The 56,713-nt window shown below is 59.1% G+C and carries 54 protein-coding genes, 2 pseudogenes and 1 riboswitch (1 of these 57 only partly in view); of the genes and pseudogenes, 22 read left to right on the top strand and 34 right to left on the bottom strand.

Features of this window, described 5'->3' with window-relative positions; genetic code table 11:
• From EDE05_RS11905 to EDE05_RS11870, 8 genes are all read left to right on the top strand, one after another.
• A protein-coding gene (locus tag EDE05_RS11905; RefSeq protein WP_112803025.1) for an ABC transporter permease crosses the window boundary here: on the top strand, positions 1–761 show its 3' portion. The gene continues 94 nt to the left of window position 1, outside the view; only the last 761 of its 855 coding nucleotides appear in the window; the start codon falls outside the window, past its left edge; it ends in the stop codon at positions 759–761.
• Positions 758–1,552, top strand: a complete 795-nt coding sequence (locus EDE05_RS11900) for an ABC transporter permease (protein WP_112803023.1) — start codon at positions 758–760, stop codon at positions 1,550–1,552. The genes EDE05_RS11905 and EDE05_RS11900 overlap by 4 nt, the downstream gene beginning before the upstream one ends.
• The gene (locus EDE05_RS11895; RefSeq protein WP_112803021.1) at positions 1,549–2,316 is read left to right on the top strand and encodes a carbon-nitrogen hydrolase family protein; all 768 of its coding nucleotides are present in this window, start codon (positions 1,549–1,551) and stop codon (positions 2,314–2,316) included. Before EDE05_RS11900 ends, EDE05_RS11895 begins: the two co-directional genes overlap by 4 nt.
• Before the next feature lie 116 nt (positions 2,317–2,432).
• Positions 2,433–2,732 (top strand): hypothetical protein, encoded by a 300-nt coding sequence (locus tag EDE05_RS11890; protein ID WP_105371014.1) that lies wholly within the window; start codon positions 2,433–2,435, stop codon positions 2,730–2,732.
• A gap of 135 nt (positions 2,733–2,867) precedes the next feature.
• Positions 2,868–3,248 carry a GFA family protein gene (locus tag EDE05_RS11885; protein ID WP_105371013.1) on the top strand — a complete coding sequence of 127 codons (381 nt, stop codon included), beginning with the start codon at positions 2,868–2,870 and terminating at the stop codon, positions 3,246–3,248.
• A 38-nt stretch (positions 3,249–3,286) separates the two neighbouring features.
• Positions 3,287–3,712 (top strand): HD domain-containing protein, encoded by a 426-nt coding sequence (locus tag EDE05_RS11880; protein WP_112803019.1) that lies wholly within the window; start codon positions 3,287–3,289, stop codon positions 3,710–3,712.
• A gap of 75 nt (positions 3,713–3,787) precedes the next feature.
• The gene (locus tag EDE05_RS11875; RefSeq protein ID WP_134101198.1) at positions 3,788–4,567 is read left to right on the top strand and encodes an SDR family NAD(P)-dependent oxidoreductase; all 780 of its coding nucleotides are present in this window, start codon (positions 3,788–3,790) and stop codon (positions 4,565–4,567) included.
• Between the two features lie 132 nt (positions 4,568–4,699).
• Positions 4,700–5,251 (top strand): isochorismatase family protein, encoded by a 552-nt coding sequence (locus tag EDE05_RS11870; RefSeq protein ID WP_112803014.1) that lies wholly within the window; start codon positions 4,700–4,702, stop codon positions 5,249–5,251.
• On the opposite strand, the gene EDE05_RS11865 is transcribed toward EDE05_RS11870, so the two are convergent.
• Both EDE05_RS11865 and pepT read right to left on the bottom strand, forming a co-directional pair.
• Entirely contained in the window at positions 5,248–6,837 is a 1,590-nt protein-coding gene (locus EDE05_RS11865; protein WP_134101195.1) for an ABC-F family ATP-binding cassette domain-containing protein, read from the bottom strand. The genes EDE05_RS11870 and EDE05_RS11865 overlap by 4 nt on opposite strands.
• 1,406 nt (positions 6,838–8,243) lie before the next feature.
• Complete coding sequence (gene pepT, locus EDE05_RS11855) at positions 8,244–9,479, bottom strand: peptidase T (RefSeq protein ID WP_134101192.1); 1,236 nt, start codon at positions 9,477–9,479, stop codon at positions 8,244–8,246.
• Between the two features lie 213 nt (positions 9,480–9,692).
• Here pepT and EDE05_RS11850 point away from each other — a divergent pair, with 213 nt between their 5' ends.
• From EDE05_RS11850 to EDE05_RS11825, 6 genes are all read left to right on the top strand, one after another.
• Positions 9,693–10,703 carry a substrate-binding domain-containing protein gene (locus EDE05_RS11850; protein ID WP_112803008.1) on the top strand — a complete coding sequence of 337 codons (1,011 nt, stop codon included), beginning with the start codon at positions 9,693–9,695 and terminating at the stop codon, positions 10,701–10,703.
• 41 nt (positions 10,704–10,744) lie between these two features.
• On the top strand, positions 10,745–12,019 hold the full coding sequence (locus tag EDE05_RS11845) for an ABC transporter substrate-binding protein (protein WP_105371005.1): 1,275 nt from the start codon (positions 10,745–10,747) through the stop codon (positions 12,017–12,019).
• Between the two features lie 82 nt (positions 12,020–12,101).
• Positions 12,102–12,953, top strand: a complete 852-nt coding sequence (locus EDE05_RS11840; protein WP_105371004.1) for a sugar ABC transporter permease — start codon at positions 12,102–12,104, stop codon at positions 12,951–12,953.
• Positions 12,950–13,780, top strand: coding sequence for a carbohydrate ABC transporter permease (locus tag EDE05_RS11835; RefSeq protein ID WP_134101189.1), 831 nt, complete (start codon positions 12,950–12,952; stop codon positions 13,778–13,780). Before EDE05_RS11840 ends, EDE05_RS11835 begins: the two co-directional genes overlap by 4 nt.
• Positions 13,781–13,792: 12 nt before the next feature.
• Complete coding sequence (locus EDE05_RS11830; protein WP_134101185.1) at positions 13,793–14,851, top strand: ABC transporter ATP-binding protein; 1,059 nt, start codon at positions 13,793–13,795, stop codon at positions 14,849–14,851.
• Positions 14,852–14,871: 20 nt separating this feature from the next.
• Entirely contained in the window at positions 14,872–16,128 is a 1,257-nt protein-coding gene (locus EDE05_RS11825; protein ID WP_112803000.1) for a neutral trehalase, read from the top strand.
• 70 nt (positions 16,129–16,198) lie between these two features.
• Here the strand turns inward: EDE05_RS11825 and EDE05_RS11820 are convergent, their stop codons facing one another.
• The 4 genes from EDE05_RS11820 to EDE05_RS11805 form a co-directional block, all read right to left on the bottom strand.
• Positions 16,199–16,600 (bottom strand): response regulator, encoded by a 402-nt coding sequence (locus EDE05_RS11820; RefSeq protein ID WP_105371000.1) that lies wholly within the window; start codon positions 16,598–16,600, stop codon positions 16,199–16,201.
• Between the two features lie 10 nt (positions 16,601–16,610).
• Positions 16,611–18,236, bottom strand: coding sequence for a PAS domain-containing sensor histidine kinase (locus tag EDE05_RS11815; protein ID WP_105370999.1), 1,626 nt, complete (start codon positions 18,234–18,236; stop codon positions 16,611–16,613).
• Positions 18,237–18,465: 229 nt separating this feature from the next.
• The gene (locus EDE05_RS11810; protein ID WP_105370998.1) at positions 18,466–18,678 is read right to left on the bottom strand and encodes a hypothetical protein; all 213 of its coding nucleotides are present in this window, start codon (positions 18,676–18,678) and stop codon (positions 18,466–18,468) included.
• Between the two features lie 11 nt (positions 18,679–18,689).
• On the bottom strand, positions 18,690–18,875 hold the full coding sequence (locus EDE05_RS11805) for a hypothetical protein (RefSeq protein WP_112802996.1): 186 nt from the start codon (positions 18,873–18,875) through the stop codon (positions 18,690–18,692).
• 133 nt (positions 18,876–19,008) lie between these two features.
• On the opposite strand from EDE05_RS11805, the gene EDE05_RS11800 reads away from it, so the two are divergent.
• Entirely contained in the window at positions 19,009–20,706 is a 1,698-nt protein-coding gene (locus EDE05_RS11800) for an alpha-glucosidase (RefSeq protein ID WP_281033729.1), read from the top strand.
• Here the strand turns inward: EDE05_RS11800 and EDE05_RS11795 are convergent.
• Positions 20,692–22,884, bottom strand: a complete 2,193-nt coding sequence (locus EDE05_RS11795) for a heavy metal translocating P-type ATPase (protein ID WP_112802994.1) — start codon at positions 22,882–22,884, stop codon at positions 20,692–20,694. The two genes, EDE05_RS11800 and EDE05_RS11795, sit on opposite strands and share 15 nt — an antisense overlap.
• 113 nt (positions 22,885–22,997) lie before the next feature.
• Positions 22,998–23,092: riboswitch (TPP riboswitch) on the top strand.
• Between the two features lie 46 nt (positions 23,093–23,138).
• Here EDE05_RS11795 and thiM point away from each other — a divergent pair.
• Genes thiM through thiD form a run of 3 tightly spaced genes read left to right on the top strand, consistent with a single transcriptional unit; the run spans position 23,139 to position 25,386 of the window.
• Positions 23,139–23,936: a hydroxyethylthiazole kinase gene (thiM, locus tag EDE05_RS11790; RefSeq protein WP_112802992.1), complete on the top strand. Its 798-nt coding sequence runs from the start codon at positions 23,139–23,141 to the stop codon at positions 23,934–23,936.
• Positions 23,933–24,568, top strand: a complete 636-nt coding sequence (thiE, locus tag EDE05_RS11785) for a thiamine phosphate synthase (protein WP_105370994.1) — start codon at positions 23,933–23,935, stop codon at positions 24,566–24,568. Before thiM ends, thiE begins: the two co-directional genes overlap by 4 nt.
• Positions 24,565–25,386, top strand: a complete 822-nt coding sequence (thiD, locus tag EDE05_RS11780) for a bifunctional hydroxymethylpyrimidine kinase/phosphomethylpyrimidine kinase (protein ID WP_112802990.1) — start codon at positions 24,565–24,567, stop codon at positions 25,384–25,386. The genes thiE and thiD overlap by 4 nt, the downstream gene beginning before the upstream one ends.
• Before the next feature lie 28 nt (positions 25,387–25,414).
• Here the strand turns inward: thiD and EDE05_RS11775 are convergent, their stop codons facing one another.
• The 10 genes from EDE05_RS11775 to hutF form a co-directional block, all read right to left on the bottom strand.
• Entirely contained in the window at positions 25,415–25,996 is a 582-nt protein-coding gene (locus tag EDE05_RS11775) for a HutD family protein (protein WP_162712543.1), read from the bottom strand.
• 8 nt (positions 25,997–26,004) lie between these two features.
• Positions 26,005–27,678, bottom strand: coding sequence for a urocanate hydratase (gene hutU / locus EDE05_RS11770; RefSeq protein ID WP_112802987.1), 1,674 nt, complete (start codon positions 27,676–27,678; stop codon positions 26,005–26,007).
• Position 27,679: 1 nt separating this feature from the next.
• The gene (gene hutG, locus EDE05_RS11765) at positions 27,680–28,489 is read right to left on the bottom strand and encodes an N-formylglutamate deformylase (RefSeq protein WP_112802985.1); all 810 of its coding nucleotides are present in this window, start codon (positions 28,487–28,489) and stop codon (positions 27,680–27,682) included.
• A gap of 1 nt (position 28,490) precedes the next feature.
• A complete protein-coding gene (hutH, locus tag EDE05_RS11760) occupies positions 28,491–30,026 on the bottom strand; it encodes a histidine ammonia-lyase (protein ID WP_112802983.1) in 1,536 nt (511 codons plus the stop codon).
• Positions 30,023–31,255: an imidazolonepropionase gene (gene hutI / locus EDE05_RS11755; protein WP_134101182.1), complete on the bottom strand. Its 1,233-nt coding sequence runs from the start codon at positions 31,253–31,255 to the stop codon at positions 30,023–30,025. Before hutI ends, hutH (EDE05_RS11760) begins: the two co-directional genes overlap by 4 nt.
• Positions 31,252–32,760, bottom strand: a complete 1,509-nt coding sequence (gene hutH / locus EDE05_RS11750; protein WP_112802979.1) for a histidine ammonia-lyase — start codon at positions 32,758–32,760, stop codon at positions 31,252–31,254. The genes hutI and hutH (EDE05_RS11750) overlap by 4 nt, the downstream gene beginning before the upstream one ends.
• A complete protein-coding gene (locus tag EDE05_RS11745) occupies positions 32,753–33,583 on the bottom strand; it encodes a glycine betaine/L-proline ABC transporter ATP-binding protein (RefSeq protein ID WP_112802977.1) in 831 nt (276 codons plus the stop codon). The genes hutH (EDE05_RS11750) and EDE05_RS11745 overlap by 8 nt, the downstream gene beginning before the upstream one ends.
• Positions 33,576–34,433 carry a proline/glycine betaine ABC transporter permease gene (locus tag EDE05_RS11740; RefSeq protein ID WP_105370985.1) on the bottom strand — a complete coding sequence of 286 codons (858 nt, stop codon included), beginning with the start codon at positions 34,431–34,433 and terminating at the stop codon, positions 33,576–33,578. The genes EDE05_RS11745 and EDE05_RS11740 overlap by 8 nt, the downstream gene beginning before the upstream one ends.
• A 105-nt stretch (positions 34,434–34,538) precedes the next feature.
• Positions 34,539–35,576, bottom strand: coding sequence for an ABC transporter substrate-binding protein (locus tag EDE05_RS11735; RefSeq protein WP_105370984.1), 1,038 nt, complete (start codon positions 35,574–35,576; stop codon positions 34,539–34,541).
• A 46-nt stretch (positions 35,577–35,622) separates the two neighbouring features.
• Entirely contained in the window at positions 35,623–36,993 is a 1,371-nt protein-coding gene (gene hutF, locus EDE05_RS11730) for a formimidoylglutamate deiminase (RefSeq protein ID WP_105370983.1), read from the bottom strand.
• 135 nt (positions 36,994–37,128) lie between these two features.
• On the opposite strand from hutF, the gene hutC reads away from it, so the two are divergent.
• Both hutC and EDE05_RS11720 read left to right on the top strand, forming a co-directional pair.
• Entirely contained in the window at positions 37,129–37,863 is a 735-nt protein-coding gene (hutC, locus tag EDE05_RS11725) for a histidine utilization repressor (RefSeq protein ID WP_105370982.1), read from the top strand.
• A 103-nt stretch (positions 37,864–37,966) separates the two neighbouring features.
• Positions 37,967–38,569, top strand: coding sequence for a YdeI/OmpD-associated family protein (locus EDE05_RS11720; protein ID WP_105370981.1), 603 nt, complete (start codon positions 37,967–37,969; stop codon positions 38,567–38,569).
• A gap of 38 nt (positions 38,570–38,607) precedes the next feature.
• On the opposite strand, the gene EDE05_RS11715 is transcribed toward EDE05_RS11720, so the two are convergent.
• Complete coding sequence (locus EDE05_RS11715) at positions 38,608–39,342, bottom strand: leucine-rich repeat domain-containing protein (protein ID WP_105370980.1); 735 nt, start codon at positions 39,340–39,342, stop codon at positions 38,608–38,610.
• Positions 39,343–39,448: 106 nt separating this feature from the next.
• A pseudogene (locus tag EDE05_RS11710) lies at positions 39,449–40,366 on the bottom strand (IS3 family transposase); the annotation flags it as partial.
• A 64-nt stretch (positions 40,367–40,430) separates the two neighbouring features.
• Here EDE05_RS11710 and EDE05_RS11705 point away from each other — a divergent pair.
• Complete coding sequence (locus tag EDE05_RS11705; protein ID WP_112797134.1) at positions 40,431–41,483, top strand: IS110 family transposase; 1,053 nt, start codon at positions 40,431–40,433, stop codon at positions 41,481–41,483.
• A 244-nt stretch (positions 41,484–41,727) separates the two neighbouring features.
• On the opposite strand, the pseudogene EDE05_RS11700 reads toward EDE05_RS11705, so the two are convergent.
• Positions 41,728–41,985, bottom strand: a pseudogene (locus EDE05_RS11700) (transposase); the annotation flags it as partial.
• A gap of 151 nt (positions 41,986–42,136) precedes the next feature.
• The gene (locus EDE05_RS11695) at positions 42,137–42,589 is read right to left on the bottom strand and encodes an ankyrin repeat domain-containing protein (protein WP_134101179.1); all 453 of its coding nucleotides are present in this window, start codon (positions 42,587–42,589) and stop codon (positions 42,137–42,139) included.
• Positions 42,590–42,625: 36 nt separating this feature from the next.
• Between EDE05_RS11695 and EDE05_RS11690 the strand changes: the two genes are divergently transcribed.
• Positions 42,626–42,895, top strand: a complete 270-nt coding sequence (locus tag EDE05_RS11690; protein WP_281033730.1) for a UTRA domain-containing protein — start codon at positions 42,626–42,628, stop codon at positions 42,893–42,895.
• 85 nt (positions 42,896–42,980) lie between these two features.
• Here the strand turns inward: EDE05_RS11690 and EDE05_RS11685 are convergent, their stop codons facing one another.
• From EDE05_RS11685 to tssH, 13 genes are all read right to left on the bottom strand, one after another.
• Positions 42,981–43,412: a tetratricopeptide repeat protein gene (locus tag EDE05_RS11685; protein WP_134101176.1), complete on the bottom strand. Its 432-nt coding sequence runs from the start codon at positions 43,410–43,412 to the stop codon at positions 42,981–42,983.
• 1 nt (position 43,413) lies between these two features.
• On the bottom strand, positions 43,414–43,863 hold the full coding sequence (locus EDE05_RS11680; protein WP_112797115.1) for a hypothetical protein: 450 nt from the start codon (positions 43,861–43,863) through the stop codon (positions 43,414–43,416).
• Between the two features lie 257 nt (positions 43,864–44,120).
• The gene (locus tag EDE05_RS11675) at positions 44,121–44,567 is read right to left on the bottom strand and encodes a hypothetical protein (protein WP_112797112.1); all 447 of its coding nucleotides are present in this window, start codon (positions 44,565–44,567) and stop codon (positions 44,121–44,123) included.
• A 27-nt stretch (positions 44,568–44,594) separates the two neighbouring features.
• Positions 44,595–45,044, bottom strand: a complete 450-nt coding sequence (locus tag EDE05_RS11670; protein WP_112797109.1) for a hypothetical protein — start codon at positions 45,042–45,044, stop codon at positions 44,595–44,597.
• A 45-nt stretch (positions 45,045–45,089) separates the two neighbouring features.
• Entirely contained in the window at positions 45,090–45,530 is a 441-nt protein-coding gene (locus EDE05_RS11665; RefSeq protein ID WP_134101173.1) for a hypothetical protein, read from the bottom strand.
• A gap of 523 nt (positions 45,531–46,053) precedes the next feature.
• The gene (locus EDE05_RS11660; RefSeq protein ID WP_245519899.1) at positions 46,054–46,791 is read right to left on the bottom strand and encodes a GAD-like domain-containing protein; all 738 of its coding nucleotides are present in this window, start codon (positions 46,789–46,791) and stop codon (positions 46,054–46,056) included.
• On the bottom strand, positions 46,775–48,541 hold the full coding sequence (locus tag EDE05_RS11655; protein ID WP_105370970.1) for a PAAR-like domain-containing protein: 1,767 nt from the start codon (positions 48,539–48,541) through the stop codon (positions 46,775–46,777). The genes EDE05_RS11660 and EDE05_RS11655 overlap by 17 nt, the downstream gene beginning before the upstream one ends.
• A complete protein-coding gene (locus tag EDE05_RS11650) occupies positions 48,541–49,611 on the bottom strand; it encodes a DUF2169 domain-containing protein (protein WP_105370969.1) in 1,071 nt (356 codons plus the stop codon). The genes EDE05_RS11655 and EDE05_RS11650 overlap by 1 nt, the downstream gene beginning before the upstream one ends.
• A 7-nt stretch (positions 49,612–49,618) precedes the next feature.
• Positions 49,619–51,946, bottom strand: coding sequence for a type VI secretion system tip protein TssI/VgrG (gene tssI / locus EDE05_RS11645; RefSeq protein ID WP_105370968.1), 2,328 nt, complete (start codon positions 51,944–51,946; stop codon positions 49,619–49,621).
• A 59-nt stretch (positions 51,947–52,005) separates the two neighbouring features.
• Positions 52,006–52,320: a contact-dependent growth inhibition system immunity protein gene (locus EDE05_RS11640; RefSeq protein WP_105370967.1), complete on the bottom strand. Its 315-nt coding sequence runs from the start codon at positions 52,318–52,320 to the stop codon at positions 52,006–52,008.
• Between the two features lies 1 nt (position 52,321).
• Positions 52,322–53,197 carry an RNase A-like domain-containing protein gene (locus EDE05_RS11635; protein WP_134101169.1) on the bottom strand — a complete coding sequence of 292 codons (876 nt, stop codon included), beginning with the start codon at positions 53,195–53,197 and terminating at the stop codon, positions 52,322–52,324.
• A 73-nt stretch (positions 53,198–53,270) separates the two neighbouring features.
• Positions 53,271–53,747, bottom strand: a complete 477-nt coding sequence (locus EDE05_RS11630; RefSeq protein ID WP_105370965.1) for a type VI secretion system tube protein Hcp — start codon at positions 53,745–53,747, stop codon at positions 53,271–53,273.
• Between the two features lie 36 nt (positions 53,748–53,783).
• Entirely contained in the window at positions 53,784–56,561 is a 2,778-nt protein-coding gene (gene tssH, locus EDE05_RS11625; RefSeq protein ID WP_134101166.1) for a type VI secretion system ATPase TssH, read from the bottom strand.
• Positions 56,562–56,713: the final 152 nt, after the last annotated feature.

Genomic DNA, 56,713 nt, shown 5'->3' with positions numbered 1-56,713 from the left:
CGATGATCGCCGTTTCATTTTTCCAACGCCAACAAGGCGGCTTTTATACGCCGGCCTTCGTGCTCGACAACTATGCGAGGTTCCTGAGCCTCTTCTTCGGCAAAGTCCTCGGCTTTTCCCTGTTTCTCGCCGTCGCGGTCGCCATTGCCTGCGTGGTCGTTGGGGTACCCTTCACCTATCTGCTCGCTCGCTCCTCACGCAAGACGCAGATCGCCTGGCTGGTCGCGCTGCTCTCCATCCTTTCCCTTTCAGAGGTGATGATCGGTTTTGCCTGGTCGACGCTTTTTTCGCGCACCGCCGGCATCACCAATCTCTTCGTCTGGCTGGGATTGATGAGCCAAGCCCAGGCCCTGACGCCAAGCTTCGGGGCGGTCATGACTGCCATGTCCTACCAGGCGTTCCCCTACACTGTCCTCGTCCTTTATCCAGCCCTGGTCCGGCTTGATCCGACGCTCTCGGAAGCTGCGCGTACGCTTGGCGCTTCGCCGGCAAAGGCCTTCTTCACCGTTGTTGTGCCAGCCTTGCGCAACACCATCCTCGCAACGCTGATCATGGTCTTCATCTTCGCGCTTGGCTCCTATCTGCTGCCGCAACTTTTGGGGCGGCCGCAACATTGGACACTGTCGGTTCTCATTACCGACCAGGCAATCTATCAGTCGAACATGCCGTTCGCTGCCGCAATGGCAGTTTTCCTGGTGCTGGTGTCGCTCGCACTGGTCGGCCTTGCAGTTTATGCCGGACGGCAGAAGGAGGCGAAATGACAGCGCTGCGCCGCCTGCTGTTCTTCGTCGTCGGTCTGTTTTTGGCCTTGCCTCTGATCGTCGTTGCCGGCGTTTCCATCAATCAGCGGCAGACGCTTGCTTTCCCGCCTCAAGGCTTTTCGCTCTCCTGGTACGGCCAGATCTTTACCAATCCAGAATGGCGCAACGCCCTGGTCGCCTCGCTGACGCTGGCGGCCACATCAGCCCTGCTGGCACTGCTGATCGCCCTGCCGCTCGCCTGGTTCCTGTGGCGCCGCCTGGCGCCCTGGGCCAATATCTTCCAGCTTCTTGGGGTCGCCCCCTTTACGCTACCACCCGTCATCACGGCGCTTGGTCTCCTTACCTTCTGGGCGACAACCGGCTTTTATGGTCAGTCCTGGACTGCGGTCATCAGTCACGGGATTTTCTTCATCACTCTGCCGCTTGTGACACTGTCCCTCGGCTTTTCAGCCATCGATCGCTCTCTGGTCGAGGCGGCAGCGACAATGGGCGCCGACGATCGGACGATTTTCCGTACTATCGTTCTGCCGCTCATCCTGCCGTATATCGTCTCCGGTTACGCCTTCGCCTTCGTGCTGTCGCTCAACGAATATATCGTGGCCTACATGACGATCGGCTTCACCATGGAAACGCTGCCCATCAAGATTTTCAACGCGTTGCGCTATGGATATACGCCGACCATGGCTTCGGTGACGGTGCTGTTCCTGGTCATTGCGGCGGTCATTTTCGGTCTGGTGGCACGGTTCGGTGACCTACCGAAACTGCTCGGTGCTCTCTCGGAGGACAAATGAAAATCGCCGGCTTTCAGATGGAGCCGGTCGTCGGCGATATCGACGCGAACCTCGACAAAATTGCAGGTGCCGCGGCAAAAGCTGCGCAAGAAGATGCCAGGCTGCTTATCGCTCCGGAACTGGCATTGACAGGTTACGGTGCCGCTGAAGCATTTCCCGGCCTCGCCGCGCCCGCCCACGGACCGGTGACGGATAAACTGTCGGAGATTGCCGCCCTGCATGGGATTGCCATCCTTTCGGGCTTTGCGGAGAAGGCGTTTGAAAATACCTTCAACAGTGCCTTCTTTACCGACGGCAAGGGACAGACGGCGGTCTACCGCAAATCCAAGCTATACGGATCCTATGAACGGAAATGGTTCCGTCAGGAAGACCCGCGCGAAGTTCTGGCGGATGTCGGCGGCATCCGGATCGGGTTCCTGATCTGCTACGACGTGGAATTCCCCGAAAACGTGCGTCGTCTCGCCAAGGCGGGCGCCGATCTTGTCGCTGTACCGACGGCGCTGCCGGCCGGTTCGTCGGGGGATTTTATCACCGAACACATGATTAAGGTGCGCGCTTTCGAAAACCAGGTTTTCGTGGCCTACATCAATCATTGCGGTTCCGATCCGCTCTTTTCCTACGCTGGCCTGTCGTGCATCGCCGCGCCGGACGGCAAGCTGCTGGGGCGAGCATCGATCACCGACGAGGCATTGATCTTTGCTGATATAGACCCTTCGGTCTATGCTCGCTCGCGAGCGGAAAACACGTACCTTGCCGATCTGTGATCACGGCCGCTCGCATCAGTCCCGCCTACTCGTGCCACTTCTGGATGGAACGGTTTACTTTTTCGTCAGTTAGCTAAGCGTCATCAGTGGCGGGTAGGGACTAACGGAGAAAGACCATGCTCAAGATTATCTCGATATCTCTTCTGTCACTTGGACTCGCGACGAGCGCCTTTGCTCAAAGCAGCGGCGGCGGCAATGCGCAGGATCAGCCTGGGGACCCTTTGAATAAGGTCAACCCGGGTGCGACACATGCGCCACAAGCCACCGACGATATGACCACCCATAGCACGCGCACCAACTGTGCGCCCAATCTGCAAACGAAGAGCACCTCGAACATGCCGGACAAGACCGGTAATACCAACGTCACGGCAGGTGAGGCTGGTGCCAATACAAGCGGCCAGTCGTCGGATTGCTGAGGTGTTGACTGATAGACGAAAAGGTCGGCGTGAGCCGGCCTTTTTTGATGGCCGGCACAAGCGTCCGTCGGGCTTTCCATTGTTGGGTTCCCGCCCTACCTGCATTCGTCGGACGAACGGATAAGGAGGAAGCCGATGATAGTCCGGTCAGGCAGCTGCCTCTGCGGCAAGGTGACATACAGCGTGAGGGACGCTCCTCTTCGCATCGGGCTTTGCCACTGCGTCGACTGCCGCAAGGAAAGCGGCTCCAGCTTCGTTACCTTCGGCCTCTGGCCGCGTAACGCCTTCAAAAGCTCGGGCGATGTGCGATATTTCCGCGGCCGCGGTTTCTGTCCGGATTGCGGTTCCCGTGTCTTTAACGAGAGCGACGGAGACGCGGTGGAGATCCGTGTAGGGTCGCTCGACATGGCGCCTTCCGATCTCGAACCGACCTACGAAATTTGGGTGAAGCGTCGGGAAAATTGGTTGCGTGCGCTTCCGATCGCTCAATACGAGCAAGATCGAGACAGAGAGTAGCGGGACGCCTCGCTGGCACTCCATCAAAGGGATTTTTCATGCCGCAGAGGGATTTGCTTGCAAGAGCGATCGCGATCGCCGTTGACGCACATGAAGGGCAATCGTCCAAGACGGGGGGCCCGTTCATCGAACATGTGCGACGGGTAGCCGAACAGGTTTCCGGAAGCAACGCAAAGCTTGTCGCCTGGCTGCACGATGTCGTCGAGAAAGGACCGGGCTGGTCATTGGATCGCCTGCGCCAGGAGGGTTTTCCTGAACAGATCGTCGCGGCGGTGGATGCGTTGAGCAAGCGCGACGGCGAGGACTATTTCGAATTCGTCCGGCGTTCCATCTCCAATTCGCTCGCAAGGCCTGTCAAACGTGCGGATCTCGCCGATAATCTGGCCCAGGCAAAACAAATGGGGGGAGATATATCCAAATATGTCGAGGGCCTGCGCATTCTTGACGAGCAATATCCACGATGAGCGGCGGAACCTTGGGCCACCTCTCTCGTTCGTCTCCGCGAAGCACGCGCTGGCATCGACCGACAGGATGGGCACATGGAATTTCGATCTGAAGTGGCTCTGGTGACAGGCGCGGGTTCGGGCATCGGTAAAGCAGCAGCGATCAAGCTTGCAGCCGAGGGAGCCAAAGTCGGCGTGCTGGGGCATACGAAAGAAGAAATCGACAGGACCGTCGATGACATAAGAAATGCAGGCGGCGAGGCTGTCAGCCTGGAAGCGGATGTGTCGGACGAATCTCAGATGCGCGAAGCGGTAGACCGGCTGGCGAAGACTTTTGGGCGCATCGATGTTGTAGTCGCAAATGCGGGAATCAACGGCGTTTGGGCTCCGATCGACGACCTGAAACCGCAAGAATTTGACAAGACGATCGCGATCAACCTGCGCGGCACCTATCTGACGTTTCACACCGCGGTACCGTATCTGAAAAGACAGGGCGGCTCTGTGATCGTCGTCTCTTCGATCAACGGCAATCGCACCTTCAATACACCAGGCGCCACGGCCTATGTCGCGACCAAGGCGGCACAGGTGGCCATGGTGCAGCAACTCGCCCTCGAGCTCGGCAAGCATAAAATTCGGGTCAATGCAGTTTGCCCCGGGGCAATCGCTACCAACATCAATGAGAACACCACCGTACGCAGCGAAAAGGATACGGCGGTGCCGGTCAAATTCCCGAAGGGTGATATTCCGATAACCGGCGGCAAGGCAGGAGAAAGCGAAGACGTGGCCGAAGTCATCCTGTTCCTGGCGTCCAGCCGTTCGCGGCATGTCACAGGCGTACCTATTTTCGTTGATGGCGGGCAAGGCCTGCTGAGATAGTCACGCGGCATTGAATGCGGCCACCAGGTTGTCTCGAGGTGCTGCCCTGGGACGGTGGCGACGCCATCGCTCTTGAAACTCCCGTTGCAGGCAAACTAGTATCAACCGATATGAGGCTGCGAAGGTACTGCTATGCCGATCAAACCGAAATCCGGAAAGGCTCCGATCATCGTCATCGATCTTCAGACTGGCATGTTTGACGGCGTTGTCGATCCACCTCTCCATGAGGCTGACCGTCTGGTCGAACGGGCGAGAGCCATCTTGGATTGGGCTCGCCGGCAGGGTCGAAGGATCGCTTTCATCCGCCATGATGGGCCAACAGGCGACGCGCTGGCGCCCGGCGAGCCAGGTTGGCCCATCTGGCCCGCGCTTGGCCAGGCCGACGACGAGCCGACCTTCTCGAAAAGCGTTGGCGATGCCTTCAGCAATCCAGATCTCCGCCGCTGGATCGAGGAACAGAGCGCGCCCGAAGTGGTGTTGCTTGGAGCGCAGACGGATTTTTGCGTCGCGGCAACGGTGAAAGGCGCCCTGTCAAACGGTTTCAGGGTCACGGTCATTTCGGATGCGCACAGTACGCTCGACCAGCCGGACGAGGCGGCATCGGCAATCATCAACCGCTACAATGCACAGTTCACCGAGGCCGGCGTCAATCTGGTGACGACCGCCAGCTTCACTGAAATCTAAAGCCCCATACCGAGTGCGAGCCGACGGGTAACACCGATCTCATTCAGAAACATTTCATCATGGCTGACCACCAGAAGCGCGCCATCATAGACGCGCAATCCGGCTTCCACCGCAGCGATGGAATCGATGTCAAGGTGATTGGTCGGCTCATCGAGGACGAGCAGCGATGGCGGCTCCAATCCACCGAGCACGCAGGCAAGGCCTGCACGCAGCACCTGCCCACCCGACAACGAGCCGACAACCTGTAAGGCAGCGTCGGCGCGAAACATGAAGCGCGCCAGCGCCGCCCGGCAGGCGTTTTCATCCGCGCTAGGATTGAGCCGCCTGAAATTGTCTCGGACCGTCGATGTGGGATCCAGGAGGCTTACCTGTTGGTCGAGCATGGCGGTCTTCACCATTACCTTTATTGTGCCCGAAAACGGGTGCAATCGGCCGGCAAGGAGCGACAATACCGTGGTCTTGCCCGATCCATTCGGGCCTGTTACGGCGATGCGCTCCGGCCCGATGATTTCGAAGGAGAGGTTGCTCAGGACCGGAACGTCCGGAGCGTAACCCGCGGTGACGTTCTCCATCCTCAGCACAGTCTTGTTCCCCGGTAGGCCAGTCGGCGAAAACGTGACCAGAAGCGGCTGGAAAATCTCGATTTTTTCCCGCGCCAAGGAAATATCCCGGATTGCCTGACCCCGGCGGCGCTCGGCAAGCCGGGCATTCTCACCGCTGGTGTTTTCCGCCTTGCGTTTTAGGCCGCCCGCCGCGATGCGCGGCATGTCTCCCCTCGCCGCCTTCTTTTTTCCAACGCTGTCGCGTCGCGCCTTGCGCTCCGTCGTTTCCTGAACGGTGCGGTTGACCTCTGCCATTCGCTTTTCGGCATCTGCAAGATCATGTTCGGCGGTCGCCAGCTCCAATGTCTTCCGCTCCCGGTAATGGCTCCAGTTGCCGCCGTAGCGAGTGGCGCCGAGCCACGTCAGCTCGAAGATCGCATCGACGGTCTCGAGCAGTTTGCGGTCGTGGCTGACGATGATCGCCCCATCTCTCCACTGGCAGAGAAAATCGATCACAGCCCGCCTGCCGTCACGGTCAAGATTGTTGGTCGGTTCATCGAGGATGAGGAAATCCGGTTCGGCGAAGATCAGCGCCGCAAGCCCGGCGCGGGTGCGCTCGCCGCCCGAGAGGGTCTGGAGCGGCGTTTGCGCATTTGCGTCCAGCCCGGCGCGCGCCAATGCCTCCGCCATACGCGCTTCCAGCATCCAGTCGGCCCGGGCGAGTTCGTCTGCCGTCGCCTCGCCGCGTTCGGCCCGGGCGAGGAGGCAGAGTGCGGCACGTGTGCCGAACAGATCGGCGATCGTCTCAAGGGGTCCGACCTGTACGCTCTGATGTAACATGGCGAATGTGCCGGAAATGGACACTGCGCCGGAAGCGGGCGAAAGCTCGCCCGTGATAAGCTTCAGGAGTGTCGTCTTGCCGACGCCGTTACGACCGACAAGCCCGGCCCGTTCTATTCCGAAGCTGAGGTTCAGGTTTGAGAAAAGCGGCCGACCGTCAGGCGTGGACCACGAAAGATTGGACAGAGTGATGGAAGCAGGCATGGACAGACCTCCGGATTGCAAGGCGAAGCGGCATTGCGATCGGATTGATATCCATGGTTGACCATCCTGTCGGTGTTGCGGATGGTTGGAAGCTAGGTCGGAAATGCGGCTGGTTCAAGGTGGATGAAGGCACGCAACGGCCTTCCATTCCCGCCGCCGGTCGTCTTCGCCGAAGCTTAAACCGGTTTGCTACAAGGAAAAGTTCGGCAGCGGCGGGAGGCGCTAAGGACGAAAGTCCTATGATGGGCCTCGGCGTTCAGACCGAAGTCCCATACGGGGAACCCTCTTCGGAGTTGTGGTGTTTAGGCTGCAAGTACGCGAAGCCCACTCTCAGCGCCACATTGCATCGGCTTCGCCCATAGTGGCGCATGAAAACTGGGGAACCCGTCGCCTTGCGCGGCGGGTTTCCTCATCGTGCCGTCGCATCAGCGGCCCGCTGGCAAGTCAACTTGCATGTCTCCGACAAGTGGCTCGTCATTGGCGTCGTCATTGAGTGCGGAAATGCTCAACACGCATGCGACGAGCCCGGCGACAAGTAGCAACCCATAAGGCATCGGTGTTTCTCCTGTGCCCCCGGGACCGAGTACACGCGGGAAAACCTAACGTTTCGGCAAGGAACGTGGTTAACGGGCCGATAAAGGAGCCGTTCTGGCACACATGGCGCTTGGCTCGTACGTCGTCTTTACTCTCAGTCCATGTTGGAGGCGAGGAGGTCGCCAGATGTGGCGGCCTCCTGGTCGGCTCGTTAATTCGAAGGAGCCGGCGTAGCCGGTGCTGGACTTGCTGGCGGGGTCGTCCCCGTCGAGGCTGGAGGTGTTGCTGGAGCGGTAGCTGTTCCGGCAGGCTCCTGGGATCCTGGCATGAACATCATCACGGCTATGATGATGACTATGACTGCAACGATACCGATTATCACGTTTCTATTCATGAATGCTCCTCCGTAAGCCTTTAGTGGCTCCCGGTGAGTTAGATCGGACTGCGCATTTGTCCACCCGCCGCCTTATTGCAGCGGCCTTTTCATTCTCGCGATTGGATCTAGCCTCCATCTCGGCCGAGATACCCAATGCCAGATAAGCAGGAGGACGCCATGCCGCGGCGCCCCCGCAACCTGATGTCGGGGGCAGATCAATATTTGCTTCGGGCGTGGCGTGGGATGCAAGCGATCAATAAAAAAAGAGGACCGAAGCGATTTTCGCCTCGGTCCTCGTTGGCCCCCGCCATGTGTTGCGCCTCTTATCGCCGGAATGTGACTATGCGGCAATCCCGGGTTTTCACCTGCGCCAAACGATACGTGGAATCCCCTATGCCGTTCTCGTTCGTGCCACATAGCGCAAACCCTTTTTGCAACTGCCTTGTTCTCAGTCGCGACCAAGCCGGCGAGGTCAGCGGTCCACCGCTACCGCGTCTTAAGCTCGCTCTTCCCAGAGCTTGGCAAGCTCGACGACGGTCTTCACCGCCTTTTCCATGTCCTGGCTGCTGACGAATTCGAGCGGCGAATGGAAGGCGTGACCGCCGGCGAAGATGTTCGGACAGGGAAGCCCCATGAAGGAGAGCCGCGAACCGTCCGTGCCACCGCGGATGCTGCCGCGCACCGGCTCCATCCCGGCCCGGCGGATCGCTTCGACCGCATAGTCCACGATCTCGGGATGCCTGTCGAGGACGGCCTTCATGTTGCGATACTGCTCCTTCACCGTAAAGGTGAAGTTCGAACCCGGATAACCGGCCAGCACCTCCCTGGTGATCTTTTCGAGCAGCGCTTCCTTGGTCTTGAGGCCTTGCTCCGTGAAATCCCGAATGATGAAACTCAAATTCGCCTTTTCCATCACGCCGGAAATGCCGGTCGGATGGATGAAGCCGTCGCGGTCCCTAGTGGTCTCCGGCGCCAGGTCCTTCGGCAGACGGTCGATGATTGCGCCGGCGATGCGGATGGCATTCTCCATCTTGCCATAGGCAAATCCCGGATGGATCGCGACCCCCCTGATGTCAATCTCGACTGCATCGGCGGAAAAGGTCTCGTCTTCGATCGTCCCGGCAGTTTCGCCATCGAGCGTATAGCCGAAATCGGCGCCGAGCTTCGCCAGGTCCACCTTGTCGACACCGCGGCCGATCTCCTCGTCGGTGGTGAAGAGGATACGGATCGCGCCGTGCTTAATGTCGGGATTGTTGATCAGGAACTCGGCGGCCGACATGATCTCCGCAATACCGGCCTTGTCGTCGGCACCCAGAAGCGTCGTACCGTCGGACGTGACGATGTCATGGCCGATCAGATCCTTCAGCACCGGGTGTTCAGAAACCTTGATGACCTGGGTTTTGTCGCCGACAAGCTGGATATCGCCGCCCTGATAGTTTTTGACAATCTGCGGCTTAACACCGGTGCCGGAAAAATCCGGTGCCGTGTCCATATGGGCGGTGAAGCAGACGACGGGCACATTGTTCTTTGTGGTGGTCGCCGGGATCGTCCCGTAGACATAGCCGTGTTCATCGAGATGCGCGTCACTCACCCCGATCGCCAGCAGTTCCTCAACCAGCAATCTGCCGAGGTCCTTCTGCTTCATGGTGGAAGGCTGGGTCGGCGACTTGGCATCCGACTGGGTATCGATGACGACGTAACGGAGAAAACGATCGGTAACGCTATCGGCCATGGCTGAAAATCCAATCCTAGCAAAACAGAAGGATTGAGTTTTAGCGGGCGGAGTCGGTCAGGTGAATGGGCGCCGCGCCGATTTTTCTCGTATTGTTCCCACCCCCTGTCCGACCAATCATCTTCCCCGCACCATTCCCCTCAGTCCAAAACGTTTTGGCTTGACTCCCAAAACGTTTTGGAGAATTGTCTTCGTCATTCTGGGAGTGAGAAGTTGGCCAACTTAAAGCAGCTTGCGCAGTCGCTCGGATTGTCGATCACCACCGTTTCCCGCGCACTCGACGGTTATGCAGATGTTTCCGCCGCGACCCGTGAGCGCGTCCGCGATGCTGCAGAAAAGGCGGGGTATCGGCCGAATGCTTCTGCCCGCAGACTTCGCCGGCAACGCGCCGAACTGGTGGCGGTTACGCTTCCGAGCGACCCCGGCCATATCGGCCCGCCTCACTTCCTCGATATGCTCTCGGGCTGTGCCGAACATCTCGCTGCCGCCGGCCTCAACCTGGTCATCGCGCCCGTTCCGCGCGGCGAAAGCGAACTCGAAATTTGCCGCCGTTTCGTCGACGGACGGCGCGTCGATGCCATGTTGCTCGTCCGCACCAAGCGTAAGGACGAGCGCGTGGAATTCCTGCAGTCCCGCGGCATTCCTTTCGTCACCAACGGCCGCACCGAAAGCCCGGTGCCTCATCCCTATATCGATGGCGACGGATTTGCGGGCTTCCATGCCGCGACACTGCGGTTCCACGCAGACGGCCATCAACGGATCGGCCATATCGCGGGTCCTCAGGAGTATTATTTTGCGCATGTGCGCCGTATGGGTTGGCAAGCCGCGATGCAGAAGGTCGGCCTTCAGGCCAGTCTTTGCTGCGAAGGTCCGCCAACAGAACAAGGCGGATATCTTGCAGCACTCAAGCTCCTGAGCGAGCCTTCCCGCCCCACCGCGCTTATTTGCGCCACCGACGAGATGGCGATCGGCGCGCTCCGTGCGCTCCGTGAGGTCGATGGCGGAAATCAGATCGCTATCATCGGTCACGACGACCTTTCAATGGACGCCTTTACCAGTCCACCGCTCTCGACCATGCGCATGACTGGAGGGAACCTCGGCGCGAGCTTCGCTTCCTTGCTGCTTCGCGCCATTGCCGGGGAACCGGCAGAGGATCTCCAGGAACTTCACCCGATCGAGTTTGTCGACCGCGACAGTCACCGCCGCCCACCGATTGCAGCATAAGCAGCAGCACAGCTTACAGTAAGAAACTGGAGGAGGAGAATATGAAACGTATCGTATCATTTGGAATTCTGGCTTCCACCGTGCTGGCTTTCGCCTCACCGGTGCTTGCCCAGACGATTTTCGTGTCGACCCAGCTTCGCCCGATCGAAGAGGCGACCGTCGTTCGCGAGGAGCTTTTGCAAGACGTTGGCGACGTCGATTATGTGGTGGAAGAACCGCCACAATTTGCGGTGCGAATGGAGGCAGAGCGTCAGGCCGGGAAACATACCGTGAGCCTCGTCGGCGCCTTGCATGGAGAGCTTTCGCCGCTCGCCGACAAGAACGCACTGGAGCCCCTCGACGATCTGGCAAAAAAGCTTGCCGCTGGCGGCATGCCGCAGGCGGTCCTTGATCTCGGCAAGCTTGGAAAACCAAACCAGCAATATATCCCGTGGATGCAGGCGACCTATGTGATGGCTGCCCGCAAGGAAGCACTTCAATATCTGCCGGCCGGCACGGACGTAAACGCGCTGAGTTACGACCAGCTGATCGAGTGGGGCAAGAAGCTGCAGGAGGCCACTGGCCAGCCGCAGATTGGCTTTCCCGCAGGACCAAAAGGCCTGATGGCCCGCTACTTCCAGGGTTATTTCTATCCGTCCTTCACCGGCGGTGTGGTGCGTACCTTTCAGGGCGCCGAGGCGGCGGCCGGCTGGGAAAAACTGAAGGCCCTCTGGGCCTTCGTAACCCCCAATTCGACCAACTACGACTTCATGCAGGAGCCGCTGGCTGCCGGCGAAGTCATGGTCGCCTGGGATCATATCGCGCGGCTGAAGAACGCCATTTCCGCTTCGCCTGATGACTATGTCGTGTTTCCGGCGCCCTCTGGGCCAAAGGGGCGGGGTTATATGCCGGTTGTCGCGGGGCTTGCAATTCCCAAAGGCTCACCGGACAAGGCTGGGGCAACAAAGGTCATCGAGCATCTCACGACGCCCGATGTGCAGCTCCTGACTGCTTCACGAGTGGGCTTCTTTCCGACACTGAACGTCAAGCTGCCGGAAGACCTTGATCCCGGCGTGGCCCTGCTTGCAGGAGCGGTGACGGCCACGCAGACATCCAAGGACGCCTTGATCTCGCTGCTTCCCGTCGGGCTCGGCGACAAGGGCGGCGAGTTCAACAAGGTCTACATGGACGCGTTCCAGCGCATCATCCTCCGCAACGAGCCGGTGGGCGACGTTTTGAAGGCCCAGGCCGCGACGCTTACCAAGCTGATGGCCGACACGAAGGCTCCCTGCTGGGCACCAGATGCCAAAAGCGACGGTCCCTGCCCCGTCCAATAGTGCCTTTCAAGGCCGAACTGGCGGCCGGGCGCAAATGCCCGGGCGCTCACCCTGAAACGATGGCTTTAGGAGGCGGGAGCTGATGACCAATGATCGCCGCTGGATTCCCTATCTTCTGATCCTGCCGTCCGTCGCCTTTCTGGCGTTGCTCTTCATCGTGCCGCTGGTGCAGACAATATGGCTCGCGGTGTCGGACAATGGCGCCCTTTCGCTAGCCAATGCCGACCGCATGGTGAACGACATCAACTTCACACGCTCGCTCAGGAATACCTTCCTGCTGACCCTGATGGTCGTGCCGGTCCAGATCGCTATCGCGCTGGTGATGGGTTCGATGGTCGCGAAAGTCGGGCGCGGACGTGAAACCATCCTCTGGATCTGGACGATTCCGCTCGGTATTTCCGACCTGGCGGCAGGCCTGGTCTGGCTGTCGATCCTGCAAAACACGGGTTACCTGAATTCCGTGCTCTTCGGGTTTGGGATTATCGAGCGGCAAACAGGATGGCTTTCCTACCAGACACCGGTGGCACTTTTCTTCGCCATTGCCGTCGCCGAGATCTGGCGCGGCACGGCAATCGTCATGGTCATCATCGTCGCGGGGCTGAACCAGGTGCCGAAGGAATTCAGGGAAGCCGCCGAGATCTTCGGTGCAGGACCCTGGACGCGCTTCTGGCGCATCACGCTTCCGCTCATCCGGCCGGCGCTGCAATCGGCACTGATCCTGCGGACGGTCCTCGCTTTCGAGGTCTTCGCCGTCGTCTATGCGCTCGGTGGGCGCAATTTCCCGGTCCTGGTGGGGGAGGCTTATAACTGGCAGAACCAGAACCAGAACTACAGCGTCGCAGCGGCCTACGCGGTGTTAATCATGGTCATCTCGCTCGCCGCAACCCTCGTTTACCTCAAGGCAATCAAAGTCGATCCGGAGCGCCTGCCATGAGTTCGACAAAACCCGCAGGTTTTATTTCTTCCCGCCGATGGCTCCTCTGGAGCGGCATAGCAGCACTCTGCGCCTGGGTTCTGGTGCCGATCTATCTGGTTGCCCTCGGGGCGCTTGGCGGACGCCAGGGCGTCTATCAATGGCCGAAGACCGGCCTTCCGATCGGCATCTCGACCGACCCATTCGTCCTGTTCCTGAAGACGGAAGGCGTCGTGCAGTCCTTTCTAAACTCACTGGCAGCGGCGGGGATTACGGTTGCGCTCTCGATCCTGCTTGGGGCACCGGCGGGCTACGCACTTGCGCGCTATAATTTCTGGGGAAAAGACAGTTACCGCCTGCTGGTCTTGCTCACGCGCGCTTTTCCGCTGGCGATCCTGGCGCTGCCGCTGACTGTTTCCTTCATCAGGCTCGGCCTCTACGACACGGTGGTCGGGGTTGGCTTGATCCATACCGTGCTGGCATTGCCGTTTGCAGCACTCGTCACGCAAGGAATCTTTCTTGGCGTCCCAAAGGAACTGGAAGAGGCGGCCTGGGTATTCGGATGCACGCGCATCCAAGCTTTCTTCAAGGTCGTGGCTCCGTTGGCGCTTCCGGGCATCGTGGCAACTGCCGTTTTCGCTTTCGTCATCTCCTGGAACGAAGTCTTTGCCGCCTCTGTGCTGACGGTCCGAAACCGGACCTTGACAGCCTATCTGCTGACGGTTCTGTCGGAGAGCCCAATGCATTATCGCTTCGCCGGCGGCCTCATGCTCATTCTCCCATCGGTCGTCTTCATATTCGCGGTCAGGCGCTACCTCTTCGCGATATGGGGCATTTCCTCCAAATAACGGGACCTATCCATGGCCAATATCGTGATCGACCGTATTCGGAAAAGTTTTGGCGCATTCGAGGCTCTGAAAGAGGTCTCGCTGACGATCCACGACGGCGAGTTCGTGTCGCTGCTCGGTCCCTCCGGCTGCGGCAAGACCACGCTGTTGCGCATTATCGCCGGGCTCGAAACGGCAACCTCCGGCGACGTACGTATTGGCGACAACTCAATCATCGGCCTGCCTCCCAAAGACCGCGGTCTGGCCATGGTCTTCCAGAACTACGCGGTCTTCCCGCATATGACCGTCTATGAAAATGTAGCATTCGGTCTGCGCATGCAAAAAGCCGACGACCTCCGCGTAAAAGCGCAAGTCGAGAAGGCTGCCGGCCTTCTCCATATCGAGCCCTATCTCGATCGCTATCCTAACAAATTATCCGGCGGCCAACGGCAACGCGTCGCCGTCGCCCGCGCCCTTGCGGTCGAGCCCAGGGTCCTGTTGATGGACGAGCCGCTTTCGAACCTCGATGCGCTGTTGCGACTGGAAATGCGCACCGAACTCAAAGCCGTCCTGCAATCGGCCGGCACAACGACGGTTTACGTCACGCACGACCAGACCGAGGCGATGGGTCTGTCCGACCGCATCGCGGTAATGCATGGCGGTGTCGTCGAACAGATCGGCAGTCCTGTGGAGATCTACAATCGTCCAGCAACACGCTTCGTCGGCGGTTTCATCGGGAATCCGCCGATGAACTTTATCAAGGTTGCGGTCTCAAACGGCCAGGTTGCGGCTGGCGGCGAGCAAATTTCAGCGCCGAAGGACGCCGGGTACGAAGTGATCCTCGGCATGCGCGGTGAGGCTGTCGAACTGGCGCCGCTGTCTACCGGTCTTGAGATGAAGGTTCGCGTTGCCGAGCCTATGGGCTCGCATCTGCTGCTCACCGGCTCGATTCACGACCAGCCGGTCCGCGTCGTCCTGCCCGCATCGGAGACTGTGAAAAGCGGCGACACGATCGGTCTGAAACTCGATCGCAACCGCATTACCTGGCTTTCGCCCGAGAGCGGCACAGCCTATCCGGCACTGACGGCTTAAGAAATCTCGGAGTACCCGGCATGAACATGCATCTCAATGAGGCCAAGCGGATTCTCGTCGCCAATGATCGCGGCGGTTATACGGTTCCCACGGACCGGCTCTACCCCTTCCAATGGAATTGGGATTCCGCCTTCGTCGCCATGGGGTTTGCACTTTATGACACCGATCGAGCTTATCGCGAACTCGAACGATTGGTCGAGGGCCAGTGGGCGGACGGCATGATCCCGCATATCGTCTTCCACCAGCCGAGTGACACCTATTTTCCTGGCCCGGATGTCTGGCGTACGAGCCATACGATCCCGACCTCTGGGATCACTCAGCCGCCGGTCTTCGCGATCGCCTTGCGCAAAGTTTTCGAAGCAGCAGGCCCACAAGCCAGATCCCGCACCATCCCCCTCTACGAAGCGGCGCTGAAATGGCACCGCTGGTGGTATTCGGCGCGGGATCCGGAGGGCACTGGCCTCGTTGCGTTGCTTCACCCCTGGGAGAGCGGGAGCGACAATTCTCCCGCCTGGGACATCGCGCTCGCCCGCGTGCCGACCACGACTGACACACCCGTGGTACGCAGGGACACCGGTCACGTGAATGCCGAAATGCGCCCGCGTGACGAGGACTATAGTCGCTTCATCCATCTCGTCGACACCTATGCCGCCTGCCGCTGGAATCCAGCAAAGCAGTGGCAGAAGGCGCCGTTCAAGGTCGCCGAAATCCAGACCACGGCGATCCTCTTGAAGGCGGGGGAGGACCTCGAATACCTTGCACGCTTGTTTGGCAGGAGTGCGGAAGCGGATGCGATCGCCGCGCTCAACGATCGTACCCGCAGAGCATTGATCCGCCAGTGGCGGCCGAAGCTTTCCCGCTTCGTCTCACGCGACCTCATCTCGGGCGAGGATATCGAAGCGGCTACGCAAGCCGGGTTTATTCCTCTGCTCGCGCTTGACCTCGAAGCTCCGGTTGCCGATGCTCTGGTCAATGAGATGAGCGCCTGGTCCGAAGGTCTCAAGGTCGCCTTTCCGACCACCAGACCGGGCATCGTGGGCTGGGAGCCGAAGCGCTACTGGCGTGGCCCGGCCTGGGCAATCATCAATTGGCTGCTGATCGACGGGCTGAAGCGAAACCGTTATACGGACGCGGCCGAGGACCTGCGAAGGTCGACTATCGCCGCGATCGAATCCGAAGGATTTGCTGAATATTTCGACCCGGTAACAGGAGAAGGCTGCGGCGGCCTCGGGTTCTCCTGGACTGCTGCCGCCTATCTGTGGCTGATAAGCACCTGACACGTGAGCAAAATCGCAGCGGCGGCCATGACGAGTTTCTACCCTCGCCGCCGCTCGACATCTCCAAGGCCTAAAAGCCCCGGCCGGCCTTTCGGTTATTCTCGATTCGCGTGAGGCAACCCGTCACCTTCGCCATCAGCAGATCAAAATCGATCGGCTTCGTCAGATAGGCTTCGGCGCCCCCCCGCAGTCCCGAGAGAACATTTTCCCGATCCGTCAGAGCCGTCAACATGATGAAGGGGGTGTCGGCGAAGTCAGGATAATTGACCTGAATCTCGGCCAGAAGTTCGTGGCCGCTCATGACCGGCATGGAGATATCGCAGATCACGAGATCCGGCCATTTGGAGACCAGAAGATCCAGCCCCTCCTGACCATTGGCGGCCTGAAGGGTCGAGAAACCGGCATCCTCCATCTCCTCGACCAGGAGCTGACGGATATCATGCTCGTCGTCTATGCATAAGATCGTGGTCATTGTTCCATTCCTAAGCTGTCTTTGCCTCAAGGACCTCTTCAAATGGCAGGTCCAGAATAAAGGTCGTACCTTGGCCAAGCTCGCTTTCGACGGAGATCGAACCGCCGTGAAGCTCGATGATTTCCTTCACAATATTGAGGCCAATCCCCGTCCCGGCGATGCCGGTTGCACTGCGCGCCCGGAAATAGGGCTCGAACAGCTTCGGCACGTCGTCCGAATCTATTCCGATACCGGTGTCCTTGATGGTGACCAGGACGCGCTGCCCCTGCTGCCAACCTCTCACATCGATTTCGGGAGAGTTGGGCGAATATTTCACTGCGTTGGAGAGCAAATTCGTGAAGACCCGACCGAGCGCGACACCATCCACCATCTGGAAGGCGGGCAGGTCGGCGAGATCTGCGCGAATGTTATGATCCTTGCTGATCTCCAACCGGTGCGCGATACATTCCTCAATCACTGCGGAAAGAGAGCAGGGCCTTTTATCGATTGCGATCGTGCCGGTGGCTATTCGGCCGGCGGCCAAAATACTCTCCATCAGCTCGACCATACGCACGACCGCGCCCTTGATCTGCACGCACTTGTCGGAAAGGAATTGCGGCGTCACGGCACCCTTCGTGCGGGTCAGCCGCTGCGCTGCTCCGTCGATAACGGCAAGCGGCGTGCGAAACTCATGAGAAATCATCGCCACGAACCGTCGCTGAAGGGCGTTGATCGCCCTCTCCTGCTGTAGAAGGCGGTCCAGTTCGACATTCTTCAACTGGACTTCGACAGTCCTTTCCTCGACGGTTTTTTCCAGCCGATCGCGGTGCTCGCGCAGCCTCTGCTCGCTTGATTGTAAGGCTTTAAGGGCGAGCTGGCGGTCATGAACGTCTTCCAGCAGACCATACCACCTGCATACCTCGCCAGCCTCGTTCAGGCGGGGTGCCGCGCGGTTGCGAAACCAGCGATACCGACCCTTTACAGGCCCGATGCGATAGACCATGTCGAAGCGGGCGGCGTTTTCCACCGCTGCCTGCCATTGCTCGATGACGTGCGGAAGATCCTGCGGATGGATCGTTTTTTCCCAACCCCGTCCGAGAGCTTCGTGTAAATCGAGCCCGGATGCATGCTGCCAACTCGGTCCGACCTCGATCACATCTCCCGAGGCGTCCGCCACCCACGGGGTCTGTGGGTGGAGCTCCACAAAAGAACGATAATGCTCTTCGCTCGCACGTAAAACCTGTTCGGCGCGGCGCAATTTGGTGATGTCGGAGATAACCGCGATCAACACGGGTTTTGTCGTCCCGCCAATAGGAAGGAGTGCTCGACGTTTATGGGTTACCAGGATTCGAGTGACGCCGCCTCGACCGGTTACTTCTTCTTCGAGCAGGCTTTCCTGGCCGGTCGCCATCACCTCAACGTCTATTGCCCGTATTCGGTCGGCATCCGATTTTTGCAGAAATTCATGCCCCGTGCGGCCTAAGAGATGCTCCGGCTTCATGCCGATCATGTCGCAGGCTTTTTTATTGAGATACAAGAAGCGCGATTGGTCATCTTTGATGAGAATCGGCTGATGGGCTCCTTCGAACAGAGCCTGCAAAATATCCATATCCTGCAGCTGCTCGTCGGTTTCTCTCAAATGGGAACTGCCCGCCAATCAAGCCTCCAAAGTAGCCGGCCATAATTCTAGTGACGCTAATTTAGCGCCTTCGGCTTACCGAATGCTGAAAGAGGCTCCTATCGTTTTAACAGGCAGGCGAAACCAGGCCGAACACTGAGCGCTTACGGGGCATTAAATGCTCTTACGCCCAGTCGAAATCAGACAGCGACGCAAGAACCCTTCTCGCGGCAGCGAAAAGGGTTCCTTCAGATCGGTTTGTCCCGGCTCAATGGGCGGGTCGCGTTCCGCCGCCCTTCTTTTCGGAATCGTGGGTGTGATGGCTGTCTCGCTCACCGCCACCGCCGGAAACACGGCTCTTGGAACGACGATCATCGTCCGCAGGCGGTTTTTTAACTTCAAGCGGCGCCTTTGCATTTTCGTGGGAAGCACCGGGACCACCCTGACGGATGCTGGCAGGGGTCTTATCGGATGTCGACATCGCAAGTCTCCTTATCGATCCTGCTGGTAGCCCTGGTGGGTCGTGTTGACCTTGGTGTTACCCTGCTGCCCCTGCTTTTCGAAATTCGCTGTGCCCGGATTGGTCGTGCGTTCATCGCCGGTTCCCGAGGTCGCAGGTTCGCCGGTACCCTTCGGGCTGCGGTTGTCTTCCGGGACGGGTGGAAGTCTACTGTTCATCGGGTGCTCCTCTAACTTGTTACCTCTTGGACTAACCCCCGAGCCGCCAGCCTGTTCCAATTTTGGGGGAACACGGGTGAGCTTGCGACGTTGCGCCAGTGAGCGATTTGAGCAGGCAGGGAGAGACGACGATATGAACCAGGTCCCACATCAGCCCGCGGCTATGGCCGAGCAACCGACATCGCCTCCTATGGAGCGCAAATGGTGGCACACGGCCACCGTATATCAGATTTATCCGCGAAGCTTCGCCGACAGCAACGGAGACGGTATCGGCGATCTACCGGGCATTACCTCAAAGCTGGATTATCTAAAAAATCTCGGCATCGACGTCATCTGGCTTTCACCGATCTACAAGTCGCCAATGGACGACAACGGCTATGATATTTCCGATTACCGAGACATTGCTCCCGAGTTCGGCACCCTGGCGGATTTCGATCGCCTGATAGCCGAGGCCAGGAAACGCGGTATCGGGATCGTCCTGGATCTGGTCGTCAACCACACGTCCGACGAACATCCCTGGTTTCTCGAAGCCCGCAAGTCCCCCAGCAATCCCTATCGCGACTTCTATATTTGGCGAAAACCCGGTCCCGACGGCGCCCCTCCGAATGGCCTCATGTCTTCCTTTGGCGGACCGGCCTGGACGCTCGATCCTCAAACCGGGGAATATTACCTCCACCTCTTCTCCCGTCGCCAGCCGGATCTCAACTGGGAAAACCCGAAGGTCCGGCGAGAAATCTACGACATGATGAACTGGTGGCTCGAACGTGGCATTGCCGGCTTTCGCATGGACGTCATCGACTATATCGGCAAGCAGGTCGACCAGGAACTGGTGAAGGACGGGCCGCATCTGCACGACTATCTGCAGGAAATGAACCGCGAAACCTTCGGTGGCCGCAACATTCTTACCGTCGGCGAAGCCTGGAGCGCGACGCCGGGTTCGGCCTTGCTCTATACCGGGCGCGATCGCAACGAACTTTCGATGGTCTTCCAGTTCGAGCATGTCACGCAGCAATGGGACGAAGTCTACGGCAAGTGGCGCTCCAAGCCCTTCGATCTCGTGAAGCTGAAGTCGGTGCTCAGCAAATGGCAATATGCGTTGTCGGAAGACGGATGGAACTCCCTTTTCTGGGGAAACCACGACCTGCCCCGCGCCGTCTCCAAATATGGCGACTCCCGCGGCTATCCGTCCGAATCCGCCAAGATGCTGGCGACCGTGCTGCATCTCTTGAAGGGCACACCCTTCATCTATCAGGGCGAAGAAATCGGGATGACCAACGTCCCCTTTACCAAGATAGATCAATATCGGGATATCGAGACCCTCAACATGCACCGCCTGCACATCGAGGCCGGGCTGTCGCCGGAGGAATTCATCACAGGCGCCAATGACAACGCACGTGACAATGCGCGTACGCCGATGCAATGGAGCGCTGCGCCCCATGGCGGCTTTTCCTCCGGCGTGCCGTGGATAGAGGTCAACCCCAATTATACAACGATCAATGCAGAAACTGCCATGACCGACGAACGTTCGGTCTGGAACCACTACCGGCAGCTGATCGCCCTAAGGAAAGCACATCCGGTTATCGTCTATGGGCTTTATCAGTCCTGGCTGGATCAGCATCCGGACGTTTTTGTCTATTCCCGCAGCCTCGACCATGAGCGGCTGGTCGTCATCGCCAACTTCACCGCACGGGAAGTATCTTTGACCATACCGGATGAATTGAAGACCACCGGCCGATGCCTGATCACAAATTACCACCCCATCGACAACCTTGGTCCGGTTGTGGAACTCAAACCCTATGAGGCATTTGCCATCCTTTCACCGACCGCGTAGCAGACGCAGCGCATTGAGCGTGACAAGCACAGTGGCACCGGTATCCGCCAGAATTGCCGGCCAGAGCCCGGTCACACCGAGAACCGTGGTTACAAGGAAGACGGCCTTCAGGCCGAGAGCAATGGCAATGTTCTGGTGGATGTTGCGCATCGTGCGCTTCGACAACTCGATCATGTCGGCAATGTCGCGTACACGGCCGTGAAGTACCGCGGCGTCGGCCGTTTCGAGCGCCACATCCGTGCCCCCGCCCATGGCGATGCCGACGTCCGCCGCCGCCAAGGCCGGCGCATCGTTGATACCATCACCCACCTTGCCAACTGTAAAACCCTTGCGTTTCAATTCCGCAATGATCCGCTGCTTGTCCTCAGGCATCAGCTCGGCATGCACCTCGAGGCCGAGATCCTTGCCGATCGCGCTCGCGGTACGGGCGTTATCGCCTGTCAACATGACCGTCCGGACGCCGGCATTCGTCAGCGCTTTCAAGCCCTCTTTCGCGTCGGGCCGCGGTTCGTCGCGCATGGCGATCGCGCCGGCCAGCACGCCGGCCGCGATCAACACGGATACGGTCTTACCCTCATCATTAAGGCCGGCGATCTGCCGCCGATGCGCCATGGACAGCGAAACCCGATCGGCCGCTGCTTTCGGCGAACCCAGGAAGGCCTCCTGGCCCTCGACGACCGCCGTTATACCCTCGCCGCCAAGCGCCCTCGCATCGCTCGCGGCAGGAATGTCTACTTCATCGTCCGCAGCCTTGGCGAGAATGGCCATCGCCAGCGGATGACTGGACCCGGTTTCGAGCGCGGCAGCGATGCGAAGCACCTCATCGGCATTACGCCCGAAGGCAATCACATCGGTTACCCGAGGCTTACCGGCGGTCAACGTGCCGGTTTTGTCCAGCGCGATGGCTGTGACCTTGCCCACCATTTCGAGGACCGCACCGCCTTTCATCAACAGACCGCGCCTGGCACCGGAGGACAGTGACGCAGCAATTGCAGCAGGCGTTGAGATGACCAACGCACAAGGGCAGCCGATCAGAAGAATGGCAAGCCCTTTGTAGATCCAACCTTCCCAGGCTTCACCAGTGATAAGTGGCGGCAACACTGCGACCAGCGCTGCGACGACCACGACGGCTGGCGTATAATAGCGCGAAAAGCGGTCGATGAAGCGTTCGGTCGGTGCCTTGCTTTCCTGCGCTTCCTCGACCAGGCGCACAATCCGGGCGATGGTATTGTCGGCGGAAGCCGCTGTCACTTGCACCCGCAGGGCCGCGTCTCCATTCACCGTGCCGGCGAAAACCGCATCGCCGACAGTCTTTACGACCGATATGCTCTCGCCCGTCACCGGCGCTTCATTGATTGCGCTTTCGCCGGCGACAATGATGCCGTCCGCAGAGATGCGGTCGCCTGGCCGCACCAGGATGATCGATCCGATCCCAAGATCTTCTGCCGGTACTTCTCGTGTCTTGCCGTTTATTTCCAGCAGCGCGGTCTTCGGCACCAGTGCCGTCAGGCTTTGAATACTCTGGCGCGCTTTGCCGGCGGCGACACCTTCCAGAAGCTCCCCGACGAGGAATAGGAAGACCACCGCCGCCGCTTCCTCCGACGCATCGATGACCACGGCACCAAGGGCAGCGATGGTCATCAGCATCTCGATCGAAAACGGCGTACCCGCCAAGGCCGCCATGACGGCGCGGCGGGCGATCGGCACCAAGCCGACGAGCATGGCGGCTACGAAGATATAGGTGTCGTAGGCCGGAACCAGGTGCCCGACCCCATAAGCTGCTGCCAGTGCAATACCTGCCAGTATCGTCAGCCGTCCTTTGGCGCTCTTCCACCACAATCCGTCCATGCGATCGTGCTCATGCAATCCTGCAAGATCTTTCGTCTCGGGGAGACCATGGTCGTGACCTTCATGATCAAGGCCGTGATCCGGCAGCTCTGCTGGTCGAGGCGACTTCTGCCCAAGAGCGCGCAGCGAGTAACCAAGCCCGGTAACCTTCGTTTCGATCACTGGCAGGTCGCACGTTCCATCATGGCTGACCATCATCGTGCCTGCAGCAACAGAAACGGAAACATCCTGGACGCCGGGAATGCGTCGAACTGCTGTGTCGATCTTTGCCGCGCAACTTGCGCAATCCATTCCGCCGATCTTGTAACGAGCCTGATTCTTTGCTGTCATCTTTCTCTCCGCCTGGGATCGGGTACCATAACTACAACCTCTAGCGACTAGAGCTACAAGTAGTTTTTTTGACAAAAATCGCTGGCGCCCATGGCGGCATATGCGCTAGTCCTTGCCTCAGACAGGGGCGTCCGGGTTGCCGGGCTGAGAAGTACCCTTTGAACCTGAACCAGATCATGCTGGCGGAGGGAGTCGCCTGGGCTTTTTCTGATGAAATGCCCTGCGCCCCTCCACCTGAAAAGGCGAGGACGCAGATGACAGACACTCCAGGCCAGATTCTATCGGCAATGCGCCAAAAGAACCCCCTTGTGCAGAACATCACCAATTTCGTGGCGATGAACATTGCGGCCAATGTGATGCTCGCCGCCGGCGCCTCGCCAGCCATGGTGCATGCGAAGGAGGAAGCAGGAGATTTCGCTCGCATCGCTGCGGCGTTGACGATCAACATCGGAACGCTTTCGCCTTACTTCCTTTCCGGCATGAAGGAAGCGGCAAAAGCTGCCAGCGAGGAGGGCAAGCCCTGGATCCTCGATCCAGTCGCCCATTTCGCGACCCCCTACCGCAGCGCTGCCGTTACAGAACTCCTGGCGCTGAAGCCCACAGTCATTCGCGGCAACGCCTCGGAGATCATGGCACTTACAGGAGCGCAATCTCGCGGTCAGGGCGTCGACAGCGGCGACAAAACCGAAAAGGCCGAAGACGCCGCCGTTGCGCTTGCTCGTGATCACGCCTGCGTCGTAGCCGTTACCGGCGAAATGGACTTCGTTACCAACGGTTTTCGCTCCGTCCATATCCTCGGCGGATCTGATCTTATGCCTCGTGTTACGGCACTTGGTTGCTCTCTGACCGCTCTGGTTGGTGCCTTTGTCGCAGTCCGTCCGGATAGGCCGTTCGACGCGACGGTGGCCGCCCTCGCGATGTTCGCGGTCGCGGGGGAGGAAGCAGCACTCACTGCTAATGGCCCCGGTTCTTTCTCTCCCCTTTTTCTTGACCGGTTGGCATCGCTTTCGCCAGAGACGCTGGATGCCAAAGCGAAGGTCGTAGCAGCATGAAAGCCTTCGATCTATCCGTCTATCTCGTCCTCGATCCCGAGTTATGCCAAGGCCTCGGCATGGCGCAGACCGCTCGGCTCGCCGTGGAAGGTGGTGCGACCATGGTTCAATTGCGTGACAAAAACGCCAGCACCGCAAGGATGATCGAGACCGGTCAGGCGTTGAAAGCGGCACTCGCAGGCAGCGGCATACCTTTGATCGTCAATGACGATGTCGAAGCCGCGATCGCCATCGGCGCCGAGGGAGTGCATGTGGGACAGAGCGACATGGGGGCATCGATGGCGCGCCGCCGCGTCGGAGAGGGTATGATCGTCGGCGTGTCGGTCGAAACCGAGGAGCTTGCGCAGGGCGTCGATCCATCTCTCGTCGACTACGTCGGAATAGGCCCGGTCTTCGCCACTCCCACCAAACCGGATCACAAGCAGCCGATCGGCTTCGATGGATTGGCGCGTATCGTGGCGGCCGCATCGGTGCCAGCGGTCGCCATCGGCGGCCTCAGGGCGGAACACGCCGGCAAGGCGCTGGCGGCAGGTGCCCACGGGATCGCCGTAGTCTCCGCCATTTGCGGCCAGCCGGACCCGAAGGAAGCCGCACGAAGAATAACTGACGAGGTCAGAAAGGCGCGCCTATGATCCGCAATGTTTTATCCATCGCAGGCTCCGATCCCTCCGGCGGCGCGGGAATTCAGGCGGACCTGAAGACGTTTTCGGCGCGGGGCACCTTTGGAATGGCAGTCCTTACTGCCTTGACGGCGCAAAACACGGTCGGGGTAACAGGCGTGCATCTCGTACCACCCGCTTTCGTGGCCGAGCAGATCCACGCCATTTTTGCCGACATCCGGGTCGATGCGGTCAAGATCGGCATGATTGCCAATGCCGAAATCGCCGAAGTCGTTGCGGATGTCCTCCGTCCCTATCATGACAATCTGCCGATCGTGCTCGATCCTGTCATGGTCGCCAAAGGGGGGGCGTCACTTCTGGCTTCCGATGCGATAGAGATCCTGATCCGTCGGCTAATACCCATGTCCACGCTGGTCACGCCCAACCTGCCGGAAGCCGCTGCTCTTCTAGGTGAAGCGATGGCGGTAGACCGCGCGGGGATGGCCGAGCAGGCCGAGAGACTGCTCCGGCTGGGGCCGAAGGCGGCGCTGATCAAGGGTGGCCATCTTGAAGGGGCAGAGAGCCCCGACGTCCTGGCGGAATCCACCGGTCTTCACTGGTTTGAGGGTACGCGGGTCTCAACGCAAAACACCCATGGCACAGGTTGCACCTTGTCCAGTGCGATAGCCGCCGAGCTTGCCAAAGGCGCTCCGCTTGCCGAATCCGTTGCGATCGCCAAGGTCTATCTTGCAGGCGCCATAGCTGCAGCCGGCACACTGAGTGTCGGCAACGGCCACGGACCTGTTCAGCACTTCCACGCGCTGTGGGCGAGTGAACAACAGCCGAGCTGACCTGGGCGGGAAGGTTGCCGGCCTCCCCTCACGAAAGGCGCTCCATCTCGATGAGATAAACGACGCTGCTCTGCTCGGCGGTCAAATGGACATGCACATCCGGGGCTATCCAGCAAAGGACGTCTTGTCCTTCTGCCGCAAGCTCGATTCCATCCGCCCGAACCATGCAGGTGCCCGTGAAAACAATCGCGAAAAGCGCCTTGGCGGTATTGAAGACAAGGGATCCCTCGAAGGCACATCGCTGCACGTGATGCCATGCGTGGCCGCGAAGCGTCATGACGTTGAGGTCGGTAATCGGGCCGCCCAGACATCTGGCGGAGACGTCACTATCGCCGGAAAATGGAAACGGGTCGCATAATGCCCGCATTTCCGGCTGCAGGACGCCGTCCACCGTTAGCTGCATGCCGTCGCCGGCAAGGACCGCGATGGTCCGGTCAATGCCGAGAAAGGGCGAGAAATCACTCTCGCCCTCTACTGTCGCGAGGCTGATGCGCCAGAGGAACCGTCCAATCGGATCGCCCGGCATAGGTTCGGACGCCACTTCCCGGGTGACGCCTTTGCCATTTTTCCAGGGCATGGCCCTGTGGTCGTCCGCCTTGAGAAGACGCATTTCGGTCCTCAATTGCCGAGGATGCCCGGCAGGCGCAAGCCCTTTTCCTTCGCGCATTCGAGCGCGATTTCGTAACCCGCGTCCGCATGGCGCATGACGCCGGTGGCCGGATCGTTCCACAGAACTCGCTCTAGACGTTTGGCCGCGTCATCGGAGCCGTCTGCGCAGATGACAACGCCCGAATGCTGCGAGAAACCCATGCCGACACCGCCCCCATGGTGCAGTGAGACCCATGTCGCGCCAGAGGCGCAGTTGAGCAGGGCATTGAGAAGCGGCCAGTCGGATACTGCATCCGATCCGTCCTTCATGGCTTCCGTCTCGCGGTTGGGTGAAGCGACGGAACCACTGTCCAAATGATCGCGGCCGATGACGACAGGTGCTTTCAATTCGCCACTCTTGACCATTTCGTTAAAGGCCAGCGCAAGACGGTGACGATCGCCCAGGCCCACCCAGCATATCCGGGCCGGCAGGCCCTGGAAGGCGATGCGCTCGCGGGCCATGTCCAGCCAGTTATGCAGGTGCTTGTTGTCCGGCAGCAGTTCCTTCACCTTGGCATCGGTTTTGTAGATGTCCTCCGGATCGCCGGAAAGTGCCGCCCAACGGAAGGGGCCGATACCACGGCAAAACAGCGGACGGATATAGGCAGGCACGAAGCCCGGGAAAGCGAAGGCGTTCTCAAGCCCCTCTTCCTTGGCAACCTGGCGGATATTGTTACCGTAATCGAGCGTGGGAACGCCCATATTCCAAAAATCGACCATGGCGGCGACATGGATTTTCATCGAAGCCCGGGCGGCGGCTTCAACCGTCTTCGGATCGCTTTCCTGCTTCGCCCGCCATTCGGCGACCGTCCAGCCGATCGGCAGATAGCCGTGAACCGGGTCATGGGCCGAGGTTTGATCGGTCACGATGTCGGGCTTTACACCACGGCGAACCAGTTCGGGAAATATCTCGGCAGCATTGCCGATGAGACCGACAGACTTGGCTTCACCCGCCTTCGTCCACTGGTCGATAAGTGCCAGAGCTTCATCCAAGGTATGGGCCTTCGCATCGACATAGCGGGTGCGCAGGCGGAAGTCGACGCGTGTCTCGTCGCATTCGACGGCGAGGCAGCAGGCACCGGCCATGACGGCCGCAAGCGGCTGGGCGCCTCCCATGCCCCCGAGACCGCCGGTCAGTATCCACTTGCCCTTCAGGTTGCCGCCATAGTGCTGGCGGCCGGCTTCCACGAAAGTCTCGTAGGTTCCCTGCACGATGCCCTGCGTGCCGATATAGATCCAGGAACCGGCCGTCATCTGGCCGTACATGGCCAAACCTTTGCGGTCGAGTTCGTTGAAATGGTCCCAGGTGGCCCAATGCGGGACAAGATTGGAATTGGCGATTAGGACACGCGGCGCGTCCTTGTGCGTCCGAAACACACCGACCGGTTTGCCGGACTGCACGATAAGGGTCTCCTCTTCGGTCAGCGTTTTCAGTGTCGCGACGATGCGATCGAAATCCTCCCAGGTGCGGGCGGCACGGCCGATGCCGCCATAAACCACCAGTTCATGCGGACGTTCGGCGACGTCCGGATCGAGGTTATTCATCAGCATGCGCAGCGGGGCTTCGGTCATCCAGCTCTTGGCGTTCAACTCCGAGCCTTGCGGTGCACGGACTTCGCGGATGTTGTGGCGTGGGTTGCTCATCTCAATTTCCCTCGGTCTTCAATTGATCCGCAACGGTTTCGATGCGTGTCAGGATCTCTTTCAGGTGTAAGCGCAGCTGCTCGGCCTTCGTCTCGTCATAAGCGAAGGGTGGTTCTTCAGTGACCAGATGGGAAATCTGCGAAAGCTCCATCTGGATTGCATGGACGCCCGTTTCCGGCCGCCCGTAGTGACGGGTCGTCCAGCCACCCTTAAAGCGGCCGTTGAGGATCGCCGTGTAGCCTCTGGCTGAGCGAACCACTTCGATAGCTGCCGCCTCGATGCGAGGATCGCAGGTACGCTCCATGTCCGTGCCGATGTTAAAATCGGGCAGTCGCCCTTCAAACAGGAACGGAATGACTGAACGGATGGAATGGCAATCATAGAGCACGGCGACACCGTGAATTGCCTTGACGCGCTCAATCTCGGCAAGAAGGGCTGCGTGATAGGGAGCGTGGAAGTGTTGCAGCCGATAGCGAGTATCGGCTTCGGTCGGTTCTTCGCCTGGCTTCCAGATCGGCTTCCCGTCAAAGTCCGTTTCCGGGATCAGACCGGTGGTATTCTGGCCGGGGTAAAGGCTCGCGCCGGTGGGATCGCGGTTTGCATCGATCACATAGCGATGAAAGGTCGCCCGCACTGTCGTCACTTGGGGCAGCAGGCCGGAATAGAGATCGTGGATGTGCCAGTCGGTGTCCGCGAGCAACCGTCCGTTCTCGTTCAGGCGCTCTCGAACGTCTGGTGGAACCTCTGTCCCTGTGTGAGGGAAGGCGAGAATGACGGGGGATGTGCCCTGAACGATTTCAAAGACTGCCATATTAGCCCTCCAATCCCGGAAGCAGACCGTCGGAGACGCTCGCGACGAGTGATCCGTCCGCCACAAGAGCACTTGCAGCAGACAGATCCGGCGCCATGAAGCGATCCTCTTCAAGGGTCCGGACGACGGCTCGCAAAGTGGCGATCGCCTTCTGCAGTTCGGGACTGGTGGTCAGCGGTGCACGAAAATCCACCCCTTGGGCCGCCGTCACCGCTTCGATGCCGATGATGCCGAAGAGGTTTTCCGTCATCTGCAGCAGCCGGCGCGCACCGTGGCAGGCCATGGAAACATGGTCTTCCTGGTTGGCCGAGGTCGGTGTCGAATCCACCGAGGCCGGATGCGCCATCTGCTTGTTCTCGCTCATCAAGGCGGCGGACGTGACTTCGGCAATCATCAGGCCGGAGTTCAACCCGGGCTTCCTGGCCAGAAAGGCCGGAAGCCCGTAGGAAAGCGTCGGATCAACCAGAAGCGCTATGCGGCGCTGAGCGATCGCGCCGATCTCGCAAACCGCAATGGCGATCTGGTCTGCGGCAAAGGCCACCGGCTCGGCATGGAAGTTGCCCCCGGAAACGACGCTGTCGTCGGACAGAACCAGCGGGTTGTCGGTGACGGCATTGGCCTCGATTTCGAGCGTGTGGCCGGCCATGCGCAACAAGTCGAGACAAGCGCCGTCGACTTGCGGCTGGCAGCGGATGCAGTACGGATCCTGCACTCGCTCGTCACCCTGCAGATGGCTTTCCCTGATAACCGACCCGGCGAGCAAACCACGCAATGCCGCCGCCGTGTCGATCTGGCCCCTGTGGCCACGCAGCGCGTGAATGTCGGCGACAAATGGTGCGGACGACCCCATCGCCGCATCGGTCGAAAGCGCCCCGGTGATCAAAGCCGCCTGCGCCGCCCGATGTGCACGAAACAGGCCAGCGAGAGCCAGAGCTGTGGATGCCTGGGTGCCGTTGATCAAAGCCAGCCCTTCCTTGGCTGCAAGGACAACCGGGGTCAGCCCGGCGCGTTCCAGCGCGACACCGCCCGGCAGCCGTTCGCCTTCATAAAAGGCTTCGGCCTCGCCCATCATCACCGCTGCCATATGCGCGAGCGGCGCGAGATCTCCGGATGCGCCGACAGATCCTTTTTCCGGGATCAATGGTATCACGCCCCTTTCCAGCATGGCCTCGATCAGGCGCACCAGTTCGAGCCGCACGCCGGAAGCGCCACGGCCGAGTGACACCAGCTTCAGCGCCATGATCAGGCGAACGATATTTTCCGGCAGCGGCACGCCAATCCCGCAGCAATGGGACAGGATCAGATTGCGCTGCAGCACTGCCGTATCGCTGGCGTCGATCTTGATCGATGCGAGTTTTCCAAACCCGGTATTGACCCCATAGACCGGTTCGTTGCCGGCTGCGATCGCAGCAATCCGGGCAGCGGCGCGTTCAATGCCAGAATCAAAGCTGCGGTCCAGTACGGCACGCCCGTTGTTCCAGTAGATCGCCGCCAGTTCGGCGAGCGATACGCGGCCGGGATGAAGTGTGATCGTCACGATGAAACTCCTGACATGGATGTGGAAGTCAGCTCGCCGCGCCAAATCCGCCGATGCAGAGGATTGAAGCCGATCCGGTAAACCAGTTCGGCGGGGCTCTCGATATCCCAGATGGCGAGATCCGCCTGTTTGCCGACCTCGATAGTGCCGATGCTGTCCAGACGGCCAAGCGTCCGGGCCGCCTCACGGGTCACACCGGCCAAGCATTCTTCGACCGTCAGGTGAAAGAGAGTGGCGCCCATATTCATTGTCAGCAGCAGCGAAGTCAGCGGCGATGTGCCGGGGTTGCAGTCCGTGGCGAGCGCCATCCTCGTTGCGTGCTTACGAAACAGCTCGACCGGCGGTTTCTTCGTTTCGCGGATGAAATAATAGGCACCGGGCAGCAGGACGGCGACGGTTCCAGCCTCGGACATGGCGACAGCGCCTTCCTCATCGGTATACTCCAGGTGATCTGCCGAAAGTGCGCCATATTCTGCGGCAAGAGCCGCGCCATGAAGGTTGGAAAGCTGATCGGCATGCAGCTTGATCGGGAGGCCAAGCGCCCTCGCCGCGTCGAAGACGATACGCATCTCGTCCGGCAGGAAGGCAATGCCCTCGCAGAAGCCATCCACGGCATCTACGAGCCCTTGCGCATGCGCGGCTTGAAGCCCCGGCAACACCACGTCGCGGATAAAATCGCCATTGCGCCCTTTGTAATCTGCCGGCGTCGCGTGCGCCCCGAGATATGTGGTGGTAAGGTTGACCTTGCGCTCGTTCGCGAGAGACCGCGCAGCGCGCAACATCTTGAGTTCGTCCTCGACGGTTAAGCCATAACCGGATTTGATTTCGACGGTGGTGACGCCTTCCGCCATCAGCGCATCCAGCCGCGGCAGGCTTTCGGCCACGAGATCCGTTTCGCTCGCCTCTCTCACCTGCCGGACGGACGAAACGATGCCGCCGCCCGCACGGGCGATCTCCTCATAAGATGCCCCGGCGAGCCGCATTTCGAATTCTCGTGCGCGGTTTCCGGCATGGACGAGATGGGTATGACAGTCAATCAGCCCCGGTGTGATCCAGCGGCCCTCGCAGTCCAGGACGTCGAGGCGACCGACCGCGGAGACACTTGCTTCATCGCCGACATAGGCAATGCGGCCGCCTTCGATCAAAATCGCCCCGCGGTCAATCACTCCGAGCCCTGGGTGGTTCGGCGACATGGTTGCCAGCCTTGCATTGCGCAACAGTGTCGTCATAGCGCCTCGCTTTCAGATCCAACACGGGTCACGCCAATGAGGCCGCGAACCCGGCCTACAAGGGCATTCAGCGGTTGATCATCCTGATAAAAAGGTACTTCCCGCCGGACCAGATCATAGAGCCGCGCCGTTCGAGCGGCCTTGGCTGCCGATCCCGGCTGCTGATCATAGGCCTGCGCCGCCGCCGCCACTTCGATCGCAAGAACGGTCTGCAGATTGTCGAGGATCGCCAGCGCCTTGTCGGCCGCCGGTGTGGCATGGGTCAGAATGTCTTCCTGCAGCGCGGATGTGATGCCGCCATCAAGGCTTGCAGGCGCAGCCAGCCGACGATTTTCCGCCACAAGCGCGGCGGCCGTGTACTGAATGATCATGAAGCCGGAACATACGCCGCTTCCGGCGGCAAGAAACGCAGGCAGGCCGCTCACGAGCGGGTTCACCAACCGGTCGATCCGCCGCTCGGAAATCGCCGCGAGCTCGGCAGCAGCGGTCGCCACGCTGTCCATGGCCAGACCCAAACCGGCCCCGACTGCGTGAGCCTGCGAATGAACCTGCGGCGCTTCCGGTGAGCCGGTGACGATGGGATTGTCCGTCACGCTAGATAACTCCCGATCGATGACCTCCTGGGCCTGCTCCAAAGCATCACGGACGGCACCATGGATCTGCGGCACCGCGCGCAGGCTCAAAGGATCCTGCGTGCGGCTCCCGGCCGATTGCGCCAGAAGCTGACTTCCCGCAAGCCAGAGGCGGAGGTTTCGCCCGACCCGCTGCAGCCCCGCGGAACGGCGCAGCGAAAGCGGCATTTCGGCAAACGGATCAGCCTGGGCACCGAGGTTTTCGTATGTCATCGCCGCAGCCGCATCCGCCCAGTCGAGCAGATGAAAGAAGCGCGAAATGGCCAGCGCACCAAGACCTGTCGCACAGGGTGTCCCATTGACCAGGCTCAGGCCTTCCTTCGCCTTCAGCGTAACCGGTTCTAGGCCGACCCGGTTCAGCGCCTCGCGTCCAGCGATCAATTCGCCGGCCTGCCTGCATTCGCCTTCGCCGATCAGAACCAGACCAATAGCCGCAGCATGAGTGAGGTAGCCGACCGAGCCCCGCGAAGGAATGACGGGCAGGATATCCGCATTCAGCAATGCCAGAAGCGCCTCGACCACTTTAACGCTGATGCCGGAAAAGCCATGCGCGAAATTGGCAATCTGCGCGGCCATGATCGCGCGCGTCTCCGCATTGCCGAGCGGCTCGCCGACGCCGCAAGCATGGCTGAAGAGGATGTTTCGTGAGAGCGTCTGCTGATCGTCGCGATCGATGACGACATCGCAGAGGGCGCCAACACCGGTATTGATGCCATAGCCGCGGATTTCCCGTTCGACCAGTGCATCAACAATCGCGCGCGCCTTTGAAATCCGCTGCCAGGATTCGGCGGAAAGAACCAACTCAGCGCCATTGGCGATTGCCGCAATCTCTTTCCAGGTCAAAACTTTATCGAGAACGACAACGTCAGCCATGATGGGCTGCCTCTGCACCGGCACGGCGCTGCACGAAACGGGCAACATAGTCATCTGCCGGCGTATTCAAGATCTGGCTTGGCGTACCGACCTGCACGAGCCGACCGTCCTTCAGAATGGCAATCTCGGCGCCGATACGCAGCGCCTCATCGAGATCGTGCGTGATGAAGACGATGGTCTTGGAGAGATTCTTCTCCAATTGCAGCAACTGGTCCTGCATATCGCTGCGGATCAGCGGATCCAGGGCCGAAAAAGCCTCGTCCATCAGGATCACGTCGGTGTCTGCGGCCAGCGCACGCGCCAGCCCGACACGTTGCTTCATGCCACCCGAAAGCTGGTGTGGATATTTGTTCTCGTAACCGAGAAGACCGACGGTCTCGATCCATTTCATGCCGATCGGATTGGCGTCTGCCCTGCTTAAGCCCCGCACACGCTGACCATAAACCACGTTCTGCAGAACCGTCCGATGCGGCATCAGGCCGAAGCTCTGGAACACCATGCTGACGCGACGAGTGCGGAACTCCCTGAGGTCGCGCGGATTAAGGTCCAGCACATTGCGACCGTCCACCAGGATCTGCCCGCTGGTCGGCTCGATCAGGCGATTGATATGGCGCACCAGGGTGGACTTTCCCGAACCGGAAAGCCCCATGATCACGAAGATGCGGGATGCGCCGATCGTCAGGCTGATATCGTTGAGACCAACGCTGCATCCGGTACGCTCGAGAATTTCACCCTTCTCCGCGCCGTCGCGTGCCATAGCCAGGGCCTCGCGTGAATTTCGGCCAAAGATCTTGAAGACGTTGCGGATCTCTATCTCAGCCATTCTGGCCGTCCTCCAGCTTGGAACGGCCGAAGCCTTGGGTGATACGGTCAAGTACGATAGCCAGGATGACGATACCCAAGCCGGCCTCGAGTCCTTTGCCGACATCGAGCGTCTGAATGCCGTTCAACACCTGCTCTCCAAGACCGCGCGCTCCAATCATCGAAGCCACAACGACCATGGAAAGGGCCATCATGATGGTCTGGTTGAGGCCGGCCATGATCGTTGGCGTCGCAAGCGGCAGTTCGACGCCGAACAGGATCTGCCGCGGGCTGCCGCCAAAGGCGGTTGCCGCCTCGACAACTTCGCCGTCGACCTGCCGGATGCCGAGATCGGTCAAGCGGATCAACGGGGGGACTGCATAAACAATGGTGGCCAGCACGGCCGGCACCTTGCCGAGCCCGAAAAGCATGATCGCAGGAATGAGATAGACGAAACTCGGCATGGTCTGCATCACATCGAGAACCGGGAGTGTGATGCCGCGCATGAGACGGCTCTTGGCCAGCCATATGCCCATCGGCACACCGATGGCAATCGAGATCAGCGTTGCCATCAGCATCAGAGCGAGCGTTTGCATGGCCAGATCCCACAGACCGAGGGCTCCGATCACGAACAGCATCGCCGCGACGATGAAGGCGAGTGCAAGCTTGCGCGTTGCCTGCCAGGTTAGCGCCATGAAAGCGATAATCACCAGCCACCAGGGCAAGCCGCGCACGATCCATTCGATGAAGAGGATGGCCTGCAAAATCGTCTGCGAAATCGCCTTGAAGACGAAGCCGTAGCTGACCACCAGCGACTGCACCGCCGTATTTATCGGCCCGCGGATGGAGATATGGAAGCTGTCGGGAAACATTGCTCAAGTCCTTGAGATGGCAAACCGCCCGCGCCCGCGCTCGAAACATCAAAGCGACGCGACGCATGGTCGTGGCCGCGCGCAGAGACGCGCGGCCACCTGAGACTATTTCAACGAGGCTTCGATCTTGGCCTTGGCGTCGGCCGAAACCCAGGCGTTCCAAACAGCACCCTTGGTCTTCAGGAACTGGTCGGCGGCAGCAACCGCGTCAGCCTTCTGATCGACCATGTAAGCGAGGCTCGCATTCACCTCTTCCAGTGGGAAAGTCGCCTTTTCCAGGATCTGGATAATTTCAGGCGCCTCCTTGGCAAAGGTGCTGTTGACGCCGTAGGCCACTTCGACGGTCGGGAAGGCGCAGCCAGCTTCGCGCTTGCCTGTCGCGCTTGTCAGCTCCTTCCAGCAGGCTTCGCTGTAGGCAGGTTCCTCAAGCTGAACCAGCTTGAACTTGCCCATGATGGCCGTAGGGCTCCAATAGTAGAAAAGCACCGGCTCACCCTGCAGATATGCCGAACTGATGGCCGCATCGAGCGCAGTTCCCGTGCCGGGGCGGAAGTTCACATAGGCATCCGTCAGCTTGTAGGCCTCAAGCTTGGCGGTGTTGACGCCTTCGCAGGTCCAGCCGGACGGGCAATTCAGAAAGCGGCCCTTGGAAGGTTCTTCCGGATCCTTGAACAGCTCTACGATCTTCGGGTCGGAAAGCTGCGAAACGCTCTTCAGGTCGGGCGCCAGCGGCTTGACGCCCCGCGCCTGGTCTCCCTTGACGAGATATTCCGGCACGAACCAGCCTTCGGAAGCACCGACAAACGTCTTGCCGACCGAAGTGACTTGGCCCGCTGCGGCTGCATTGTTCCAGACATCGGAACGGCCGATCCACTCCTCGGCAAAGATCTGCACGTCGTTGTTGGCGGTTGCCTGCTCCAAAGTGACGGAATTGCCGGGGATTGAGTCCACCTTGCAATCATAACCCTTCGACAGGATCGCCTTCATCACCTCAGTAATGAGGGCGCCGCTCTCCCAATCGATGCCGGCGAAGGTGACGGTCTTGCCGTCTGCGCAATAGGAGGCCGCGTTGGCACCGGTAAAGGAGCCGCCGAACATCAATCCGGCGGCAAGCAGCGTGTATTTCAGTTGGGCACTCAGCATGAAATTCCCCTTTTTGTTAGCTCATGAGTTGGTGCAAGTTGAAGGCCTAGGCCAGTTTCAGAAGAACCTCCCGGAACGCACGATCGATTGCCTCCTCATCCCTGTGGCGACCCTCTCGGACCACCCATTGTCCCCCCGCCATAACGTCGCGAACCGCTTCGGATCCAAGCGCAAACAGCCACCGGTCGAGAACCTGATCGCCGGAAGCTGCGCCGATGAAAGGATTGTTGCCGTCGAGAACCACCAGATCGGCCCTTGCTCCGACTCGGATACCGCTGGTGCGCAGCCCGGCCGCCTGGCAGCCTCCGGCAAGTGCTGCGTCGAACAGGGTCCTGCCGACGGATGCACCCGGACCGGTAGCGAGCCGGTTGCGCCGACGATCGCGCAGCCTCTGGCTGTATTCCAAAAGGCGCAACTCTTCCCCGACCGTCGTCGCGACATGGCTATCCGTTCCAATGCCGAAACGTCCACCCGATCCGACGAAATCCGTTGCGGGAAAAATTCCGTCGCCCAGATTGGCTTCGGTCGCCGGACAAAGACCGGCCACCGCCCCCGAGCGAGCAAGCCGCTCGGTTTCATCGGTGGTCATATGCGTGGCATGGATGGCGCACCACCTGTCGTCCACGGGCATCTCGTCGAGCAGGAATTCCACCGGTCGGCGTCTGCTCCACGCGAGACATTCCTCGACCTCGCGCTCCTGCTCAGCCACATGGATATGGATCGGCCCGCCGGTTTCTTCGGCCGCCAAGATCTCCCGCATTTCGTCTGGCGTCGCTGCCCGCAGCGAATGGATCGCAAGACCAAGTGTCGCGCCCGCAGATCGGCAATCGGGCTTCAACGCCTCGAGAAGCCCAAGAAATTGGTCGACGTCATGGATAAACGGGCGCTGCCCCTCGCCGGGAGCGATCCCGCCAAAACCGGCATGGGCATAAAAGACCGGCAGGTGGGTCAGCCCTATCCCTGCGGCTTGTGCGGCACGTAGGATGCGCCGGGATGTTTCCCCCACATTTGCATAGGGGCGGCCACCGGCAGCATGATGGAGATAGTGGAATTCGACGACGTGACCGAAGCCGCCCTTGATGAGTTCACTGTACAACTTGGTTGCGACGATCTCGATATCATCCGGAGACATTCGGCCGACGAGATGGTACATCGCGTCACGCCACGTCCAGAAGCTGTCATCGGTCGACCCGGCAAGCTCGGCAAGGCCGGCCATGGCCCGCTGAAAAGCATGGGAATGCAGGTTTACTAGAGGGGAAACCACCGGCCCGGCCAGTTCCACGAGATCTTGCCTTGCGTCGGCATTGGTCTCGATTGCGGTAATCAATCCCTCGCCGTCGACGGCCAAGACCACATCGGACGCCCAACCTTCCGGTAGCAAAATCTGTCTGCACAGGAGAGTTTGAGATGCCGCCATTTGCTTCACCTGAGAAAGTTGTATAGGGAACATGGCAGAGTTTTTGAAAGGGGGCAAGTGGCCTGCAAAAACTTTACGCTTTATTTTCGATGCGTATTTTGTATGCACATGACGGCGTCACGAGGAGAACCGAGCATGCCCGAGGGCGACCAGACCATCCAGGCTTCGGGTTCACGGGAGCTTCCTATTTATGAGCGGCTAAAAGCGGACATCAAGAAGCGGATTGAAACCGGCGAATGGCCGGCGCATCACCGTGTGCCTTCCGAGAATGAAATCGCCGAGACGCTGAACGTCAGCCGCATGACGGCCAATCGCGCCTTGAGAGAACTTGCCATGGAAGGCGTGATCGTCAGGGTGCAGGGACGTGGCTCCTTCGTGGCCAGCAAGAAGCGAAGCGCGCCCTTTATGGGCGTCCGCAATATCGCCGACGAAATTGCCGAGCGGGGTTCCACCCACAGACCTCATGTCATCCTCTCCCAGACCGAGGTCTGCGGTCATGAGCTTGCGGAAGCCATGAAGATCGAAGTCGGCATGCCGGCCTTCCATTCGGTGATCCTGCATCACGAAGATGACGTGCCGATCCAGCTGGAGGATCGCTTCGTCAATCCTGCGGTGGCACCGGATTATCTCGCCCAGAATTTTCAGGTCACGACGCCCAATGCCTATCTGACGCTGATAGCACCGATCTCCCATACGGAACAATTCGTCGAGGCCGTGCTTCCGCAACCGTGGGAATGCAAACATCTGGCGATCGCTCGTTCCGAGCCCTGTCTGCTGATCCGCCGGCGCACCTGGTCCGCAGACCGGATCGTCACATCCGTTCGGCTTCTCTACCCCGGCACCCGCTATCGTCTGGAGAGTTCGTCCTAGGCAACATCCGGCGAAGGAAAGCCGCTCTCAGGGCGCCGCTTTTGCCAGCGTGTTAGACATGGGGATCTTGATCAAATCACTTGCACCAGGAGACGATCGTTCCATGCCACCTGTTACTGTCGACCCCGAGAAAATCCGCGAATTTCCGGATGCTAACGCTTTCTACAATTGGCTTGGCGTGAACCACGATAATGCCACCGAAATCTGGATACGAATCTTCAAGGTGAATTCCGGCATTCCATCAATAACGCCCAAAGAAGCGATTGACGTCGTGCTGTGCTGGGGATGGATCGACGGCATCAGGAAAGGGCTGGACGAGAAGAGCTTTCTGCAGCGCTATACGCCGCGCAACAGGAAAAGCATTTGGAGCCAGATCAATGTCGAGAACGTCGAACGCCTGATCAACGAAGGGCGTATGACTAGGAACGGACTGCGCGAAGTCGAGGCAGCAAAGTTGGACGGACGTTGGCAGCGCGCCTATGCCAGCGGCAAGGATATGCAGGTTCCCGACGACCTTCAGGCGGCGATCGACGCCGAGCCGAAGGCCAAGGAAATGTTTGGCCGGCTCAGCGCACAAAACCGTTTCGCTCTCGCCTTTAGAGTCCACAACATAAAGACCGAGGCAGGCCGCCGGAAGAAGATCGAGAGCTTCGTCGAGATGCTCAAACAAGGACAGACGATTTACCCGCAGAAGAACTTGCCGTAGCGGGAATTCATTGGCGAGAAAAGCAGGAGGGGAAGGTCTCACCAACCAAAAATGCTGTTGAACTCGCGCCCCAACTTCCCGAGATCGCCCCCCTCCTCGTAGAAAGGGTCACGCGGCCGATAGGCATTAATCACGTAATTGCGCAGCTTCGGAAACCGCTCTTTTCGCAACTTGCAAGGAAGGTGAGATATTTCTAGGTTTTGGATATTATCGTGCTTTAGGTTTTCCCAAGCTTCGAGCTTGTTTTTCCCATATATTCTTAGCGACCGCAGGTTCTTCAACTCCGAAATAACCGAAACATAACCTGCGATCTTGCAAGAGGAAATCTGCAAAACTTCAAGCTCATTGAAACGCAGAATGTCCTCGACGTCTTTAATCGTCGAAGCGATCAGGAAAAGCCTCTTGATGGGAGCGCCTTCGAAAATCGACAGAGAGCCGGAAAAGCCTTGGAGCGAGAGATTGGCAAGTTTCGGCCACCGGCCATTCAACGCTTTGATCTTATTGGCCGTCCAGTTGAGATTGAGCCATGCCTCAAGTTCGGGAAACAGGTCCGGCAGCTCCTCGCCAAAGGGCACATCCTGGGTTGTGATCGCTTTCACGCTGCCGAACTGCTTGAATTTGCTGAAATCGAAATCCTTGGCGAAAGCCCCCGATCCCGAAATGCTAATCTTCCCGATCGCATTCTTGTTCTTGATACGATCAAGGCTAGGGCGAAGTATTCCTGCAGCCTTCCCTCGGCGATATCCTGAACTTCGATGGAGAAGCCACCACATTCATATTGGTCGATCAGATCACCGTATTTTTCGAAGCCATCCTTGTTGAAGGTTGCTTCCTTCTTCGCAAATCCGGATTTTACCGCGCGTGACCTTGCCCCAAGTTTTATCCAGTTTTGAGTTCGCTCCAGCGGTTTAGGGTTGCTGTATTTGGGGCGGTAGCGGCGGGTTGCGGTGCGGAGCCATTCCGGCTGCGCAGCACCGCATCACGTCGCGGGTTGATTGTCTGAGCGAACTCGGCAGGTGTCATCCAGCCGAGTCCAGAGTGTGGTCGATGATCGTTGTAATCGCTGCGCCAGTTTGAAAGCGCTGATCGAGCATGGGTCAGTGACGAGAAGAGAGTTTCATTCAGGAACTCGTCTCGCAGCCGCCCATTGAAGCTTTCGATGAAGGCGTTCTGGATCGGTTTGCCCGGTGCGATGTAGTGCCATTCTACCTTGGTCCGATCCGTCCATTGCAGGATCGCGTTGCTGGTGAACTCGCTGCCATTGTCGCTGACGATCATCTTTGGCTTGCCACGCCCCTGGATGATCCGGTCAAGCTCGCGGGCAACCCGCAGACCGGAAAGCGACGTATCGGCGACGAGTGCCAGGCATTCCCTGGTGCAATCGTCGACGACCGTCAGCACCCGGAACCTGCGACCGTCGGTAAGTTGATCCGACACGAAGTCCAGCGACCAACGATCATTGGCTGCCATCGGGACAAGCATCGGTGCTCGCGTGCCAATCGCTCGTTTCCGACCGCACCGTCAGCTTCTCTTCCCGATAGAGCCGGAAGAGCCGCTTGTGGTTCACAAGGTGACCCTCACGCCTGAGCAGCACATGAAGGCGTCGATATCCAAAGCGGCGGCGTTCATGCGCCAGCGCCTTCATCCGCTCGCGAAGGTCATGGTCATCGCTGCGCCTGGTTTCGTAACGGACCGTCATCCGGCAAAAGCCGATGGCTTTACACGCCCGCTGTCGCTCATCTGGTGGTGATCCATCAGATGAGCGACAGCTTTCCGCCTTGCTGCGGGCGTCACCACTAATGGGATGGTCCGCCTCGTCCTCCGGCCGCATCATGAGGCGGTCAAACCGAAGGAGGTTGCAATGCCAAAACGCAATGTGCCGCGCCCAGCGGCGGTCTACGGAATTGATATCGGCAAGAACATATTCCACGTCGTCGGCCTCGGAAGCGATGGCGTGCCAGTCCAGAAGGTTCGCTTCCGCCGCGACACACTGCTGCAGTTCTTCGAGCGTGCGGCGCCGGCGATCGTAGGGATGGAATCGTGTGCAGGATCTCAATGGATCGCCGGGAAGATACAGGCACTTGGACATGAGGTGCGCTTGATCCCCGCGCAGTTCGTGAAGCCCTACGTAAAGTCGAACAAGAGCGACATCATTGATGCGGAAGCGATCGCTGAAGCTGCCACGCGACCAACAATGCGATTTGCTGCACTCAAGAGCGAGGAACAAGCCGATCTTCAGGCCTTACACAGGGTCCGGGATCAGATGATCGGAACGAGAACGCGTCTGATCAATCAGATGAGAGCTTTCTGCCTCGAATACGGGATTGCCCTGCGCCAAGGCGCGGGCCTGTTCAAGCTCGACCTGCCGCAAGCTGTCGACGATCAATCCAACGATCTCTCGTCGGCAATGCGTAAGCTGCTTGCAGACCTGTTTGCAGATCTGCGCCAGTTGGAACAGCGCATTGGTGACGTCACACGCGAGATCGAGGCGGTAGCTAATCGCGAGGACGTCGCACGACGGCTCATGACGATCCCTGGGATCGGAGCGTTGGGGGCAACTGCGCTCCTGGCTGCTATTGGAAACGGCCGACAATTCCAGAAAGCTCGCGATCTGGCAGCGTGGCTTGGCCTTGTGCCACGGGAATACTCGACTGGAGGAAAGCAGAAGCTTCTCGGCATCAGTAAGCGCGGAAACCGCTACGTGCGCAAGCTCCTCGTTCACGGAGCACGATCCTGCTTTCGGCACCTGGACCGAACACGAGATCGACTGGGGAACTGGCTGGATGGTCTTCAGGCTCGGATGCACCCCAACAAAGCTGTCGTCGCACTTGCCGCTAAAATGGCCCGGATCGTCTGGGTCGTCCTGACCAGGCCTGGAGCACTCTACGAACGCAGAGACCCTGCCTTCACCTGACGCTCCTGGCTCGATTGCAAGGATCGGGAATAGTGATGACGAAACAGTGGATCAACATGCCGTAAGTCCTGTGCAAAAAAGCGGGCCTCATGCCCGAACCATTTATTGGGAACGGCGTGTGCGGATCTCATCATGGCCTGGCTGCAACCGCAGCCCACTCGCGAGAGGCCGGATACATTTATGCAACTGGAATCGTCATTTGCGATGTCTTGAACCCTTGCGCGGACGAGGCGGACCATACATTCTTTCCCAAAAGGTCTTTCAAAGCCGCATTGTCGAGCATCGCATCTGCCAAGAGCCGTTTCAGCTTCGTGTTCTCGTCTTCCAGCGTCTTCAGCCGCTTGGCTTCGGATACGTCCATGCCGCCGAATTTGGCCTTCCATTTATAGATGCTGGCATCGCTGACGCCGTGCTTGCGGCAAAGCTCCGAGACCGGTGTGCCAGCCTCGTGCTCCTTCAGAATGCCGATGATCTGTGCGTCTGTGAAACGATTGCGCTTCATTCCCTGGTCCTCTCAATGGGCCAGAGCTTACTTCAAAATGGATTATTTCAACGGGGCAAGGTCACGGTCCAGAAACAACTCACTGTGCCGATGGCGAGAGTATCCAGTCTCCTAGTTTGATCGACACTTGCGACATTGGCCTGGGCCGTGATCAAACTCCGAAAAGCTTCATCATTGCCTGATTTTTCTTCGTAAGCGCCATGTCCGCCGAAGATCGCCCGGCTGCATTTTTGCGGTGGGGGTCCGCACCCTTTGTGACAAGCAGTTCAATCAGTGGCAGGCTCGGGCGGGGGTTCAGTACCGACGTCCAAAGCGCGTCATTCCCATACTTGTCGAGACGATGCAGATCGGCGCCCTTATTCACGATGTCCGTTGCCAGATCATACATGCCCCGTGAGATCGCATATTGAAGCGCTGTCTGGCCATTATCGTCCTGGTGATCGAGAGGTATGTCAGCCCGCAGGATCGCTTCAGCATGTTCCGATCTGTAAGCAATCGCTTCCTGGAGGTAGCTGCGATTGTCCCCACTTATCTCGCTTAAGTCCGCGATCACCTGAGGGTCAAAATTCGGATCAGTCCTTAACTCTGCGAAAAAATTAGTCATTTTCAGGATTGGCCGTTCTCCGCCTTATAATCTGCTATCGTCTGTGACGCAGCGTCATCCAAAACCCCCTCAGATCTGCAGGGGGGCGGAGCGCTCCCATATCTGACGCTGATAGCGCCGATCTCCCACACGGCGCAATTCGTTGAGGCCGTGCTCCCGCAGCCGTGGAAATGCAAGCACCTGGCGATCGCCCGTTCCGAGCCCTGCCTGCTGATCCGCCGGCGCACCTGGTCCGCAGACCAGATCGTCACATCCGTTCGCCTTCTCTACCCTGGCACCCGCTACCGGCTGGAAAGCTCGTCCTGAATGAGGAAACTCCGGCGCTGGCCGCGATAGACCGGGCGATGGCGGCGGACATCCGGCTGCAAATAGCGCTTGAATGCTCGGTAACTTAATCGATCAGCTTCCGCTTGCGCAAATGGTCCAGATATTTGGGATCAGACTCCTCGAAAATGTCTTCTCCTTCGGCCATGTAGGCGCGCAACAAAGGATCGGTGCTTTCCTTTTGACGACCAAGATCGTATAGGCACGTGCCGATACCGAGTTGCACGAAGCCGTTCGCATAGCCGTCAGCACTGGCGGCCGCCTGTCGGAAAGAGGCGAGAGCTTCTTCAGTCTCGCCCTTCTGTTGCTGCGCATCGCCAATGGATGCATTGAGCCAAACCGCAGCTTCCCATTTTTGCCGTGGTTCCGGCAGCAGAGCAAGTGCCGATCGCCACACCGTAATCGCCTCGTCGTATTGATCTGCATCGAGAAAATCGTTCCCCCGCTCCGATAGATCGGAAACGCGATCGTAAATCTCGTCCGGAAGCTCGTCTTCCATGTTATTTCTGCCTCGCCGCACGCTCTTTAAGGTAGAATTCAAGATAGGGCGCGTCGTCGCCGGAAAAACCCTGACGGCCGAAGAGCTCGTGGATCCGGGAGAAAACCTCGTAGGCTTCATCGATCAAGCCAAGCTGGTAAAGTGCACGCCCCTCCAGCATCAGGACGAAATGGTCCTTGCGCTCAATATCCTCATACACGCGGTAGGTCGTCGCGATCCATTCCTTGGCAGAGGCGGCATCGCCGATCGCGGCATACTTCGTGACCATGCTGCTCGCCATGATCTGCGGATAGAAATCCCATTCTTCTTGTGGCGGCGGCAGGAGGGCCCACGCCGACTGGCCGAGCGTTATGGATTCCTCAATCTTACCTTCGCGGTTCTTGGCCCCCGCTTCCCTCAGCAAGCCATCAATCCTCTCGGAAATATCGGTGGGCAAGGTCTTTTTTTCCATCATCTCCTCACTGTTTGACTGGCGTTAGGTAACCGAACCCTACACCGTCTCACAATCTGCAGTTGGGCCATACGGCTGATAGTTTGTCGCTGATCAAGCAAGAGTAGTTTTCTCAACTCCTAATGCTCGCTACGAATCCTTCCGCTGGCGGTTGCAAAACGGATTGGTTCCACGCTGACAAAGAATATGATTTCCCAATACATTACGCGGTATCGCTTTTATGAATCCACGGCTTGGACGAGGATTGAACTACGCCGTCACTTGAAGCTGATACTCTCGAAATCGCCCATCTTGCCGTCCCAGGTGCCGGATGAGAAAGCCGTAACCGAGTGTCCGATACGCGGACCTTCATCCAGGCGACCCGCAGTCAGGCCGAGCTTGTCGAAAAGGATGATGCCAACGGACAATCTCGCATCGCCATTCAATTCTTCTAGGCGGCGAAGAACCTCAATTCCATTGGTGTGGAAAAGATCAATCCCTTGGAACGTGACCGATTCCAGATCGTAGAAGGCCTCGATTTCCCTGACGCGATTTTTGTTGTAGCGCACGATCGGCGCTTTGGTACCGCGAAACTCATTGAAGGTGCCGGGCCGCAAGCCTCGCCTGGATCGATCAGGTGGACCGACAATGCCTGCGACTTCCTCAGGCGACATCCCGAAACGGATTGGCCCCATCCCTTCAAAGGACACAATTTCCCATTCCATGTTTACCGCTGCTCCTCCTGTCAGTGCCTAAGAGAAACGGACGGTTTGCATGGTCGACTTTTTTTCGATCCATTGATGATCACGCCCGAAGATCGTAATTGCTTTTTGCTCTCGCATTCCGTCGTGGAAACCCGTCAATGCCAAGCCAAGACCGAAAAAGATGATGAACCCATGAGATTCGCGAACGTCAGAATCGTCTTCTTCCAATCGCCTCAAAACTTCGTCTTCAGGCATGACAAAAAGATTCATACCTTTATATTCGAACGGCTCGGAAACGTCCGGCAACAAGTTCATTTCGATAAGCTTTCCATGCGAGAACGAGAATGCGGGCATTGACATGCTGTATTCCAGCCGCGTTTTACCGGTGTATGTTTGCTTGACCTTTCTCGGCTGACCAAGAACGCCCTCGACATCCTCGCGCCCCTGCCCAAAACGAATGTTTGATATTCCTTCGTAGGGAGTGAAGACCCATGGCATTTATTGTGCCTTTTTGAAGGGGCCAGCCTAAGCCCTTCCGAGAGTTCAAAGGAATGTCAGTTCTTTGAAGCGGTCGAGCCTGTCGTCCCAAAGACCTTGGGCGAAGGCGGTAATCGAATGATCGCCACGTGTTCTTTGGTCTATACAACCAGACGTGATGCCGATCTTCCTAAAAAGGACGGTTCCGACGTTCATTCGGGCGCCGCCGTTCTCTTGTTCAAGGAACTGGATAATCGCCAACCCCGGCTCATCGAATATACGTCTGCCACGAAAGGACACGTTCTCCACCTCATAGAACGCCTCAATTTCGGTCACGACATTATCCTCGTATGACACGATCGGTACGTCGATCGCACGATATTCACGACGAGACCCGTCGTCTTCGTCAGCGGATTCGGGCGGCCCGATAATAGCAGCGACCTCCGCCGGCGACATCCCGAAACGGATTGGCCCCATCCCTTCGAACGAAACGATTTCCCACTCCATCTTCTGCCAATTCACCGTTCAGCCGCGCCGCGGATGGCTCGACGCCGTCTAATAAATGCGATCTCCTTGAACCGAGCGAGTCCGCTGCTAGATCATCACATCCCGCGAACCGACCGGTTTGCAGATTTCAGCCACTGTCATCGATCTCTCAACCGATTAACTTTCGTTTGCGAAGATAACCGAGATACATCGGATCGGATTCCTCAAAAATTTCCTCACCTTCGCCCATATAGGCGCGCAACAGAGGATCAGTGCTTTCGTCGTACCGACCAAGATCATAAAGGCAGATGCCTATACCGAGTTGGACGAAGCTGTTGGCATAGCCGTCGCCGCTCGCCGCAGCTTGGCGGCGACAATTTTATCTACATCGTCCCTACTCATTGGAAATCACCTCTCTACTTCGCCAGTATTGCCGAAACCAAATCCTGAAAGCTCCGCGATCTATAGGGGGGCGGAACGGGGCGATCTTCATCAGGCTGAATTCGGAAAGTCGAGCAAGGTGCTACTTATCCGAATGCATATTTCAACCGATTGGACGCACCGCCGTATATTGTCCTCGCTCCAGCCTCATCAAATGGAAGGTGCCCAGCTGGGCCAGAATGGCAAAATGCTCACGTGCTGCCACCCGCCTGATGTTTTCGACCCGCCTCGCGGGGCTATCCAGACCGACTGTCGCAATCGCAGGGAAGTAGCCGTAGCATTCGTTCCGCTCGAGATCCCCATGCATGGCACGGCAGCGCGCAAACATGGGCTGGTCCTGAGCGTCGAATTCCTCATAGTCCCGTTGATCCGCAACCAATAGCGAGCGCGCCAGCACATTCGGGTCGGTGCTTCGTTCGCGCTTCATTGTTCCCGGCGGCAGGATGAATTGCGTTGGTGCGAGCTTTCGGGATGTTATCCGCAGATCAACGAGGTCAATTTCGAATTGATCGTGCCGTTGCGACCAGCAGATCAACCGGCCAAAAGCAGAATAACCGACGACGAAGCAGTCTCTGTGGCTAAAATCGGGATCGGCTGCAAACACGAGTGAAAGAATGGGGGAAAAATCCGCCGGGTCGCAATATTGGACCTTTCGATCGAAATAATCGCCGAAGCCGTATTGAAGAAGAAACGCCATGAAGCTTGCCGGCAACTGCTTCGAAAGACGATTTTCCTGCTCGGGGGTCATCGGGACGCAGCGCTGCGGCGGACCAATTTCAGCAATCGTATCCTCAAAAAAGGAGTCTAACATTGATAGCTGCCTTTCAATGCTCTTCGCCACATATATTCAACTCGACATCCATGAGTTGGTCCGCCTGACCATTTCTCCGCATTTGGTCTGCCTCCGCACGCAATGCTTCAGCCCTGCCTTCTTGAGTCCACATCGGGCCAATTCTCTGGTTCTCCGCTCCACCACCTATACCCAACTCGCGTGGATCGCCGCCAGCAATTATATCAAGATAGTGCGTTGCGTTGACCGACGCCATCTGTTCGCGGATTTCGGCCTTCGAATAACCCGCTTCCCTCAAGGATGCCTCGAAATCGGCACGGGCTGCCTCCTGTGCCTTTCCGTCGCGCAGCAAATTGGTGAAGGAGCCTTTCTTGCCGCTTCCCGCCCACGCCTCACGAGCGTGATCGAGAACCGTATGAGCGTAGGCCATGTCGTCGGCCGTCATGTTTTTAATAGTTGCCTGCTGTTCTTTCAGCTGACGTCGGAACTCGTCGCGATTGACCCCTCGCGGCAGATCGAAACACCGCACCCTCAGTTTCCGTGTGCTTCTCGCACCGTGCGTGCCATCCTCGACCTTCGATTCGATTTTCCGCGCATCGTGGACGGTTTCCGTGACCTCTTCGGCTTTGTGCGCCTTGGCCGCGACGCCCGCGCCGATAGTCGCTGTCTTTCCGGCGGCAGTTGCCGCCCCCTTGGTTGCCAGGGCTTCGACAGCGAGTTTTACCACATCGAAGGTACCGTGACCTATGGCTTGGGACAAGCCGCCTTTCTCATAGGCTTCGCTGTAGGGATCAGCGACCGCGTGCCAGATCGAACTGGCCGTATTTTGGGTATTTTCCCATCCGCGACCGAGTGTTGCCCCGGGATCGTCATAGAGATTTTGTGCAACCTCCGCGGTCCAGTTCGCCGCACCAACTGCGCCATCCTTGACGCTTTCGGCACCGGCCGCGATCGTTCCCGTGGGATCATTCCAGAGGTCGGAAGCCAGATTTTTGGTGCCCTCCAGGACATCCGAGCCGACCTTTTTCAGCCCCTCCAATGTCTCGTTGGCATTCTCCGTGAAGCCGTCTGAAAATTTCTGCCCCTCGCTGCGGGTATCTTCAGCCTCGCCGCCGCTCTGATCTTGTTTATCTGTTCCCTCGGGAGCCTTGTGAGAGTCGGTAGCCTCCACATGGACGTATTCGCCCTCGGTATTACCTTTGTTCAAGGTGCAGCGATCGCCATGGCGCTGCACCCAAATGCCATTGGCGCGAACGATTTGCGACGAGGTGACAGGTTCGACGACATCACCGACCGTGTTGGATTTGCAGCCCAGTCCGACACCCGGCTCATCGCCATAACAGCAGGAAAACTTGGAATCCTGTCGCTTTATGATCTTGCCGTTCGAGCGCACGTCCGGAGAATAGTTCTGGTCGTCCGAAGCCTGCCCCCAGGACATGTAGGGGACCGGCTTGTCCGGCGATTTGCAGACGTCGGGCGACAGGCAAACCGCAATCGCCTTGCTCTCATCCGGGATAAGCTCGGGCGGAGCCGGGTTCGCACTTGTCGGAGATTGTATCTTTTTCTCTTTTTCCCTCTTTTGCTCGTCTTCCTTCACCCGTTTCGCAAGCAGTTCGTCAGTGAATTCCTTCGGCGGATTGAGGCTTGTCGGGCTGTCATATTGATAGAAGTAGTCCCCCGCCTTGTTCCACATCACCGGCTGCGCTGGATCGAGCCCATGTCTGGCGATGGCGCCGGTCTCGGAAGCGGCCGCGCTGACATTGCGGACATGGCTGCCGTCAATGGCAATTTCCAATCCCATCAAGCAAGCTCCATGGCGGATCGTGCAAAGATGAGTTTAGGAATCCCGATCCTCTGAGGCCATGGAAAGCCGCAGCGCCACGTCAGGAAGACACGGCCGACACCTGGACGCATGTCGAAATGAACACCATCGAGCTTCATCTCTCCCTTCGCTAGACCCGCACCGCGGTCAATCTCGATCTCCAGCCTAATGCCAGGTAGAGCCCCCTCCAGGCGCGGATATTGCGGCAACAGATTCTCCAAGGCGAATTTCTCATCGCCTTTAAGCCAGGTCTCGGTGACGAGATGCGGATGAGCAGCCTGCCAAAAACGGAAGTCGAAATCGCTTGGCAGAAGCGGGTGGCGTTCATTCAGCCAAGCGTCGTCATATGTCCCCGCGCGCGCCACCCTATCCTCCCAAAAGGGCGATAGCAGGCCAAAACCGGCCGGGTCGGGCCTGTCGTTCACATCACGGATAGGGTGTTTCTCATCCTCGATCTGCGGCGCGGGCCATTGTGGCCGTTCCCGGAAAAGAACCTCATCGACAAGGCCGATGCCGATCGGGTTCTTCTCGACAACCTCCTTTTTGCCGGAGGTTTCAAGCCGCCCACCGAAGGCAAGTCGCCAATCCAGCGGAACATGCGTAACCGGCTCCGGATCTGTCAGGTCCCAACCGTCAAGCGCATCCTCTTGCGCCCGATCGATCAAACCTCTCCAGGTCTTGCGGGTGCGGGCCCGCCAGGCGCGCGGTCCATAGACGCGCAACCGTTTTTCGACCGGCCCGACCTGCAACCCGCACGACCAGGATCGCTCGGCTTTGCCCCCCGGCGCGCAGGCGGCGCCGAGAAACGTCACATCGGTGCCGGGCTTGAATGGAGCAAGATCGGTGCAGGCCGTTTGCGGCGTCTGGTGCGGGTCACCGTCATAGGTGTCCGACATAACCAAAGAACGCTGGACATCATCCGGAACGAGAGGGCCGCCATTGCTAAGGCGAAACGTACCGCGCGCCACCACGACGCCGAGCAAATCCCCGGCGAGATTGTATTGCCGAAAAGCCAGCGCCGGAAAGGGCGTGCGGTTGTCGACCGACATCGATCGTTCATCCTTTCGCTGTCGTGTCTGACGATGTCGGCGATGCTTCCGAGAACCCTCCACCCGGCTTGTTCAGATCCACGACCACGCCGTTGATCTGTGTCGGGCCGGATGCGGTGAAGTTGAAATGCGTGCCCAGGATGATGACGGTGCCGTCCTTGCGCATAATGAACTTGGACGCGCCGCATTCGATGACGAATTCTTCGCCAACGATCAATTTCTTGAATTTACCGACCTTCTCGAGAGAGGTCTGGCCGACATTGGTGACCTTGCTGACGCCGATCTGTTCAACCCTTGCAACACCCACCGTGTCGGATTTGAAAGAACCGACAATGGTGTTCATAATCCCGGGCAGCGGGAACAGGCTCGAGGCATCGGAGCCGACACCACTGCCGGAGCCCGCCAGCGCCGTGCCGGCGTCAGCCCGCGGGCTCGTGCCCGAAACGACGCCTTGGCGACTGCCGAGACCGGCGGCGCTGAGGAAGCCGAGTGCTGAGGAAGCAAGCGTACCGGCGAATGCGGCAAGGCCCGGTCCGCCGCCGCCCGCGATCTGGCCTGCCTGGCCGAGAAGCGTGGCCGTCTGTCCTGCCAGTCCCTGCACGGCAGACATCAGCGCCATCGCCGCCGGCCCCGTCCCGCCGACAACGGTATTCATCGATCCACCGACTTCATGCTTCTGATTGCCGCTGACCTCTACCGCCCGATTGCCGCCGACTGCTGCAACCTCGTGACGATCAACCCGCTTTATGCGGTCGTTCAGCACCCGCGTCGTCTGATCCTTCTGGGCATGGAAGAACATGTTCTCCCGGCCCGCCTCGTCCTCGAATGACATCTCGTTGAAGCCGGTGCCCTTGTGGGTGTTGGAGCGCATTACCATGCGCGTCTTGTTGGCGGGCAGGTCGTAGGGCACGGCATTGGCCGGGTTCGGCACCACGCCGGTCACCAGCGGCCGGTCGGGATCGCCGTCGACGAAGGCGACCATCACCTCCATGCCGATGCGCGGAATGGTCTGGCCGCCCCAGGTGGAGCCCGCCCAGTTCTGCGCCACCCGCACCCAGCAGGTGTCAGAACCGTCCTTCTTCGCCTTGCGGTCCCAGGGGAACCACAGCTTGATGCGGCCATACTGGTCGGGATGGATTTCCTCACCGGCCGGGCCTGCGACGATCGCTACCTGAGTGCCCTCGATCCTCGGCCGCTTCGTCTGACGATGCGGCGTCATCGGCACCCGGGATGGAATTGCCTCGAAGCTGTTCCTGTATTCCGGTTCGTTGGAATTGGTCTCGTAGGAGCGGTCGACGACGATATGCACCGCCTTGACCAGCACATGCTCTTCGTAGTGATGCTCCGGATGGGCCACTTCGTATGGCGTGAAGCGACGACCAGTTTCGAGGATGCGGGAGGTCGAGGCCCCGAAAACCCGGTCGTGATCAGCCTCGGATGCCTGCATCCTCAGCTTTTCCGCCCGCTCGGCTTCCGCCACGGTGGAGATGCGTGCCGGATATTCGTAAAGCTCGCGCTTTATGGCGTCTGGCATCTGCACGAGCGAGGGCGTCATGGTGCCGGGCACCATGCGCGGCGTTTCGAAATTCCAGTCGGCGCCTGCCCTTTGTCCGGGCACATAGGAATAGCGCCGGCTCCAGTCATTGATGTGGTTGCGATCCGACGATCCCTGCGCCAACCGGACCTTTGCCTCTCCTTGCGCCGATGGTGAGGGGCCAAGCCATCCGGAGGCGGCGTCTGCCACATGCAGCTTGTGTTTGCCGTCCTCGTGGCTGAACCAATAGAACAGCCCGTCCTCCTCGAAACGGCGGGTGAGGTATGCAAGATCCGTCTCGTTCCACTGCACCGAATAATGCTGCGGCGGTGGCGGCGTAATGATGCCCGAGGTATCCGGGGCCGGAATGCCGTGTTCGGAAAACAGCGTCTCGACGATATCGACAGAAGTTTTGTCCATCCAGATGCGGCAGTCGGAGCGGCGCGACAAAAGCCACATCTGGGGCCTCAGCACCATGGAATAGGAGCGCAGGCCGCGGGTGATCGGCGGGCCTTCGTTGAGCTCGGTCACCAGACCGTTGAACGGCCGACGCACCGCGCTGCCCTCCTCGCCATCGCCCTGCTGGACTTCGATCGACACATCCATCAGCCGGCCGATCAGTTCCTCCGGCTTGACAATCGGCTTCTTGGCCCGCGCCGAAACCCTGATCTCGAAGAGCGACGAAACACCCTCCTCGATCGTTACCCGTTCGGCCAATAGCTGATCTTGCCCAAGCGGCGAGACGATCTTCAGAATGCGGCTCGCCTGGATGAAATCGGCGGAGGATGGCTGATCATTCATGTTTCTATCCGGATCATCTCATTCATCGGAAAGATAAAGTCGGCGGCGAGGTTTTTGCTTCAGAGAAACTGCTGATAAGAATCTGGATCGATCAGAATGGCGTTCACCATTTCAAAGAATTCTCCCACCGATTGGCCAATTTCGTCGGGTGTGAAATCGCGGCCAAACCGCTGCGCAAATTCGTCCGCTGCGCGGTTGTGGTACTGTTGCATGAATGATTGCATGTCCGCGACGACGCCCTCGCGCATCGGTGCGTCCGCGTGCCTTGCAAAAACGGCAATTGCCTCCGGCACGCTATCTGCCTCCAAGTCCATGTCCTGGTGTAGATAGCCGCCGATCATCTGCCGGAGAAACTCGAATTCGTCGTTTGCCATGTCAGATCGGATACGCGGTCAAAATGTAATAAGGCATGCCGTTATAGGTTTCCTTTTTCAGGACGATCTTTATCCGGCTGAGACGCTGTGCCTGTCCGGATGCCCGTTCAATGCCGAATCCCACCTCGCGTCCGGCAGAATACTCCAGTGGAAGGTTGGTTCTGGCTCCAGATCGCGCCCAGGACTGGATGGCTACCTTGTGCGCCTGCAGCCCGCGGCTGATTGTCCGCTCGGCCATTGCAAGGTCGTCGAATGTCGAAATCATCTGCGGCGGACGCCGCATATTAGCCGTCTCCGCCAGCCGCTGCCGCAATTGCGCTTCGGTCCAGCCAACATGTTTTCTGATCGTATGTCCACCGATGCGGGACGCTTCACTCACGGCTTCATGCCGCATCAAGGAGATGCGTCCGGCCCTGATAGCGCCTGTGCGTACCGCATTGGCAAGAATCGCTCCGCTGACCGGGACCAGGATTTCTGCTGCGAGGCCCACATTGCGTGCCGCGCCCGGAGACGCTCCCAAGCTTTCTGCGATTGCACTTGCGCCGCGGTCGGCAAATGAACGGACATCGCGACCCGTCCATATCTGCCTGCCCCCGGCAATACATTGATCAACCCCATGGGCACCAAGTGCGACCCCACCTGCCTTCGTGAGCATTGTAGGCTCGGGCGCCGCCAGCAGTGCGCCGGCTCCAACCAGCTCGGCTCCACAACCCAAAAGGCGCAGGCCTCCGATGAGGCGATTGCCGATTGTCCCTTCCGGCTCGATGGTTTCATTTTCCAGAACCGCAGCAAGCTGTGTGGCCGACAGAGCGATCCTCAGGCCTTCTTCCTCGTTCTCGATCATTCGCCCATCGGGGCTCACTGCCAGTCCAGCCATCGTCAGCTCCGTTTCCTCGATGAATGTTGACGGGGGCGCCGGCGAATCCGCCAGCGCCCAGCTCACATGGCAGTTAAGCCGCCTTGGTGGTGGCGAGGTCGTAGGAGGCGATCATCGGCGACTGCGGCGAATGCATGTCGTCGTATGGCGTGTACTTCACTTCCATCTTGGTGAAGTTCAGCTTCAACGTTTCGACTGGACGATCGCCGTTGGAATCGATCGAATAGCTGGCAATCAGCGTATTGGTCAGCGTATACTCGATATAGGTGTCGCCGGGGTTGCCCGTGGTCACCAGATGGATGGTCGCACGCTTGCCGGTGCGGCCCGAGCAGGCTTCCTGGAAGAGTTTGGTCGACGAGGAATCGCTGACCTTGGTCAAAATGACTTCCGAAACAGTCGGCTCGGAAGCTTCACGGTTTGCCGCGGAACCGGCAGACGTGTTCATGTTGCGGGAAACGTTCCAGTGAATGGCTTCGATATCCATCCACTTGCGATGCTGCTCGTGGGTCGCGTCGCCCTGAATACCGTCGATCTGCAGATAAATCGGCATGCTATCAGCTCTCCTGTAATGATTGCCTAGTTGCTGCTAAGGCGCATTGGCCTTTCTTGCTGCTCCTCCCCGAGAGCGCTTTCGCTTCGGGGCTTCTTCATCCGCCTGCCGGTCTTTTGCTGGGTCGGCGAATTGGGGACGAACTGGCGCGTTTTCGGCGCGGATGCCGAACCCTTGGCCGTCGTAACTGATGATGACCTCTGAGATCTTGCGGTCCTCTGCAACCGCGTCGAGGAACACGGTCGAAAGCATGGGCAAGAGATCGCGCGCGATCATGACCTCGATCATACGCGCGCCCATCTCGCTCATCTTCGCCCGGGAAATCAGCGCTTCGCGCGCTTCCGGCGACAGCACGAGGTCCGAGCCGTAAGCCAAGCTTACGCGCTCGCGGATGCGGTCGATCTGGATGTCGACAATGCCCGACAAGGTTTCGCGGCCGAGCGGCATGAAGGGCAGCACGGTGGTCCGTCCGAGAAATGCAGGTTTGAAGTGGTTTTGCAGTTCCGGCAACAGCAACGCTTCCAGCGCTTCACCCTCGGGCATCGTTTCAGGATCAGCCGAGAGGGCTGCCATAAGTTCAGACCCCGTATTCGCCGTCATGAAGATCGTCGTATTCTTGAAATCGATGTCGCGGCCTTCGCCGTCTCGAAGCGTGCCCTTGTCGAAGACCTGGTAGAAGATCTCCTGGACGCCGGGATGCGCCTTGTCGACCTCGTCCAGCAGCAGCACTCCATAGGGACGCCGGCGCACGGCTTCGGTCAGAACGCCCCCCTCTCCGTATCCGACATAACCCGGCGGCGAGCCGAGCAACATGGAGATCTTATGCTCTTCCTTGAACTCGGACATGTTGATGGTCGTCAGATACTGGCTGCCGCCATAGAGGATATCTGCGAGCGAAAGCGCCGTTTCGGTCTTGCCTGTGCCTGACATGCCAACCAGCAGGAAGACGGCCGGCGGCCGGCGCGGATCGGAAAGACCGGCCCGGGCGGCGCGCATGGCAGATGCGATCCGATCGATCACATAGTCCTGGCCAAGCACCCGCTCCTTGAGCCGCGCATCCAGCGTCTTCACCGTCTCGATCTGGTCCGACAGGAGCTTTCCGACCGGGATTCCGGTCCATCGGGCAAGAATTGTCGCCACCACATCTTTGTCGACCACACGCGGAACAAGCGGGGTCTCCCCAGCAGCGGCAGCAAGGCCTCTCTCGGCCGCGGTCAATGCGGCTCGCGCGCCCTCCAGCGTCATGGCATGCGACGGAAAGGAGGCAACGTTTGTGTTTTTCGCTTCGTCTTCAGATGCGGCGAGCGGCAGGAGGGCAGCGTCCGAGGAGAAAGCTTCTTCGAGGCGGTCGGCTTCGCGCACGAGCCGCAGTTCCTCGTCGAATTTCGCCTGCGCGGCGCCAATCCTGTTCGCGATCTCGTCGCGAGCTCCGGCAATTTCTGTCAGTCGGGCGACGGCCTGGGGTGTCTGCGGCTCCCCCGCCAGCCACTCCGCCTCGGCATCCAGCAGATCACGCTCATTCAGGAGCAGCTGCAGCGCCTCCGGCCTGGTCTGTCGAGCAAGTGCAACCGCCGCCGCAGCCGTATCCAGCAGGCTGATTGCCTTGTCGGGAAGCTGCCGTGCCGGTAGGTAACGAGCCGAAAGCCGTACGGCCGCGACCACCGCCTCGTCGCGGATGCGCACTCGATGGTGCGCCTTGAGCTTTGCCGCGACCCCGCGCAGCATGCGGATCGCGGTTTCCTCGTCCGGCTCCTGCACATGCACGGTCTGGAATCGTCGGGTCAGCGCGGCATCCTTCTCAATGAAACGCTTGTATTCGCCCCAGGTGGTCGCTGCGATCGTGCGCAGTTCGCCGCGGGCCAGCGCCGGTTTCAAGATATTGGCCGCATCACCCTGACCGGCCTGCCCTCCGGCCCCGATCAATCCATGCGCTTCGTCGATAAACAGAATGATCGGCTCCGGTGACGCCCTGACGGCGTCGACCACACCATGCAGGCGCCGCTCGAATTCACCTTTGACCCCCGCGCCCGCCTGCAACAGACTGAGATCGAGCAAAAGGAGCCTGACATTCCGGAGCCGGTCGGGCACGTTCCCAGCCGCGATTTCCAGAGCCAGGGCTTCCGCCACCGCAGTCTTGCCGACGCCGGCTTCGCCCACCAGAATAGGATTGTTCTGGCGTCTCCGCGTCAGAATGTCGATGATCTGACGCAGCTCACGATCTCGACCGATGACCGGGTCGATCCGTCCGGCGCCGGCATCTCTCGTCATGTCGCGCGTGTAGAGCCGCAGGAACTCGTTCTCGTCGGATGAAAAAACCGGCGCACTCAACGCCGGCTCCGCCACATCCGAATTGGGGGCACTCGCCTTCCGCATCTGGTCCTCGAGCATGGCTCGATCGAGACCACGCAAGGACGGAGCCACGCCGCGCATAATGGTACGCAAGGTCTGGTCGTCGACCAGCGCAAACAGCAGGTCGGGCAACGTCACCACGTTGCGGCCCCATTGAACCGACGCAATCAGCCAAGCTTCACGCCCCAGCAACAGCAAATTCTGAGATAGCGCAAGCGAACCTCCGGCGTCACGGGCAATGTCGGCAACCGCCATGTCCAGCTCTTGCCGCAGTGCGGTGCAGGAGAGTCCGAGGTCCTCAAAAAAGGTCGAAAACGCAGGAAGATCAAGCATCGCCCGGAGCCAGTGGGCAATATCGACCACGGCATGCTGCTGCCTGGCCGCAAGCGAAGCGGCTGTCTCAAGACCGACACGCAGATTTGGCTCAAGCGTTCTGATGAGACGATTGAGGTCGATGTTTGACATCCGCCAAGCCCTGTCTTTTGCGTCGAAATTCAGCGTTCTCTTAGATGCGAGGCAACAACTAGGGCGGTAACCAGGGCTTGTCCAGATCAAAAATCGCGCTATTTGCAAAATTGCTGGAATCGGGAGAAGTCATAAATTTGTCATGCTTCCAG

The organism is Neorhizobium sp. R1-B, assembly GCF_004368875.1.
Lineage (GTDB): Bacteria > Pseudomonadota > Alphaproteobacteria > Rhizobiales > Rhizobiaceae > Neorhizobium > Neorhizobium huautlense.
The sequence above is the reverse complement of the archived record's forward strand: the minus strand, read 5'-3'. Positions and strand labels throughout refer to the sequence as shown.

Bases quoted from the DNA above. Each gene is read 5' to 3' on its own strand.
- EDE05_RS11900 (WP_112803023.1), top strand. From the start codon at position 758: ATGACAGCGCTGCGCCGCCTGCTGTTCTTCGTCGTCGGTCTGTTTTTG.
- EDE05_RS11895 (WP_112803021.1), top strand. From the start codon at position 1,549: ATGAAAATCGCCGGCTTTCAGATGGAGCCGGTCGTCGGCGATATCGAC.
- EDE05_RS11890 (WP_105371014.1), top strand. From the start codon at position 2,433: ATGCTCAAGATTATCTCGATATCTCTTCTGTCACTTGGACTCGCGACG.
- EDE05_RS11885 (WP_105371013.1), top strand. From the start codon at position 2,868: ATGATAGTCCGGTCAGGCAGCTGCCTCTGCGGCAAGGTGACATACAGC.
- EDE05_RS11880 (WP_112803019.1), top strand. From the start codon at position 3,287: ATGCCGCAGAGGGATTTGCTTGCAAGAGCGATCGCGATCGCCGTTGAC.
- EDE05_RS11875 (WP_134101198.1), top strand. From the start codon at position 3,788: ATGGAATTTCGATCTGAAGTGGCTCTGGTGACAGGCGCGGGTTCGGGC.
- EDE05_RS11870 (WP_112803014.1), top strand. From the start codon at position 4,700: ATGCCGATCAAACCGAAATCCGGAAAGGCTCCGATCATCGTCATCGAT.
- EDE05_RS11865 (WP_134101195.1), bottom strand. From the start codon at position 6,837: ATGCCTGCTTCCATCACTCTGTCCAATCTTTCGTGGTCCACGCCTGAC.
- pepT (WP_134101192.1), bottom strand. From the start codon at position 9,479: ATGGCCGATAGCGTTACCGATCGTTTTCTCCGTTACGTCGTCATCGAT.
- EDE05_RS11845 (WP_105371005.1), top strand. From the start codon at position 10,745: ATGAAACGTATCGTATCATTTGGAATTCTGGCTTCCACCGTGCTGGCT.
- EDE05_RS11840 (WP_105371004.1), top strand. From the start codon at position 12,102: ATGACCAATGATCGCCGCTGGATTCCCTATCTTCTGATCCTGCCGTCC.
- EDE05_RS11835 (WP_134101189.1), top strand. From the start codon at position 12,950: ATGAGTTCGACAAAACCCGCAGGTTTTATTTCTTCCCGCCGATGGCTC.
- EDE05_RS11830 (WP_134101185.1), top strand. From the start codon at position 13,793: ATGGCCAATATCGTGATCGACCGTATTCGGAAAAGTTTTGGCGCATTC.
- EDE05_RS11825 (WP_112803000.1), top strand. From the start codon at position 14,872: ATGAACATGCATCTCAATGAGGCCAAGCGGATTCTCGTCGCCAATGAT.
- EDE05_RS11820 (WP_105371000.1), bottom strand. From the start codon at position 16,600: ATGACCACGATCTTATGCATAGACGACGAGCATGATATCCGTCAGCTC.
- EDE05_RS11810 (WP_105370998.1), bottom strand. From the start codon at position 18,678: ATGTCGACATCCGATAAGACCCCTGCCAGCATCCGTCAGGGTGGTCCC.
- EDE05_RS11805 (WP_112802996.1), bottom strand. From the start codon at position 18,875: ATGAACAGTAGACTTCCACCCGTCCCGGAAGACAACCGCAGCCCGAAG.
- EDE05_RS11800 (WP_281033729.1), top strand. From the start codon at position 19,009: ATGAACCAGGTCCCACATCAGCCCGCGGCTATGGCCGAGCAACCGACA.
- EDE05_RS11795 (WP_112802994.1), bottom strand. From the start codon at position 22,884: ATGACAGCAAAGAATCAGGCTCGTTACAAGATCGGCGGAATGGATTGC.
- thiM (WP_112802992.1), top strand. From the start codon at position 23,139: ATGACAGACACTCCAGGCCAGATTCTATCGGCAATGCGCCAAAAGAAC.
- thiE (WP_105370994.1), top strand. From the start codon at position 23,933: ATGAAAGCCTTCGATCTATCCGTCTATCTCGTCCTCGATCCCGAGTTA.
- thiD (WP_112802990.1), top strand. From the start codon at position 24,565: ATGATCCGCAATGTTTTATCCATCGCAGGCTCCGATCCCTCCGGCGGC.
- EDE05_RS11775 (WP_162712543.1), bottom strand. From the start codon at position 25,996: ATGCGTCTTCTCAAGGCGGACGACCACAGGGCCATGCCCTGGAAAAAT.
- hutU (WP_112802987.1), bottom strand. From the start codon at position 27,678: ATGAGCAACCCACGCCACAACATCCGCGAAGTCCGTGCACCGCAAGGC.
- hutG (WP_112802985.1), bottom strand. From the start codon at position 28,489: ATGGCAGTCTTTGAAATCGTTCAGGGCACATCCCCCGTCATTCTCGCC.
- hutI (WP_134101182.1), bottom strand. From the start codon at position 31,255: ATGACGACACTGTTGCGCAATGCAAGGCTGGCAACCATGTCGCCGAAC.
- hutH (WP_112802979.1), bottom strand. From the start codon at position 32,760: ATGGCTGACGTTGTCGTTCTCGATAAAGTTTTGACCTGGAAAGAGATT.
- EDE05_RS11745 (WP_112802977.1), bottom strand. From the start codon at position 33,583: ATGGCTGAGATAGAGATCCGCAACGTCTTCAAGATCTTTGGCCGAAAT.
- EDE05_RS11740 (WP_105370985.1), bottom strand. From the start codon at position 34,433: ATGTTTCCCGACAGCTTCCATATCTCCATCCGCGGGCCGATAAATACG.
- EDE05_RS11735 (WP_105370984.1), bottom strand. From the start codon at position 35,576: ATGCTGAGTGCCCAACTGAAATACACGCTGCTTGCCGCCGGATTGATG.
- hutF (WP_105370983.1), bottom strand. From the start codon at position 36,993: ATGGCGGCATCTCAAACTCTCCTGTGCAGACAGATTTTGCTACCGGAA.
- hutC (WP_105370982.1), top strand. From the start codon at position 37,129: ATGCCCGAGGGCGACCAGACCATCCAGGCTTCGGGTTCACGGGAGCTT.
- EDE05_RS11720 (WP_105370981.1), top strand. From the start codon at position 37,967: ATGCCACCTGTTACTGTCGACCCCGAGAAAATCCGCGAATTTCCGGAT.
- EDE05_RS11715 (WP_105370980.1), bottom strand. From the start codon at position 39,342: ATGTGGTGGCTTCTCCATCGAAGTTCAGGATATCGCCGAGGGAAGGCT.
- EDE05_RS11705 (WP_112797134.1), top strand. From the start codon at position 40,431: ATGCCAAAACGCAATGTGCCGCGCCCAGCGGCGGTCTACGGAATTGAT.
- EDE05_RS11695 (WP_134101179.1), bottom strand. From the start codon at position 42,589: ATGACTAATTTTTTCGCAGAGTTAAGGACTGATCCGAATTTTGACCCT.
- EDE05_RS11685 (WP_134101176.1), bottom strand. From the start codon at position 43,412: ATGGAAGACGAGCTTCCGGACGAGATTTACGATCGCGTTTCCGATCTA.
- EDE05_RS11680 (WP_112797115.1), bottom strand. From the start codon at position 43,863: ATGGAAAAAAAGACCTTGCCCACCGATATTTCCGAGAGGATTGATGGC.
- EDE05_RS11675 (WP_112797112.1), bottom strand. From the start codon at position 44,567: ATGGAATGGGAAATTGTGTCCTTTGAAGGGATGGGGCCAATCCGTTTC.
- EDE05_RS11670 (WP_112797109.1), bottom strand. From the start codon at position 45,044: ATGCCATGGGTCTTCACTCCCTACGAAGGAATATCAAACATTCGTTTT.
- EDE05_RS11665 (WP_134101173.1), bottom strand. From the start codon at position 45,530: ATGGAGTGGGAAATCGTTTCGTTCGAAGGGATGGGGCCAATCCGTTTC.
- EDE05_RS11655 (WP_105370970.1), bottom strand. From the start codon at position 48,541: ATGGGATTGGAAATTGCCATTGACGGCAGCCATGTCCGCAATGTCAGC.
- EDE05_RS11650 (WP_105370969.1), bottom strand. From the start codon at position 49,611: ATGTCGGTCGACAACCGCACGCCCTTTCCGGCGCTGGCTTTTCGGCAA.
- tssI (WP_105370968.1), bottom strand. From the start codon at position 51,946: ATGAATGATCAGCCATCCTCCGCCGATTTCATCCAGGCGAGCCGCATT.
- EDE05_RS11640 (WP_105370967.1), bottom strand. From the start codon at position 52,320: ATGGCAAACGACGAATTCGAGTTTCTCCGGCAGATGATCGGCGGCTAT.
- EDE05_RS11635 (WP_134101169.1), bottom strand. From the start codon at position 53,197: ATGGCTGGACTGGCAGTGAGCCCCGATGGGCGAATGATCGAGAACGAG.
- EDE05_RS11630 (WP_105370965.1), bottom strand. From the start codon at position 53,747: ATGCCGATTTATCTGCAGATCGACGGTATTCAGGGCGACGCGACCCAC.
- tssH (WP_134101166.1), bottom strand. From the start codon at position 56,561: ATGTCAAACATCGACCTCAATCGTCTCATCAGAACGCTTGAGCCAAAT.